Raw genomic sequence first — 54,655 nt, 5'->3', positions numbered from 1 at the left:
CGGCACCGGCTTGGAGTCACCAAGGAATCCGGTGACCTTCGGGGTGTTCTTGACCAGCGAAAACACCGCGTCGGTCAAATTGGCCTTCAACAGCACATAGCCCGGAAAGAACTTGCGCTCGGCATCGACCTTGCGGCCGCGGCGTATCTCGACGACTTTCTCGGTCGGCACCACGATCTGTTCGATATCCGCGGACAGGCCCTTCTGCTTGGCCTTGTTCTCGATGTCCTCGGCGACCTTTTTTTCAAAGTTCGAATAGGCGTGGACGATGTACCAGCGCGCAGTCATTTCACGACTTCTCCGTAATCGCCGGACTTAACGTCCAAGCCCCAGAATCCACTCGATCGCGTAGCCCATGGCCACGTCGGCGGTGAAGAAAAAGATCATCGCGATGACCGCGAACACCAGCACCATCACCGTCGAGATCATCGTTTCGCGCCGCGACGGCCAGGTCACCTTTGCGGTCTCCGCGCGAACCTGCTGGAGGAAGGTGAAAGGATTTGTGGTTTTCGAAGCCATATGCCGCTCTGTCTTCAAGACCCGTTGGCCGGGTCTCCTGGATGATCCCGCAGGCCGGGACATGCCGCCTGGGCTCATGTTGGCGCCGAATCAGCGCAACCATTTCGCCCATGCAAATCGGACGCGTAAAGCCGGCTTCCCAGCTCCACGCGTCGCGTGTCTGTTTCGTCTACATAAAACCGATTCTTGATCCACGCAAGTGGCAAGTGTCCGCTTTATGCCCAAACGCCGCATCGGAACCATCCAGTCGTTCCGTCCCGGCTATGAGCGCCTTATGCCCCAATCGCGCTAATATGGCAAGCCTGCCGCTGGTTTTCAAATGCGGAGGGCTCAAAGACCTCGAATCTGGCCATTTTGGGAAATGGCACGGGCAGCAGGGCTCGAACCTACGACCTGCGGTTTTGGAGACCGCCGCTCTACCAACTGAGCTATGCCCGTATCGCGGGCTGCTATTTCACAAAGCAGACGAGAACTCAAGTGCCGTTTTGAGGCGCGGCTATATCGGGCGACGATCGTCCCAGCACAAGGCTCAACGCCCAAGCGCAGATGAGGATTTCCAGCACGAAAGTCCAATGCAGGACAAAGCTGACGACCCAGTTGCCGTAGGTCGCCGGAACGGTCACGAGTTCGAAGGCATGACGATCGAACGGCATCAGCCACATGATTGGCGATGCCACCGTATCCAGCATCACGTGCAGCATGGCGCCGGCGAAAAAGACGGCGACGGACGCCAGGTGCGGCCAGCCCAGCAGCCTGATGACCGACAGGGCGACTATCCCGCTTGCCAACCAGAACAACGGCCAATGCGTGATGTAGGCGTGGTGGTGCGTGCGTCCGCCGTCGACAAGGTGGAAGTACAGCATATCGATGTCGGGGATGACGCTGCCGATCATCGCGGCGGTCATGAAGCAAGGCGTTTCGCGCCAGCTTTTTGGCGCGAAACGTCCCAGAATGTAGCCAGACGGCAGATGGGCAATCAGCATCGCAAAAAGGTTCCGACGGGTTGCGGACGCATGAATATCCCACCTGTTTGTGGCGTCATTTCCGCAGAAACTTGCAGGATTTCCGCAGCTTCCGGCGGCTCCGATCTCCCGTCGTTCCGCTCAGCCTCCGGCCGGCGGCTTGTACGGCCCGCCGGGCACGCCCCAGCCCCAGGCCGGCATAGGCTCTGTCTGCGGATCGCAGGTCTCGCCGAGGTTGGAATTCATCTTCGCCAGCCGCGACCCCCATTCGACATAGCCCATGAAAGCGGAGCGGAACTCGGGATCGTCCGGCAGGCCGACCTCGTCGGCGGCGTCGGCCAAAAGATTGATCCAGCGGCGGCGCTGCTCTTCGCTCAGATGCTTGCCGAGATGGTGCATCACCATCTCGCGATGACCACCATGCCTTTCGCTGTAGGTCTTCGGCCCGCCGAAAACCTCGCCGATGAAGGCCGCGACATGCGCGGGATGGTCCGGCGACATGTGCTTGAACACCGGGCCGATGACCGGGTCGCGCCCCACTTTGTCGTAGAAGGTCTGCGTCAGTCGGTTCAGCGCCTCCGCGCCGCCGGACCATTCGAACAATGTCGGGACGTCCTTGCTCATATCGATCCTCGCCTCTCGATCGCCGCGGACGATAGCGGAAACATCGAGCACGGCTCAACCTGCCTCGATGGCCAGTTCGGACGCCGTCGCGCTACAGACGGGCGGGCGCGTCGGCCTGGGCGTTGGGCGACGGCACCATGCGGCAGTTGTCAGGTTTCGGCGACGCTTTGCAGATCGTGGCGCCGGTCAGCGCGTCCACCGATTGCGGCCCGGTCGTCAGCCCGACCTTCAGCATCATGCCGGGTTCGAGCTGGCGCTCGACCGAGCGCCGCTCAATCGCTGTGAACAGGCCAGGACCGACGGCCATCTCCTCCAAATAAGTCTTGACCACCTGCTTCTGTCCCATCAGGTGCAGGCTAAGCCGCGCCTGGGGACCGACGAACCGTCTGGCACCGCCGGCAAGCATGAGCGCGCAAGCCGAATCGCACTCCGCGCCGGCATCGATGCTCAGCCCGGCATAGGCGCCGTCATCGGCCGGGCAGTCCGCCTTTGCCGGGTCACAGCCAACGAAATCGGTGCGGGCAACGGCGACGTCGAGCTTCTTTTCATGGATTAGTCGTCCAGCCGCCAGAGCGCTGAACAGGTCGCCTCCCCGTGAGCTGATCACCACAGGCAGCCGCCGGTTGCCAAGCGTGGCGAGCAACTGGCGCAGCTTCTGCGGGGTCTGAGGCGTAATCGCGCCTTCCGCCGAGATCCATTCCGGACAGTCGGGGTTGCAAAGCGGATTGCTGCCGCGAACCACGACAAAGCGCATATCCTGTTCACGCTGCGCGATCTCGGGTTGGGCCGGTGGAACCTCGGCAGGCTCGGACCCGGCCGTCGGGGCCTCGACCGTTGGGAGCGTCGGCGTCGCGGGTTTGTTCGCCGGTATCTCCCGGCAGTTCGCGGGCAGCGGATTCGCGCTGCATATGGTTCCGGCAGTGAACAGGTCGACGGAATCCAGGCTGGTGACGAGGTTCATCCGAAGCATATTCTCCGGAACCAGCTGGTGGATGCCGCTGGCGGGCGTGTTCTTCATCGTTGTGAGCACGCCCTGGCCGACGCCCATCTCCTTCAGATAGGCCGCCAGCCTCTTCTCGACCGCCTTGCTCATCTCGTAGGTCTTGTAGCTGCCGGCGCTCTTGCGGCTGACGACCTTGGTGCCGATGATCTTCTTCTTGCCCTTCACCACGCGATAGGTGGTCCGGTATTGCAATTTCGTCTTGACGTAGGTGGTCGTGATCTGGTGGACGCCGAGAAAGGCCCATTGCCCTACCACACGGCGGACCCCGCCGGAAAACATCAGCGGACAGGCGGAATTGCAAATGGAGCCGTCGGCATAGGCGGTGCCAAAATAGCGGGCGCCCCTGCCGTCATTTTCGGTGCAGTCCTTCTCATCCGGCAGGCAGCCCTTGAACCGGGTCTTGCCGACGGCGATATCGAGCTTGTTCTTGCGGATCAGCCGGCCAAGCGCCAGCGCCGCATCGACATTCCCGCCGGGAGAATCGACGACAACAGGCAGCTTGCGGCCGCCAAGTTTCTTGAGCGCGCGCCTGAGCAGCGCCGGCGTGCCGGCTTCGATCGTGCCTTCCGCCGAGATCCATTCGGGACAGGTCGGCTCGCAACCCGGCGCATTGCTGCGCACGACGACAAACCGCATCGGCGGGCCAAGATCGGATTCTCTCGCATCAGCCGCTAACGCGGCATGCCCCATGACAAACAGAGACACCAGGCAAACCAGCCCTAGCGACCACCACGCCTGATTGTTCAAACGATGCCCTGGAACCACTTGCCGGCAAGCTCCCCAATGCAACCTATACTAGTTGCGGCAGCGGCGCTTGCAACAGCTTTGAAACGACGTGCAGCCCCTGTTCGGCCGGCTGTGGGCTGGAACCAAAAAGGGCGGCCCGAGGGACCGCCCTTCCTTCTCGATCCGGCGGGTGCCGGCGTCGATTACTCTTTGATGGTGACGACGATGCCGGCACCGACGGTGCGGCCGCCTTCACGGATGGCGAAGCGCAGCTTCTCTTCCATGGCGATCGGCACGATCAGCTCGACATCGACCGTGATGTTGTCGCCGGGCATCACCATCTCGGTGCCTTCCGGCAGCGACACGATGCCGGTCACGTCGGTGGTGCGGAAGTAGAACTGCGGGCGGTAGTTGGTGAAGAACGGCGTGTGACGGCCACCTTCGTCCTTGGTCAGGATGTAGGCTTCGGCCACGAACTTCTTGTGCGGCTTCACCGTGCCGGGCTTGGCCAGGACCTGGCCGCGCTCGACGCCTTCACGGTCAACGCCGCGCAGCAGCGCGCCGATGTTGTCGCCGGCCTGGCCCTGGTCGAGCAGCTTGCGGAACATCTCGACGCCCGTGCAGGTCGTCTTGGTGGTCGGACGGATGCCGACGATTTCCAGTTCCTCGCCGACCTTGACCACGCCGCGCTCGACGCGGCCGGTGACGACCGTGCCGCGACCCGAGATCGAGAACACGTCTTCGATCGGCATCAGGAACGGCTTGTCCAGCGGACGAACCGGCGTCGGGATGTAGGCGTCGACCTGAGCCATCAGCTCGCGGATCGCGTCCTCGCCGATCTTCTTGTCGGAATCTTCCAGAGCCGCCAGCGCCGAACCCTTGACGATCGGAATGTCGTCGCCGGGGAATTCGTTCTTGGTCAAAAGTTCGCGAACCTCGAGCTCGACCAGTTCGAGCAGCTCGGCGTCGTCGACCTGGTCGACCTTGTTCAAAAACACCACGATCGAGGGCACGCCGACCTGGCGGGCCAAGAGGATGTGCTCGCGGGTCTGCGGCATCGGGCCGTCGGCGGCCGACACGACCAGGATCGCGCCGTCCATCTGCGCGGCACCGGTGATCATGTTCTTCACATAGTCGGCGTGGCCGGGGCAGTCGACGTGAGCGTAGTGGCGGTTGGCCGTCTCGTATTCGACATGCGCCGTCGAGATGGTGATGCCGCGGGCCTTTTCTTCCGGCGCCGCATCGATCTGGTCATAGCGCTTGTATTCGCCAAAATACTTCGTGATCGCCGCCGTCAGCGACGTCTTGCCATGATCGACGTGGCCGATCGTGCCGATGTTCACATGAGGCTTAGTGCGCTCGAATTTACCTTTTGCCATAGTCTCTTTCCTTGGACGGCCTGGACCTTCAGTTCAGTCGAATGCGGGGCGATTAGCGACTACGGCTGCAAAACACAAGTGCCTTGTGGCTGAGCGCTCTCTCAGTCGGTCCGAACCTGCGATCCGATTTTCGGGGGATGTGGCGTGGATATAGGAACGCCAGCCAGGAAATGAAATAGGCGAGAGCCCCGGCTCGTCAGAGGCGCAATCCCCTACCCTTGCCGGATTTACAGCGCCGGCCTGGCCCATTGCCGCCGCCGCAGCGGTCTGATTTGTTCGCGCCATGCAGTTCATTCCCACAAACATCCGCGGCCCGTTGTTCATGGTCGTTTCGACCGGGTTCTACCTGGTCAACGACACGATGATGAAGCTCGCGACCTCAGGGCTGCCGTCCTACGAGGTGCTGTTTCTGCGCGGCGTCGCCGCTAGCCTGTGGGGGATGCCGTTGTTGCTGCTGCTCGGCTATGGCAAACAGGTGCCGCTGATCCTCGACAAAAGGGTTCTGCGCAGAAACCTGCTCGAACTGGCGGCGATCCTTTGCTACGTGGTGGCGCTGGCCAACATGCAAATCGCCGATGCCACCGCGCTCGGGCAGATCACGCCGCTGCTGATGCTGGTCGGCTCCTCGATCCTGTTCGGCGAACGGATCGGCGGCGCACGCATGGCGCTGATCGGACTCGGCTTCATCGGCGCGCTGATGGTGGCGCAGCCGACGATGCAAGGGATATCGGTCTATGCCTTGCTGGCGCTCGGCAATGCGGCGCTGTCGGCCGCACGCGATCTCGCCGGCCGCAAGGTCGGGGCAAACGTTCCGGGGATGATCGTCGCCATGTCAGCGGTCCTGGTGGTGCTGGTCGGCGCCGGCGCCGCGCATCTGGTTTCCGAGCCATGGGTGATGCCCGAGGCCCGTCACCTGGCGCTGATCGCAGGCGCCGGTTTCTTCCTGATCTTCGGCCATTTCTTCATCTTCATGGCCTATCGCGTCGGGCCGACGAGCGCGGTCGCGCCATTCTACTATTGCTTCACCGTCTGGGCGGTCATCTCCGGCCTGCTGGTGTTCGGGCAGTTCCCCAATGCACTTGCCGTCTGCGGCATCCTGCTGGTGGTGGCAAGCGGTCTCGCCATCGTGTCGCTCGACGAGCGCAAGCGCCGGCTGACCGTCGTCGCCTGATCTCTAGACCAAGCCGCGTTCGACCAGCGGCCGCTTGGACATGAAGTGCAGGAGGTTGCGCGGCGTTCTGGGGAAAATGAGCCGACCGTCGCGCCAGGCTGCCGGATCGCCGTAGACATGCAGCGTCGAGGGTTCGCCGGCATCGCCCTCGGGAATGCCTCCCCATCTGCCTGGGTCGTAATAGTCAACCAGAAAGCCGTAGTCGTAGCGGCAGAACCGCATTGCCTTGGCCAGCGCCTCGGGCGACATGTCCGATGGCCCGAATTTCGTTGCCGCCGCCTGCACCCGTCCGCCGAGCGCAGAAAAAAACGCGCCGACCTCGTCCATGCGCTCGAACCTGAAGACCCGCTCGAACTGAAACAGGTTGCTGCCGGTGAAATGGCGCACCGACGCGACGTGGAACCGGACCTCCCACGAACACGCACAATATTTCTCGATGTTGAGGATGAACGTATCGAGATCCGGATCGACGGGGATGCCGAAGCCTTCGAGCTTGTCCTTATCAGCCGATGGCCTGGTCATCACCCGGGCGTCGCGGATCCGGCTGGAATAGGCCGAGAGAAGCCGCTCCGTGCGCGTCGCGAAGCGGGTGGAAGGGATCGACATGATTTGTCGGCAGATGGCTGTGGACTTCGTTGTCAGGGTCGGGAAAATCGATGTCCTTCCCGCCAAGTGCAATCAACGCATATTTGACGCTGCTGCTGCCGCTTTTCGGGATCGGATAGTAGGTGACCGCAAGCTCTTTCGATTCAATCGCCATTGCCCCTGCATCTGTTTGCACCCAGCGCGCCCGACCCGAGGCCTGCAGTGACGCCGCCAGTCACCGCGGCGTCGCGCAGCCTCTACACGTGAGGGCTGGACCTGCCAACCGCAGGGCGGGGTGCTTTTCAGGCAGTCGCTAGAAGAGCTGTGGCCGGTTTTGTTGACGATCTTGCGCCGATGAAGCCGGCGACGACATACGGCGCGCAGCGCCTCGGTGATCATGATCTTGGTGGAATCTGGAGCGGGTAGCGGGAATCGAACCCGCATATTCAGCTTGGAAGGCTGCTGCTCTACCACTGAGCTATACCCGCATCGTCTCAAGGCTTACGGGCTGGCAGTGGTGGAGAGGGTTGGATTCGAACCAACGTAGGCTAAGCCAACGGATTTACAGTCCGTCCCCTTTAACCACTCGGGCACCTCTCCAGCCTGCCGTCGAAGCCTTGCAACGAGGCATTCTCGCCGATCAGGTCGAAACCTTAGTCTTGTCCGAAATCAGCGAAGCGCCTTATGGCGGCAAGGCCTTTGGGTGTCAACCGCAACCTCTCGGCAAAATGCGCTGAATTTGACACCCCGCCCGGCAAGCCGGCTTTCTCCCAGTATCCACGGCCCGACGACACGGCTATAGAAGCCGGCCATGAGCAACGACACCAAGCCCAAGACCCCGAAAGACACCCATTACGCCAAGCTGCGTCGCGCCCACCGCGACGAGAAGGCCGGTGGCGCGCCGGCGTTCCGGCCGCGCCAGCCAGTGCCGCCCGGCGAGAACGCGGCCGACGGGCTGGTCAGGCTTTACGGCTTGCACACGGTGCGGGCGGCCCTCGACAATCCGCGCCGGCGGATCCGGAAAATGCTGGTGACGCGCAACGCCGCCGAGCGGCTGGCGATCGTCGATCTCGCCGCTTTGCCCTTCAAGGCCGAACTGGTCGAACCGAAGGAGATCGACAGGATCACCGGTTCGGACGCCGTGCATCAGGGCGTACTGATCGAGGCCGAGCCGTTGAAGCCGAAGCGCCTCGACGCGCTCGGCGACACAAAACTGGTCCTGGTGCTCGACCAGGTCACCGACCCGCACAATGTCGGCGCCATCCTGCGCTCGGCGGTCGCCTTCGGCGCCGGCGCGCTGATCACCACGGCCCGCCACAGCCCGCAGGAATCCGGTGTGCTGGCGAAATCGGCCTCCGGCGCGCTGGAACATATCGACCAGATCGAAGTGAAGAACCTCGCCGACGCGCTGGGACAACTGCACGAGGCCGGATTCCAGACCATCGGCCTCGATTCCGACGGACCGGCCGAACTCGAAACCAGTTTCGCCGGCGAAAAGATCGCACTGGTGCTCGGCGCTGAGGGCAAGGGCCTGCGCCAGAAGACGCGCGAGACGGTGACGACGCTGGCCCGCCTCGACTTGCCCGGTGCGATCAGATCGCTCAACGTGTCGAATGCCGCTGCGGTGAGCCTTTATGCGGCGAGGAAGTTCCTAGCAAGCAGTGAGTAGTAAGTAGTGAAAAATAGCGACTACTCACTACTGACCATTCACTACTGACCATTCACTACTCACTAACCTCATGCCCCGCCATCCGCTCCAGTGCACGAACCAGCGCCGAGTGGTCCTCTTTCGCCCCGCCATTGGCCGCGCAGGAATTAAACAGCTGCTGCGTGGTCGAGGTGTTGGGTAGAGAGACACCGAGGGCCTTGGCGCCTTCCAGCGCCAGGTTCAGATCCTTCTGGTGCAGTTCGATCCGAAAACCCGGCGCGAAGGTGCGCTTGACCATGCGCTCGCCATGGACTTCGAGAATGCGCGAGGCCGCCAGCCCGCCCATCAGCGCCTGCCTGACCTTGGCCGGGTCGGCGCCGGCTTTTGATGCAAAAACAAGCGCTTCGGCGACGGCTTCAATGGTCAGCGCGACGACAATCTGGTTGGCGACCTTGGTCGTCTGGCCGACGCCATTCGGTCCGACCAAAGTGATGTTCTTGCCCATCTTTTCGAATACCGGCTTGGCGCGTTCGAACGCCTTGTCCTCGCCGCCAACCATGATGGTCAGCGATGCCGCCTTGGCACCGACCTCACCGCCCGAAACCGGCGCGTCGAGATAGTCGCAGCCGAGATCGTTGATCTTCTTGGCGAACTCTTTGGTCTCGATGGGCGAGATCGAGCTCATGTCGATGACCAGCTTGCCCTTGGTGAGGCCGGACGCGACACCGTTCTCGCCGAACAGCACGTCAGCCACTTGCGGCGTGTCGGGAACCATCAGGATGACGATGTCGGCCGCTTTCGCCACGGCGTCATGGCCGCTGACGGTTTTCAAGCCTTTGCCGATCAGGACTGCCGGCGGTTTGGAACGATGGTCGCTGGCGATGACTTTGTAGCCGGCATCCAGCAGATGCCCCGCCATCGGTGCGCCCATGATGCCGAGGCCGATGAAGCCGATGGTTTCCATTGTTGTTCTCCTGAAAGTCTTGTTCGAACTGGTCGAAAGTTCGCGCTGCCCCTCATCCGCCTGCCGGCACCTTCTCCCCGTATAGAGACGGGGAGAAGGAAAGCACTCCAACGCCGGCGCCCCCCTCTCCCCGTCTCTATACGGGGTAAAGGGTAAGGGTGAGGGGCAGCGCAAACGTTGAGCCAATTCCCGCCCGCTACGCCGCCGCGCTCCCCTGCCCGGCAAACGCCCTGAACCACCCCAGCCCAGCCTCCGTCGCCGCCTTCGGCTCGTATTCGGCGCCGATCCAGCCGGCATAGCCGATGCGGTCGATATGCTCGTAGAGGAAGGGATAGTTGATCTCGCCCGTCCCCGGCTCGTGACGGCCGGGATTGTCCGCAAGCTGGATATGCGCGATGCGGCTAAGGTTTGCCTCGATGGTACGGGCGATATCCCCCTCCATGATCTGCATGTGATAGATGTCGTACTGCAGGAACAGGTTCTTCGAGCCGATGCGGTCGATCAGCGCCAGCGCCTGCTCCGAGTAGTTGAGGAAGAAACCCGGAATGTCGCGGGTGTTGATCGGCTCGATCAGCAGCCGGATGCCGGCCTGCTCCAGCTTCTCGGCCGCGAAGGCCAGGTTCTCGGCGAAGACGTTCTCCAGCACGGAGCGATCCGCACCTTGCGGCGCGATGCCGGCGAGGCAGTTGATCTGCTCGCAGCCAAGCGCATGGGCATAGCTGATCGCCTTGGCGACGCCCTGGCGGAATTCCGGCACGCGGTCCGGCAGCACGGCGATGCCGCGCTCGCCCTTGCCCCAGTCGCCGGCCGGCAGATTGAACAGCACCTGTGTCAGGCCATTCTTCTTCAGCCGCGCCGCGACCACCTCAGGCGCATGGTCATAGGGGCCGATATATTCGACGCCCTTAAACCCGGCGCGGGCCGCCGCATCGAAGCGATCGAGGAACTCATGCTCGCCAAAGAGCATCGACAGATTGGCTGAAAAACGCGGCATTCTTTTTCTCCTTGTTCCCGCCCGGGCCTAATCAAGCATCACGATGGCCGTCGGCGCATCCTCATGGCTTTCGGCAAGCTCCTCGAATTCGGTGATCTTGTCGATTTCCGTGCCCATGGAAATGTTGGTGACGCGCTCGAGGATGAATTCAAGCACGACCGGAACCTGGTGCTCCTTCATCAGCCGCTGCGCCTGCTTGAAGGCGCCGGCGAACTCCTCGGGCTTGCGCACCCTGACCGCCTTGCAGCCCATGGCCTCGGCGACGGCGACATGGTCGACGCCGTAGCCGGCTTCGGGATCGTTGGCGCGGTTGACGTTCTCGAAGGCGAGGCTGACCTCGAAATCCATCGAAAAGCCGCGCTGCGCCTGGCGGATCAGGCCGAGATAGGCATTGTTCACCACGACATGGATGTAGGGCAGCTTGTGCTGCGCGCCGACCGCCAGTTCCTCGATCATGAACTGGAAGTCGTAGTCGCCGGACAGAGCCACGATGGTGCGGTCGGGATCGGCGGCGCGCACGCCGAGCGCCGCCGGCAGCGTCCAGCCGAGCGGTCCGGCCTGGCCGCAATTGATCCAGTTGCGCGGCTTGTAGACATGCAGGAACTGCGCGCCGGCGATCTGCGACAGGCCGATCGTGGTGACATAGGTGGTGTCGCGCCCAAAAGCCTTGTTCATCTCCTCGTAGACGCGCTGCGGCTTCAGCGGCACCTGCTCGAAATGCGTCTTGCGCTTCATCGTCTTCTTGCGCTGCTGGCATTCCTTCGCCCAGCCCGACCAGTCGCGCAGCTTCCCCGCCGTCCGCCACTCGGTGGCGACGTCGAGCAAGATCTTCAGCGCGGCACCCGCGTCCGAGACCACGCCGAGGTCCGGCGCGAAGACGCGGCCTATTTGCGTAGGCTCGATGTCGACATGAATGAATTTCTTGCCCTTGGTGTAGACATCGACCGAACCGGTGTGGCGGTTGGCCCAACGGTTGCCGATGCCGAAGACGAAGTCGGCCGCCAGCATCGTCGCGTTGCCGTAGCGGTGCGACGTCTGCAGCCCGCACATGCCGGCCATTAGCCGATGGTCGTCGGGGATCGCGCCCCAGCCCATCAGCGTCGGAATGACCGGCACGCCGGTGATCTCGGCGAATTCGATCAACAGATCGGAGGCATCGGCATTGATGATGCCGCCCCCGGCGACGATCAGCGGCTTTTCGGCCGCGTTGAGCATCGCCAGTGCCTTCTCGGCCTGGGCGCGCGTCATCGCCGGCTTGAACGGGACAAGCGGCTCGTAGGCGTCGATGTCGAACTCGATCTCGGCCAGTTGCACATCGACCGGCAGGTCGATCAGCACCGGGCCTGGCCGCGACGAGCGCATCAGATGAAACGCCTTCTGCAGCGCCATCGGCACCAGATAGGGCTCCATGACCGTGACCGCCCATTTGGCAACAGGTGCTGCGATCGCGGCGATGTCGACCGCCTGGAAATCCTCCTTGTTCAGCCTGGCACGCGGCGCCTGGCCGGTGATGCACAGGATCGGGATGGAGTCCGCCGCCGCCGAGTAAAGCCCGGTGATCATGTCGGTGCCGGCCGGGCCGGACGTGCCGATGCAAAGGCCGATGTTGCCGGCCTTGGTCCGTGTATAGCCTTCGGCCATGTGCGAGGCGGCCTCGACATGGCGCGCCAGGATATGGCGGACGGTGCCCCTCGCCTTCAACGCCGAATAGAACGGGTTGATCGCCGCGCCCGGCACGCCGAAGGCCGTAGTGATGCCTTCCTTTTCGAGAACGAGAACCGCTGCGTCGACAGCGCGCATCCTGGCCATGTCCAGCCTCCGCAAATGTGTTGATGGCCAAGAATGGCAGCGTTCTCGCCATTTTTCAATTTTTTCAGAATATTTTTTCATTTCTAGAAAGCGGCGACTAAAGACTGATTTTATTGGGTTTTCCGTTTTCCACAATTCAACCCCGCAAACGAGTGAAAAACTTTTTCATTGCTTGTTTGGCGAAATCGCCAAGAATGGCGCCATGGAAACAACCGAAAAGCGCCAGCGCGGCCGTCCCCGCGCCTTCAACGGCCCCTCCGAGGCCGCTTCGGTGCAGTCGCTGGACCGGGCGCTGCGCATCCTGGCCATCGTTGCCGAAGGCAGCGGCCTGTCGCTGAGCGAGATCGCCGCGCAGAGCGCCCTCGCCGCGTCGACCGCCTACCGCATGCTGACGACGCTGCAAAACCACGGCATGGTCGAGTTCGAGAGCACCGACCAGCTGTGGTCGATCGGCGTCGAAACCTATCGCATGGGCGCGGCGTTTCTGCGCCGCCGCAAGCTGGTCGACCGCGCCCGCATCGTAATGCAGGAATTGATGGAAAAGACCGGCGAGACCGCCAATCTCGGCGTCGCCGAGGACGATTGCGTCGTCTTCGTCAGCCAGGTCGAGACGCATCAGGCGATCCGCGCCTTCTTCCGACCGGGCACGCGCAGCTCCTTCCATGCCTCGGGAATCGGCAAGGCGGTGCTGGCGCATCTGGAGCCCGAACGCGTCGGCGCCATCCTGCGCAAGGCGGGGCTGGAGCGTTTTACTGAAAACACGCTCTCCGATATCTCCGCGCTGGCCCACGACCTTGTCAGGATCAAGCTGCGCGGCTGGTCGGTCGATGACGAGGAACGGCATCCCGGCATGCGCTGCGTCGCCGCTGCCATCTTCAACGAGTTCGGCGAGCCGATCGGCGGCGTTTCGGTGTCGGGGCCGACGGTGCGGGTGACGCAGGAGCGGCTGGCCGAGATCGGGCCGTTGGTGCGCGAGGCCGCGACGGAAATCACCAGGATGATCGGCGGCCTGTCGAACCCCTCTTCACAAGGCCGCGCCGATGCATCGGGATCACTCTTCGACATCACCGCCGCGCGCTCGCCTTGACACGCGGCCGGCGACGGCCAAGTCTGCGCCAACCTTCCAAGACCGACAGTCCCCGCCTGAACAGAATGAGCCTCCAGTCCGTCAAAGCCTTTTTCGCCGAACATGCGCCCGACATCGAGGTGATCGAAACGCCGACAAGCTCGGCGACCGTGACGCTCGCGGCCGCGGCGCATGGCGTCGAGCCGGGGCAAATCGCCAAGACCATCTGCATGCGTATCGGCGACCGGGTCCTGCTGGTCGTCGCCCGTGGCGACGCGCGCATCGACAACCGCAAGTCGCGCGATGCCTTCGGCGGCAAGCCGCGCATGCTCGATGCCGAACAGGTGGCTGATATCACCGGCCACCCGGTCGGTGGCGTCTGCCCCTTCGGCCTCGCCTCGCCGCTGCCGGTCTATTGCGACGTATCGCTGCGCGCCTTCGAAGAGGTCGTGCCGGCGGCCGGCGCAACCAATGCTGCGGTGAGAATAGGCGTCGAGCGCATGGCCGGACTGGTCGGCGCCGAATGGTGCGACATCTGCCAGGACAGCTTGAACACAGCAGCGGCTCGCTAACCTCCTGGCAGAGCGCTCTTGCCTGCGACCTCGAAGACATCGAGCAGGATCGCCAGCCCGACGCCGCTTGCGGTGAAGATGAGACCCGCAATGAAGATGCGGTTGGCGCGCTCGTAGATGCGCCTTTGCAGCGACTGGACATCGAGCAGGATGGACAGCGCCCGCATTTGCAATGCGATGCCAATCAGGATCGGCACGACGGCGAGCAGATGGTAGGTTTGCCAGGGGATCGGGTTGGCCGCCCAATGGGTGATGAAGCCCAGCGAAAACGCCAGCAGAATGCCGACGGTGGTGACCGTGCCGTTGCGAAAAACCGGCTCGATCAGGTCTTCCTTCGGATCCTGTTCGTCCAAGGGTCCCTCCTCTCCGTTGGCCGTGGAGGAGAGATTAAACGTTCGGAAAATCGCTGTACACCGCCGAGCGCGGGCGACGGCCGACTAGCGAAGTCGTACACAATCGCTTCAGGTCTGCGCTGCCCCTCATCTGCCTGCCGGCACCTTCTCCCCGTGAACGGGGAGAAGGGCGCGATCATCGATGGTTTCGCCAATCTCCAGCGTTGCAAGAAGAGCGCCGAGTCTGCGGCCAGCCCCTTCTCCCCGTCACTATACGGGGAGAAGATGCCGGCAGGCAGATGAGGGGCGGCGCCGACATTGGCAGTCGACCAATTCAACAAGAGCCGAACCCCGCAGGCAGCAGAAAAAGGGGCCACGGAGGAGCCCCTTCTTCCATTTGCCTGAAGCGGTTCACCTCCTCTCAGAGCCGGCAGTAGTGGCGATAGCCGTCATAGCCGACATAGGTGTCGGAGTACGGGTCGTAGCTGGCATAGCGGGCGAGGCAGCGACGGACGTGCCGCGACTCGCCATAGTCCTCGACATAGACCGGGCGCGGCTGCTGGGAGAGAAGGCTGCCAAGGACAAACCCGCCGACGCCGGCGGCAATGCCGATGCCGATTTCGCGGTGGTGATGATGGCCGTGGGCGGCCGAGGGCTGGATGGTGCCGGCCAGCGTGGCGGCGGCGACGGTGGTGGCGATCAGGCCGGAAACGAGTGTGCGCTTGAACATGACGATCTCCTGGTTTGTTGGAGAGGCGATCCATCCGCCTCTTGATCGTCAGTCGCAGCGAGCAGGAAAAAGGTTCGACAAATCTTTGATTTTTCTCGCCAAGGGGCTGAGGCGTTCTTTTGGGCAGTCGTTGGGCCGCGCTGTCGGTCTGCCGGCGGCGCAGGTGCCAGCGATGCAGTGAGGCACCGCGCAGACAAGGCTGCGGTTACTACCGACTATTCACTACTCCCCTATTCTACCCCATGCCGGTGACATGGCGCAGCCAGAAGGCCAGAGCGATGAAGCCGATGATGGTGGTGACGCCGGTCCAGTCGATATTGGCGTTCTTCACATCCTTGACGAGCCTGACCAGGAGAAGAAAGGCCACCACGACAAGCGGAAGAATGATGACGAATCTGATCATGCGACACCCTCGCTAAGGCGATTGCACCTCCATCATATGTAGGAAACGAATTGGCGGTTTTCAGCATGCCTGCCCTGCCGCCTCGACAGGGGCCATTAGCAACCAAGAATGGAGTTTTGACTTTACTGGCGCACGAAATATGCTACCGGAGCGCCGTGCCCTTGTAGCTCAGCTGGTAGAGCAGCGGTTTTGTAAACCGAAGGTCGGCGGTTCGATTCCGTCCGGGGGCACCAGTTCGCAGCCAGAACGTCAATCTTTTGTTTTCGATGCGCCGGCATTCCTGAGATACGAGATGATCCATGTCACGTTGTGGAGACGTCTACGAGAACAAGGTGACCGGCGAATTTGCCGTGATCCTGCGTGGCACCGAAGACCGCAGCCAGGGGCCAGGCATCGTTCATTTGACCGCTCGACCCGGAGCCGCGGTCGTGGGCGAGCACTTCCATCCGAACATGATTGAACTGTTTACCGTCGTCAGCGGCCGGCTCGATGCCTCCATCGCGGGGAAGATATTTTCCCTGGAGCCCAGCCAATCGGCAACGGTCGAGGCAGGCGTGGTGCACGATTGGTGGAACAGCAGCAGGACCGACGAGGCACACGTCCTGATCGAAATCGAACGGGCACAAGGCGCGGACCATATTGATCCGAACCGCTTCGAGCTGCTGATCGGCATGCTCTTCGGCCTCGCCAATGCCGGTCGGGTGGACAAGAAAGGAAAACCTTTCCTGCTTCAGGCGGCAGTCATCGCCAGGGAATTTGCCGACGTGATCGTCTTCACGCAGCCTCCACCCGCGGTTCAGCGGGTGGCGCTCGCAATCCTGGCGCCACTCGCCAGTCTGCTCGGATATCGGGCGATCGACCCTGATTTCTGCAGACCCCACGCACATGTCACCCCGGCCCCCGAAATCCTCGCTTTGGTGGCGGAGCGCTGACAGACATGTCGGAATTCACGACCCTGAAGGGAGGGCCTTCCGATGCGCTCGGCAGCCCTGCGGCTTCGATCGATCCGACAAGTGCTGTTCCCACTGATCCGTATTGAGCGCGCCGCCCGTCTTCATCGCGGCCTGCTGCGAGACGATCTAAAAGGGTAACGAGCGTATGACAGAGATTGCGACAGTCGCGGCAGCAATGACGAGCAAGATCGCGGCTATCCGGCCGTTTTCTTCGAAACGATCGCTATTTGGGTAGACCCTTTTGGGCTTGGGTTGTGGTCGAAGTATTCCCATGGCGCGCCCTCCCGTATTCGAAGAGCATCTTGATCATATTTTACCGCTCCGAAAACGCCGCTCTCAGTCACAGTTCCTAAGCAAAAAGCCGTAGTGCGGCCCGGCAGGGACGTGCGAGCGCTGTTCGGCGCCATCGTTCTTCGATCGAGCCGGGAAGCTTGTTGCGCCATTAGTTAGCGAAGACTAATATGCTGACCTCTTCGAGGTCGAGAGGGCCGCCATGTCGGGTCGACCTGCTTTAGCGCCAGCTATAATCGTGCCAGCTACGATGCCGATCCCTATTTGCCTTGGCGTCCCTGCAGGGCTCTGGGTAGAAGCATTCCAAACCGATCAGGATGTCCGCCAGTATCGGCGGGGCTATGCCCTTGGGGGCTTGGTGTGCGCCGTTTTGCTGATCATCGAGCTTCTGGTAATTCACCTGCTGCTCTGAGTTAGCAGTGCTGCTTTCCAGGCGGAGCATTGCTGCCCCGTATATTAGCGAAAGCTTTAGTTTCTTCCCAGGTGAGAGCATGCTTTGGCCACTTGACGCCGGTCATGGTCGACGTGATTCACACCTCAATCGCCGCCACCAGTATCCGGTTCTGCCTGCGAATCGCGGCCCGCAATTCCGGTATCTTCGCCTCGTCGCGCTTCACGAACTCAATGAACATCATGTTCATGTTGTTGAAGACCAGTTCGCCGAGTGCCGGCCCGTCGATGTCGGCGCGCACCAGGCCGATCTCTTGCAGCCGGGCGATCAGCGCGCGGATCTGCTCGGTTAGTTCCCGGTCGAGCGCCGTGTAGGCCTGGTGGAACGGACTGTCGGGCAGCTGCGTCGAGATCGCCATCGCCTGCCGCCACATCTCCTTGCTCAGATAATGCAGCGAGTGCTCGATATAGATGCCGATCACCATCCGATATTTTGTATTTTGTTAAATTTTGTGATTTGCGCGATACCGGCAACGGGGCTTTGGTGGGTGCAGGCCTTTCTGGCTTCAGGCATTTGAGCGGAGACGGCGGGGGTGTGAAAGGTGGCCAAGCATGGCCCTTACAAGCACCATTGTCTTGAGCGGCGACTATGGCTACAGCAGCTACAAACCATCCAGTCTGGCCGCCGACACCATTATCGATGCCACTAACGCCTCGTGGATCGTCGCCAATCAGGGAAGTCCCACCAACCGCTATCCCTTCTCGATCACCGGCCCCGGCGACAACCTCCTAGTTTCGGGCGGCACGATCAACGGCACGGTTTCCCAAACCGGCGACTGGGAGAGCATTTACATCAACTCCGCCGCAGTCCGTGTAAATTCAGCCTACAGCTTTGTCATCGACGACTGGACGATCACCAAGCCCTGGGATGGCATCCGTGTCGGCGGCACTGGCACCTTCCTCATCGACGATTGCTATGTCGGCTACTCCCGAGACGACGCGGTCGAGGACGACGACGTCATCGGCGGCACCATCCGGGATTCCCTGTTCGACAACGTGTTTTCCGGAGTGAGCCTCGGTGACGGTGACGTGGATGGGTCTGACAACACGGTCATCATGGAGGGCATGCTTCTGGGCATGAAAGAGTACCTTCGCAAAGGCGAGATGACCCACGGCTCGCCGTTCAAACTCGACAAGGGCACAGGCTCTGACGATGTCGTGCCCAGTCTGCACTTTATCGATTGTGTGGTGGCGATCACCGACGTCAACCACAACGGCATGGAGCGGCTGCAGCGGGCCTGGGACAAGACGGTTGAGTCGCACGGCAATTACTACCTCAACCTCTCTGACACGCCGCTGCCGTCCGATTACCCAATGCCGCCCGCCGGCTGGACGGTCTTAGAAGGCCAGGCAGCCCGCGATTACTGGGCCAACGCCAAGGCAGCCTGGCATGCAGCCCATGACGGGACCGACCCGCCACCATCACCTCCGTCACCTCCGACACCGCCGAGCGACCCGGCCAAGGGGACCACCGAGAACGACACTTTTGTCGGCACTGGCGCGGCCGACAGCTATGATGCCCTGGCTGGCGACGACACACTGTGGGGCGGGGGTGGCAACGACGTGCTGACCGGTGGCGCCGGCGACGACACCTTCGTGTTTAACACGGCCTATGGCTCCGGCAATGTCGACACACTCACCGACTTCCACGCGGCTGATGACGCGCTTTATCTCGACAATGCCGTCTTCACCAAGCTCGGCCCCGGTTCCCTATCCAGCCCGACGCAGGTGAACTCGTCGTATTTCGAGTTGCGCGAACACGCCACCAGCAGCAACGATTACCTGCTCTACAACCAGACCACGGGCATTCTGTACTATGACCCCGATGGCTCGCAATCGACCGACCAGGTGCAAATCGCCCAGCTAGTGGCCGGGGCGGCCCTGAGCTATCACGACGTGTTCATCATATGATCGCTCATGCGATCGCACATGGCACTACGAAGCGCGAGCGCGTCGCACGACGACGCGTTGCTTGGTGGCCCGAATTCCCGTTCCGCCCGAACAGGTCGCTCTGGCGGTCTGTACCCGATGTGGAATTCGTCCACTATGGCCGATCCGGTGCCATGTCTCTTCGGCAAGATGGCGCGGAACCTCATGGCGGTCTTCAACAATTCCTGTGGCAACCAGTTCGCTGAAGACGTCATAGATTTCTCCTGTCTGCTCCTGACTCCTCACACACGACAATCGCCGCAACCAGTATCCGGTTCTGCCTTCGAATCGCCGCGCGCAGCTCCGGTATCCTCGCCTCGTCGCGCTTCACGAACTCGATGAACATCATGTTCATGTTGTTGAAGATCAGCTCGCCCAGCGCCGCCCCGTCGATATCCTGCCGCACCAGGCCGATCGCCTGCAGGCGAGCGATCAGCGCGCGGATCTGCTCGGTCAGCGCCCGGTCGAGCCCGGTATAGGCCTGGCCGAACGGGCTGTCGGGCAATTGCGTCGAGATCGCCATCGCCTGTCGCCACATCTCCTTGCTGAGATAGTGCAGCGAGTGCTCGATATAGATGCCGAGCAGCGTGTCCAGCGCGTCGCCGACGTTGGCCGGCGGGTTGGCGACGACGCCACGTCCGGCATTGAGCACCTCGTTGACCTCCAGCGAGACGATGGCGCCGAGGATATCGCCCTTGTTCTGGTAGTAGTTGTAGATCGTTCCGATCGACACTTCGGCCTGCGCGGCGATGGTCTCGATCTTGGCGCCCTCATAGCCGGTCTCTCGGAAAAGTGCCGCCGCCGCCTCGATGATGCGGCGGTGCCTGTCCGCCTTTTGCCTTGCCCGCAATCCGCTCATAAAAGCCTCTTGCCATGAAAACAGAATTGACTCAATTTTAGAATTGGTTCAATTTTTTGCAAGAAGCCACAAAGGCAAGGGAGAACACTCGATGTCCGCACACACCACGAATCCGCTTTCCATCGTGAACCGCCATCTACGCGCCGCTTGTGCCGCCACGGCACTGCTGCTGACGACGGGCGGTCTCGCTGAGGCCGCCGATCTCAACGCCCTGATCTGGTGCGACCATGCCGACCCGGCGCTGCTGCAACCTTTCGAGGAGGCCAATGGCGTCAAGGTCAACGTCAAGGAATTCGAGGGCACCGGCGCCGGTCTCGCCATCGTAGAACAGTCGCAGCCCGGCGACTGGGACGTGATGGTGATCGACTCGATCGACGTGCCGCGCGGCGTCGAAAAGGGTCTGTTCGAGCCGCTGCCGGAAGACAAGCTACCGCTGGGCGACCTGTTCCCGCAGGTGAAGATGGACGGCTCGACCGTCGTCGGCGGCAAGCGCTACGGCATCACGGAAAAGTTCGGCTACAACACGATCGGCTTCAACAAGACCAAGGTCGATCCGGCCGACATGCAGTCGCTGGCCGCGCTCACCAGCGACAAATACAAAGGCAAGATCGCCATCTACGACTACTATTTGCCGGTCATCGGCATGGCCGCCTTGGCAATCGGCAAGAAGACGGCCGAACTCACCGAGGCTGACCTTCCCGCCATCAAGGCCGAGCTTCTCAAGATGAAAGCCAATGCCAAGCTGGTCGGCGAAGTCACCGCCAGCCAGACAGCTTTGGCCACCGGCGAGGTCGACATATTGGTCGGCGGCGGCGAATGGGTGACGGCGGGCCTCGCCAAGGAAAACCCGGCGCTGGACTTCTCGATCCCCAAGGAAGGCGCGGTGCTGTGGTCGCAGTCGCTCGCCATGTTCAAGGATTCCAAGAACAAGGACATGGCGCTGAAATTCATCCAGTACATTATGAGCCCGGAAGGCCAGGCGCGGCTTGCCACCTCCGCCTGCTATTGGGGCATGCCTTCGAATGCCAAGGCAGCACTGACCGACGACCAGAAGAAGGTCCTGCGCTTTGACGAGCAGCCGGACTTCCTCGCCCGCGCCCAGGCCTATCCGGCGCCGAATGCCGATCTCGACAAGAAGATGCAGGACGTCTGGACCGAAATGCTGCAGGCGCAGTGAGCGGCTGCCGGCGATGAGCACTGTCACCAACAGCGGGCGTGCCCTGCCCCGGGCGGGCCACGCCCTGCCCTGGGCGCTGGTCACGCCGGCGCTCGGTTGGACGTTGCTGTTCTTCGTGCTGCCTTTCATCGCCATGGGGTTTTCCAGCCTCACGGCGCATGAAGGCGGCGGCTTCACTTTTGCCAACTACAGCCAGTTCTTCACCGATCCGTCCTACTGGCGCGCGATGGTGAACTCGCTGCAGGTGACGGCCATCGTCACCGTCGTCTCGGTGCTGCTCGCCTACCCCTTTGCCTGGATCCTCGCCGAACAGGTGCCCGAGCGCTGGCAGCGGCTGGCGCTGATGCTGGCCGTGCTGCCGTTCTGGACCTCCTATGTCGTGCGTTCCTACTCCTGGTTGCTGGTGCTGGCGCAGAATGGCGTCATCAACCGGACGCTGACCGGGCTCGGCCTGGTCGGCGAGCCGCTGCAGCTCGCCAACACGCGTTTCGCCACCGTCACCGGCTTCGTGCATTTCTTCGTCATGCTGTTGACGCTGACCATCTTCGCCAATCTGAAGCAGCTTAGCCCGAGCTACCGCAAGGCCGCCGCCGATCTCGGCGCCGGACCGGTGCGAACCTTCCTGCATGTCGTGCTGCCGTTGACCCTGCCCGGCATCATGGTCGGCGCCTTTCTCACCTTCGTGCTCTGCATCGGCGACTACATCACGCCGCAGATTCTTGGCGGCAACAACGAGCTTCTGATGCCGCAGCTGGTGATGATGCAGATCGGCCGGCGCGGCGACTTCCCGCTGGCGTCGGCGCTGTCGATCATCCTGATGGCGGTCGTCACAGTCGCCTACCTCGCCTGCGCCCGCTGGCTGAAGATCGAGCGGGCCTGAGATGCGCCGGATTGTCCGAATCGCCGCCTGGCTCTATGCCCTCGCCGTCTACGGCTTCATCTTTCTGCCGGTCATCGTGCTGGTGCTGTTTTCGCTGCAGGCGACGTCGTTTCCGATACCACCCTTCACCGGCCCGTCGCTGCGCTGGTACGACGCGGTGCTCTCCGACACCCGGCTGACCTCGGCGCTGGTCAATTCGCTGATCGTCGCCATCCTCTCCTCAGCTGCCGCCGTTACGCTCGGCTTCCTCTCCGCCTGGGGTTTTGCGCGGTTCACCCTGCCTTCCTCGGCGCTGCTGCGCGGACTGATCACGCTGCCGCTCACCGTCAGCTATCTCATCATCGGCATGGGGCTTCTGGTGCTGTTCAACTGGGCCGGCTTGCCGAAATCGCTGCTTGCCGCCGGCATCGGCCATGTCGTGATCAACCTGCCGCTCTGCTTTGCGATCATCTACAGCCAGATGGGCGACCATCAGATCAACATCGAACGCGCCGCGCGCGACCTCGGCGCGCCGGAATGGAAGGTGCTGCTTTTGATCACCGTGCCGGTGATGGCGCCGGCGATCTTCGCCAGCTTTTTCCTGTCGATGACCTTCTCCTGGGACGAATTCGTCATCTCCTTCCTGCTGACCCGCTTCGACACCACGCTGCCGGTGGAAATCTGGAACCTGCTGCGCTCAGGTCTCAACCCAAAGACCAACGCCGTGGGCTCCCTGGTCTTTGCCGTGTCCATCGTCCTGGTGGTGCTTTTTGAACTGACATTGCTGCGGAGAAAGCCGGCATGAGCGCGCCCCTGGTCGACATCAGCAATGTCTCGCATCGCTTTGGCCAGCACCCGGTGCTGAAGGACGTTTCGCTGAAAATCGAGCCCGGCAGCTACACCATCCTGCTCGGGCCCTCCGGCTCCGGCAAGACGACGCTGCTCTCCATCCTCGGCGGTTTCGTCACGCCGAGCGAAGGCAAGGTGTTCATCCGCGGCGAGGACTGTACCGCCGTGCCGCCGGCGAAACGCCCGACGACGACCGTGTTCCAGGACTATGCTCTGTTTCCACATATGAGCGTCGGCGCCAATGTCAGCTTTGGCCTGCGCATGCAGGGCGTTGATGGCCCGACACGGGCGGCAAAGGCGCTAGAGGCGCTGGCGCTGGTTGGGCTTGCGTCCGCCTTCGACAAGAAGCCGCATCAGCTCTCCGGCGGCCAGCGGCAGCGCGTTGCGCTGGCGCGTGCGCTGGTGATCGAGCCGGCGGTGCTTCTGCTCGACGAGCCGCTCGGCGCGCTCGACCTGAAACTGCGCCGGCAGATGCAGGACGAGTTGAAGGCGATCCAGAAGCGCGTCGGCACTGCCTTCATCCATGTCACCCACGACCAGGAAGAAGCGATGGCGCTGGCCGACCATTGCGTGGTGATGAATGACGGTCGCATCGAGGACGAAGGTCCGCCCGAGCGTGTCTATGCGCGGCCGGCGACGCGCTTTTCAGCCACCTTCATGGGCGAAAGCACAATCCTCTCCGGAACCGTGACGGAGGCGAAGAACGGGACAGTTACGGTCGCAACACCAGCAGGCCCGGTTTCGCTGCCCGGCACGCCGCCGGCCGGCGCGAAAGTCGCCCTCGCCATCCGGCCGGAGCATTTGGTCCTCGGCGAGGCTGGGGGCGATATTGCGCTCGGCACGGCGACGGTCAGCGACGTCGTCTTCCAAGGCAGCTTCAAACGCGTGTTGGCCGCCTCAACGCAGGATCCTGCGCTCCAGTTCATCGTCAAGGCTCCCGCCGCGGCGGCTGTCCAGCCGGGCGACACGATCGCCGTTTCATGCAACGCTGGCGACATCATCCTGCTGACGGACTGAGTATGGGCACGCTTCCGGTCATCGACGCTCCGGACTGGTACGAAACCATCCGCATGGGCGACGGCGTGACGCTGATCCACGAGCCGTGGATAAAGCCGTTCTTCCGCTGCAACATCTGGCATGTGCGCGGCCGCGACCGCGACCTGCTGTTCGACACCGGCCTCGGGCATTTCAGCCTGCGCTCCCACGTGCCGCTGGTGACGGAGCGAAAGCTCACTTGCGTCGCCAGCCACACGCATTTCGACCATATCGGCTGCCATCACGAATTCCCCGACCGCTGCGTGCATCGGGCCGAAGCAAAGATCCTCGCAGATCCGCGCAACGAATGGACGGTGGCCGACCGCTACGCCACCGACGAGATGTTCGATGGCATGCCGCAAGGCTGGGAGACGGCGCGCTACAAAATCCTGCCGGCGCCGGCCGACCGCCTACTGGAGAACGGCGATGTTGTCGATCTCGGCGACCGCGCCTTCGAGGTCATCCACACGCCCGGCCATTCGCCCGGCGGCATCGCGCTCTACGAAAACAGGACGGGCATCCTGTTATCCGGCGACATCATCTATGATGGCCCGCTGATCGACGATGTCTACCACTCGGTCGTTGATGACTATGTGGCGACGCTGCTCAACATGCGCGACCTCGACGTCTCGGTCGTGCATGGCGGCCATTTCCCGAGCTTCGGCAAAGTCCGCTACCGACAGCTGATCGAAGAGTATCTCGCGCAAAAGCGCCAGGCCGGCTGCCACCTGCTGCAGCCCAGATAGGCGGCCGCAACCCGATCTGTCACGCCAGATCGAAATGGCGCGGAAACGCCTGATGCAGCAGCATCAGCATGGTCTTGCGCAGCACATCGGATTGGCCCGCCGGCGGGTTGAGGTGATCCCAGAACCATGCGCCATGGACGAGATAGTTGAGGCTTTCAGCCAGCGTGTCCGGGTCGACCTCGGTGTAGCCGCCGCTGCGCTTGATTTCGATCAGCAGATCGCGCGCCTCGGCATTATAGCTGAGATCGCTGGGCAGGCCGATCTCGTTGTAGATCTGCATGCTCTTGCGGTCGCTGGAGAACACTACAAAGACCGAAACCCATTTCGGATGCTGCCGAGCAAACCGCTGCGCGCACTCGACCGCGCCCATCAACCGCTCGACCGGCGACAGGCCGGGCGCCCGTACCAGCGTCGCCCAAAGCTCGTCGTACCGATCGCTGAGATACTGCAGGACGGCGCGAAACAGGTTCTCCTTGCTGCGAAAATGGAACACCACCAGCGCGTTGGAGGAGCCGACATGCTCGGCGATGCGCTGCATGGTGACGCTGGCCAGACCTTCCTCGGCGATGAGGTCGATGGTGGCATCGATGATGCGCTGAACGCTCGCCTCGCCGCGTTCGCGCCGGCGGTCTTTCGGAGCGGCATCGTTCGCCGACCCCCTGCCCTCAGCCATCGCAACCCTGCGTTTCTCCGCTGCCGCGGTTGCCTTGCGTTCTGCCATTCTCATCCGGCCTTTTCGACCTTGCGGCCCGCGTCAGATGTCAAAGCGACGGGCGTGTCCCGGCACTCTCATACCATTGTCCCTGCGCCGTTTCATAGGCGAGAGCCGCCCGGAACACATCGGCGTCGCAATAGGTGCGGCCGACAATCTGGATGCCCGTCGGCACGCCATTCGCCGCCCTGCCCGATGGCATGGAGAGCACCGGACAACGGCTCATCATGTTGAACGGCGTCGTCATCACCCAGCCAAGCGACGGGTTCACCGGCTTGCCGTTGATCTCGACGCTGTCCCTGGTGTGGTCGAACTCCGCTGGCACCGCGGCAAGAGCGTTTGTCGGGCAGATCAGCACATCGTACTTTTCCAGCAGCGGGCCCAATGTCTGGTACATCCTGGCCGCGACCTCCAGGGTTCCAACATAGTCCGTCGCCTTCGACTTGCGCCCATCCTCGGCAAACTTCCGCGCATAGCTGGTCATGTCTTCGCCGTGCTCTTTAAGCAACTGCGACAGCGAGGCGCCGAAGAGATGCTCGAGATAGGCAATGCCGGCCTTGAGCACCTCGTCACCCCAGCCCAGGTCGACTTCTTCGACCGTGGCGCCGAGCGACCGGAACACATCGCATGCGGCAAGCGTGTTCCTGTGCACATCGGCATCCACCTCGAAAGAACCGAGGTCCATCGAGAAACCGATCTTCCAGCCCTTGATCGGCTTGTAGTCGAGCGGCAGCCGCAGCTTCGGGCGCAGCGTCGCGATGTCGAGCGGGCTTGGCCCCGCCATGACGTTCTGCAGCAGGATCGCATCTTTGACGTTCCGCGCCAGCGGTCCGGTATGGCAGTAGAAATCAAGATTGAACGGCGGCTCGTCCGGATTGCGCCCATAGGGCGGCTTGAAGCCGACGAGACCGCAGGCCGACGCCGGAATGCGGATCGATCCGGCAATGTCCGAACCGGTGGCGATCGAGGATGTGCCCGCGGCCAGCGTCGCCGCTGCCCCGCCGGACGAACCGCCCGGCGTGAAATCCGGATTCCACGGATTGCGCGTGACGCCCCATCGTCTCGACCAGGTAACGCCGGCGCAGCTGAACTCGGGCGTCGCCGTGCGGGCATGCACGATGCCGCCTGCCTTGATGACGCGCTCGTTCATCGTTGATGTATGCTCGCCGACGGCGTCTTTCGTCAGCAGCGAGCCATGCGATGTCGGCCTGCCCTTGATGTAGCTTTCATCCTTGATGCCGATGGGCAGGCCTTCGAGCGCGCCGGTCCTGGCGCCCCTGGCGTATTTGGCCTCGGCTTTTCTAGCCAGATCCATGGCCTCGTCGAAATGCGTGAAGGTAAAACAGTTGATCGCTGCCTTGGTCGCCTCGGCGCGTTCGATGGTCGCCTGCATCAGTTCGACGGGCGAAAGCGTCTTCGCTTTGAACTGCCGCAGCGCCTCGCTGGCCGGCATGTAGCAAAGGTCGAGATCGGTCATGGAAGTCTCCTGCGATCCTCGGATCGCCTTTGGGCTTGATGGTCGAGAAATGGCCGCGCCGCGTGTCGCGGCGCGGGGAAACTGGGGTCAGCTATTTCTGCAGATCGGTCCAGATTTTCGTGTAGAGCGCCTGCACATCCGGCGAGCAGGTCGGCATGAACTTGCCCTTGGCGGCGAATTCCGCCGGAACATCCACCTCCGGCGCGCCCTTCATGTCGGCCGGCATAAAGGCTTCCGACCCCTTGATGCCGTTGGCGTAGCGGGCGAAGGCCGAAATCAAGGCGGCGTTCTCAGGATCCATGATGAAGTTCTGGAACAGTTTTGCGTTCTCGACATTCTTGGCGTCCTTGAGGACCGCGACATTGTCCATCCAGATTGGATAGCCTTCCTTCGGATAGCCGTAGACGATCTTGTCGTTCTGTAGCCGCTGGCGCAGCGAAATGCCGTTCCAGTTGACGCCGGCCGCGATGTCGCCCTTGCCCAGCCCGTCGACCGCGCCGTAGTCGAACGAGAGCCATTTCGCCTTCGCCTCGACCAGTTTGTCGCGCACCTTCTTCAGCACCTGCTTGTCGTCGGTGCAGTACTCGCCTCCTTCATAGGAAATGGCGAGGTACATGATGTCGCCCATTTCGGGCACGACGTTGATCTTGCCGACCAGCTCGGCCGGCGGATCGAGGAAGATGGCGGACGTGTTCACGTCGCCGGAATAGACGGATTTGTTCACCGACATGCCGGTTGTACCCCACTGCCACGGCACGGTGTATTTGCGGCCCGGGTCGAACGGGACGTCGACCCACTTCGGATCGACGTTCTTGAAATTCTCCATTGTTTTGGGATCGGTCTCCAGCAACAGCCCTTCGCTGATCCAGATCGGAACGACGCTGGCAGAAGGCACGACAATGTCGAAGCCGGCGCCGCCCTGGCGGATCTTGGCAAGTGCTGTGTCGTTGGAATCGAAATCGGTGACGGTGACCTTGACCTTGTAGGTCGCCTCGAATTTCTTGATCAGGTCGGGGCTGGTGTAGTTGCCCCAATTGTAGATGTTGAGCTCGCCGTCGGCGCGGGCCGCGCTGGTGACAGTCAGCAGCGACAGCCCGACGGCCGTCGCGGTCAGTTTCCAGTTCATGCTTCTTGCTCCCATTGTTGGGACCGGCGGCAATGCGGGCCTCAGGTCCGTTTCCTGCTAACGAAAAAGAAAGCCGTGACGATGCCGATCGACAGCGCCAGGAAGGCCGTCGAGATCGCGTTGATCTCGGGTGTAACGCCGCGGCGGATCTGGCCGAGCATGAAGGTCGGCAGCGTGTCCTGGCCGCCCGATTTGACGAACTCGGTGATGACCACGTCGTCCAGCGAGACGACGAAGGCGAGCATCAGCCCTGCCAGAATGCCCGGCCAAAGCAGCGGCAAGGTCACGTGCCGGAAGGTCTTCCATTTCGTCGCATAGAGATCGGCGGCCGCCGTCTCGAGCGACAGATCCATGCTTTCGAGCCGCGCCCGGATCGGCAGATAGGCGAACGGCACGCAGAGGGCGGTGTGGGCCAAGATCAGGTAGCCGAGGCCCGAATAGCCGGTCCAGATCTTGATGCGTGAGAACACGATCAGCAGCGCCACCGCGGTGACGATCTCCGGCACCATCAGCGGCTGGTTGATGAAGGCGTATTTGAACGTCAGTCCCCGGTATGGCTTGGTCCGGGTCGTCGCCAGCGCCGCCATCGTTGCCGAGATCGTCGCCAGAATTGCGGCGACAGCGGCGATCTGGAACGAGCGGATCGAGGATTCGATCACCAGCGAATTGTTCCAGGCGGCATGGAACCAGCGCAGCGAAAAGCCCTTCCAGATCGCGAGCGACTCGTTGTCGTTGAAGGCGTAGACCACCAGCGTGGCGATCGGCAGATAGAGTAGGAAGAAACACATCATCGCCATGGAGGCGAAGCCTGTCTGCCGCCGGACGTCGAAGCGGTCAGCCATGACTGCCATCCGATCTGGTTGTGTTGCGGACGTAGAAGCAGCGCGACCATCACGATCGCCATCAGCGCGATCGACAGCGCCGCGCCGAGCGGCCAGTTCCGCCCCTGGCCGAATTGCAGCTCGATCAGATTGCCGATCATCAGATTGGTGCCGCCGCCCAAGACACGCGGCGTTACATAGGCGCCGAGCGAAGGAATGAAGACGAGGATCGAGCCGGCGACGATGCCCGGCGTGACCAGCGGGATGATAATGCGCCGCAGCACCTGCAGTCGCGTCGCATAGAGGTCGTAGCCCGCCTCGACCAGGCGGAAGTCGATCTTCTCCATGCTGGCATAGAGCGGCAGCACCATCAGCGGCAGGAACACATAGACCATGCCGGCGAGTACGGCGAAGTTGGTGTACATGAGCTGGACGGGGTGATCGGTGATGCCAAGCGCTTGCAGCACCCAATTGACGATGCCGTCATTGCGCAGCACCTCCTGCATGGCGAAGGTGCGGATCAGAAGGTTCGTCCAGAACGGGATGGTGATCAGGAACAGCCAGATATCGCGGCGGTGTTCGGGCCGCGTCGCGATGAAATAGGCTGTCGGAAAGCCGAAGATCAGGGTCAGGATCGTGGTCATCGCCGATAGCGACACCGAGCGCCAGAAGATCGACAAATGCGCGCTGGCAAGCGACAACGTGTCGTCGAAAACGTCACGCTCGAGCAGCACGCTTACCCAGGCGTCGGTCGAGAACTGCCACTTCACATCGCCGTAATTGCCGGGCGTGAGGAAGGAATAGACGACCGCGGTCAGCAGCGGCCCAAGCGCCGCGAGGAAGACGATCAGCAGCGCCGGGGCTGAAAGCAGCCAGCGCGATCGGATATCGTCGCGCTCGGCCTTGTTGGCGATCTCTTTCGCGCTCGCCATCGGCCCTAATCCTTCAACAGCTGCGCGGCTTCATCGCCGATCGAAATGCCGACCTTGTCGCCGGCTTCAAAGCCGCAACTGGCGCAGCGCGAATTCTGCTGACGCACGATGAAAGCCTCGCCGCCGTCCAGCCGGACATGGATATGCGTGTCGGTGCCGAAATAGACGACGGTCTCGATCGTGCCGGCCAGATCGCCGGTGCTCTTGACCAGCCTGGCATGCTCGGGCCGCACCATCAGCGTCGCCGTGCTGCCCGGCTGAAAGTCTTTGGCAGCGGTTGCGCAGATCCTCGCGCCCGAACTCAAGACGATCCGCGCATGGCCGTTCCCTGCACTCTCGATCGTGCCGGTCAAAAAATTCGTCTCGCCGATGAAGTCGGCGACGAAACGCTCGGCCGGGCGGTCGTAGACATCCCATGGCGTGCCGACCTGCAGGATGTTGCCCGACGACATCACGGCGATGCGGTCAGACATTGTCAGCGCTTCTTCCTGGTCATGGGTGACGAAGATGAAGGTGATGCCGGTCTCGTGCTGCAGCCGCTTCAACTCGATCTGCATTTCCTTGCGCAGCTTGTAGTCGAGCGCCGAGAGCGGCTCGTCGAGCAGCAGCACTTTGGGCTGCGGTGCGAGTGCCCGCGCCAGCGCCACGCGCTGCTGCTGGCCACCTGAGATCTGGCTGGTGCGGCGATTCCTCTGCTCCTGCATGTGGACGAGCTTGAGCATCGCATCGACACGGGCAGCGATCTCGGCCTTCGGCTTGCTGAGCATCTTGAGGCCGAAGCCGATGTTCTCGGCGACCGTCATGTGCGGGAACAAAGCGTAGGACTGGAACATGGTGTTGACCGGCCGCTTGAATGGCGGCAGCGGCGCGATGTCCCGGCCATGCAGCAGGATCTCGCCATCGGTCGGATAGTCGAAGCCGGCGATCAGCCGCAGAAGCGTGGTCTTTCCGCAGCCGGACGGGCCAAGCAAGGTGAAGAATTCATTCTCGCGGATCGAGACCGAGACGTTGTCGAGCGCTTTGACCGCGTCCTGGCCGGCTCCCTGAAAAATCCTGCTGACGCCCTTCGCCTCAACGGCGGGCCGGATGGCTGTCAAGATGTTCCCCTTTTTTGGTGGCCATTCACCGGCGACCCAGCTGACCAACTCAATTCTCGCCATCAGGGATAACTATGACTAAACATACAGTCAATATCTTTTTGAGCGAGAGTCTGTCAGGCGACCGTTGACGATGCGGATCAGTGGGCGAGCAACCATTGGCGCGCCTTGTAAGCACGCTTCCCCGAAAGGCGCTTGTGAGGCCGGGCTTTGGTGCTAGACGCTATGTCTGGATCTCGGCCGGTCAAAGCCCTGTCGCGGCCGCTTCGGAAATGAGAACAGGCGATGGCACGAAAAATTCTGAAGAGAACCGTCGATGCGATCAATGCAAGCAGCTTCGTCGGCAAGGCGAAATCCATTCGCGACAAATTATCCTATCGAATATACCAGGCCAAGGGAGCGAGCCGTGGGCGGGAATTCTCGCGCCATTTGCAAAAATCCGGATTGTCCAGGGTTTGCTTTACCATCGCCTTCAACACGCCTTGGGTCATCGATGCCTTGACCAGGGCATGGCAGATCCATTCGCCGGGATTGTCGCTCGTGGTCGTCGACAATTCGTCCAGCGATGCGGCGAGAAAATCGATTGAACGCATCTGCTCGGCAAGAGGCGTACCTTACCTCGGCTTGCCCAACCGTCGTGAGCGCCATTGGTCGCGCTCGCATGGGACGGCTCTGACCTGGGTGTTTGACAACATCGTCAGGCACCTTCGGCCGGAATTCTTTGGATACATCGATCACGATTGCTTCCCGGTCGCACCCTTCGATATTCCCGCGCGGATGGAAGGAAAGGTCGTTTATGGTCTCAAGCTGCCTGCCAACGAGAACTTTCGTTACAAGCCAACTGTAGACGATCCCAAATGGCATCTTTGGGGAGGGTTTTGCTTCTTCCGCTTCGCGGCCATCGAGGGACTGGATCTGGATTTCGGGCCGCGCATGGAGCTCGGCCTGGACACCGGCGGCGGCAACTGGCTGCAGCTCTATTCGCGTCTGGCGGAAGCAGACATTTCAGCCGCAGTCGAAGAACCCGCTGCTGTCGTGCTGGCTGGCGAACGCAGTGAGCATCATCAGATGTTTGACGCCGCTTTCTTTCATGTCGGAGGCTCCTCCTACGCCGACCAAAAAACCCGTCATCACCGCACCGCGCAGCATCGCGAACTGTTGCGCGACTATGTTTGGGAAACCTACCTCGGCGGCGCCCAGAACCGGATTGCCAGCGATTCCTGATCCGGTATCGACTGCCACGGATGAACGGCGCCTCTGGATTTTCGAGACCTGCAACATTACAGACGCAAAAATGCAAGAGTTCCCATCCGACAAGGTCTTTGTCCGCGTATGCCACGTCAAACAAGGCTACGAGGACCGGGAGCGTCATATCCTGAAAGAGTTTGGCCGGCGCGGCGTGCCAGTCCATTTCTTTCTCGATTGGGACATCGCGGATATCACGAAGGAAACCAGGGCATCCTTTGTTGGATCGGACAAATTGCGGCCGTCCGAAGTCTCGCTTGCCCTGAAGCAGGTCGGCATATGGCGGGAGTTTCTCGAAACGGACAAGCCGTTTTGCCTGGTGTTCGAGGACGATGTGTTCCTTGACGCCGACTTCGTCGGCAAACTGGGCGAGTGCATTGCCGAGTTCGGCAGTCCGGACCGGAAGGCTGTCGTCTATCTCGGCAGCGGCAGCAATTATTATGTGCCTCGATGGAAATTGCGGAAGGGCCAGAGACTCTATCCGGGGCTCCATGCGCGCTGCGCCGATTCATACCTGATCACGCGCCCGGTCGCCAAAGCCAGGCTCGATTGGTTGGCCGAGCACAGACTGTCAAAGCCGATCGACCATCAGATTGAACATATCGATGAGAAGCTGGGCATAGAAATGCTCTGGTTCGAGCGGCCGATTGTTGAACAGGGAAGCCAGAACGGCGCATTCCAAAGCTCAGTCGCGGGCTCGGCTCGTCACTTGTGGCTGAAACGGATCAGCTGGAGTTGGAAAAAAGCCAGCCGGCGCTTCTTCGGTCACAACGCGCGCGGCGAGAGCAATTCCAGGATAAGTGCGTAGCGGTTTCCGTTTGTTTTTGGGAGATTCCCTTTGTCGAAACTATCCAACTGGTTGCGCGAGCATCGCATCCTCGGAGCAAGGCATCCGTTGGCAGCGAACGTAACTGTTGGTCACCACACCTATGGGATAACGAAGCACACGGTCTCCATGCAGTCCACAGAGGCACCCTTGAATGTTGGCTCCTTTTGCTCGATCGCCGGCCAGGTCATCATCATGTGCTCCGGCAATCATTCGATGGACTGCGCGACATCGTTTCCGGTCCACATGCAGCTGCTGAAAAAGCCCTCGCCGGTCGACAATGGCGGAAGGCGGGCCGGCGTGAACATTGGCAACGACGTCTGGGTCGGTTTCAGAGCGACGATATTGCCCGGCGTAAGCATCGGCCATGGTGTCGTCGTCGGCGCCGGCGCAGTGGTCACCAGGGATGTGCCACCCTATGCAGTTGTCGCTGGGAACCCGGCGAGAATTATCCGATTCCGCTTCGCCGACGAGATTATCTCAAAATTGCTCGCAATCCGCTGGTGGGATTGGGATGACAGCAAGATCAAACAAGAGGCCGATGCGCTAACCGGCCCGATAGAAATCTTTGTTGCCAAGCATTTTCGGACTGCGCCTTGATAACAACCCTCCTGTTTCTTGACCACTTGGCGAGCTTTGGCCAAGAGCCTCTCGGGCTTGTGGTAACTGAAAGCAGCCAGTATGTGCGGCTCCGGCGGGGTATCAGACATGTTTGGTTTTAGAAAAAAGCGGCCCGAGCTTGCTCCCATGGAACAGGCTTTGTTGCGCACTCCGGCGAGACATAAGCTCGAGTCGATAATTTTAAGCTCGGACGACGAGGCTTGGCAGCCAACGCGACGCCTGGTTGATCTAGCCATTAGGGCGGCCAGTCGCGCTGCCGATATTTCTTTTCCCGATCTGGACAGCAGAAAAGCCAAGGAGCGGCGCTGGTACTGCACCTGGCCAGGAGAACCTACCGGCTTCTCGCCGCGTTGGTGGCAGACCTGGAAGCTTTGAATGTTATCGAGATTGGAACCTGGACGGGCATGGGAACGCTGTCGATCGCCTCGGCGCTTCCACCAGGCGGCAGGGTTGTTACTTTCGACATCGTGCCATGGAATAGCCTTAAGCGATCCTGGTTTCGCCAGGCTGATTTCGCAGATGGGCGCATAGTTCAGCATCTGGCTGACGTTACAACGCCCGAGGGAATGGAGCCCTATCGAAGCCTTTTTGCAGAGGCCGATTTCATTTTTATAGATGCCCCGAAAGACGGCGTCACCGAACAGAATTTCATCGACACTTTGGGTGCTCTAACCTTGCCCAAGAACCCGATCGTCATGTTCGACGACACCCGCGTCCTGAACATGATCCACATATGGCGCCAGTTGAAGCGCCCGAAGCTGGACATAACGTCGTTTGGGCACTGGAGCGGGACCGGTCTGGTGGACTGGAATGGCAAAGCGGGCACCAAGAAAAGTCCTGCCGGCGAATAAGGCGCGGGCGCAGCGTCTTTCGTCACAATGCTTCCTGCAGCGTGCCCTGCGCCGCCCGCCGCCTATCCGGCGTCAATGATCACCGCGTTGGCGAACCTACAGCGCCTTCTGCGGACAGGGCATGCCGGCGGCATCGCCGCAGCGCGAGGCAGTGGGCTGAGGCCGGATGCTCATTTCTTCGGACTGGCGCACCAGTTCGGAAAAGACGAGCGCAAAGCTTCCCAGCATCAGGAAGACGATGATCATTCGGGTAACCGGCAATAGACAGGTCTCGACTGCTGGCCCCACGCCGCCCATCCACTGCCGGCTAACATGATCGATCCGGCTTTACGAGAGCTTAAGTTCCGTCTTAACCATCACATTCCCTTGTTCCGCGACACGAAGCGCGAGCGGTCATGTCCACGGTGCCGCATCGAGGCCCGGCCTCCCTTTGCAGATGCGGGTGGCCCATGCTACCCCGGCACAGGCGCGGCCCGGCAGACCGGTCGCGGCCAATCGGTCGTCGCCAATCGGTCTTCATCGGGGAACCATGAGCAAAGCCGCCAGCCGTCTCGCCTTCGTTTCCTCCGACACGGCCGACGCCAAGGCGGCGCTGGAAAACCTGTCGGCGCGCTATGGCCAGACTTCGGTCGAAGACGCCGAGATTGTCGTCGCGCTCGGCGGCGACGGCTTCCTGCTGCAGACCCTGCGCGACACGATGAGCACGGGAAAGAAGGTCTACGGCATGAACCGTGGCACCATCGGCTTCCTGATGAACGAATACCGCGCCGGCGGCCTCGTCGAGCGCATCGCGGCGGCCGTCGCCGAGACGATCCGTCCGCTGGAGATGCTGGCGCTCACGCATGCGGGCGAAACGGTTTCGGCTCTCGCCATCAACGAGGTCGCGCTGTGGCGGCAATCCTACCAGACGGCTAAGATCCGCATCACTGTCGACGAACAAATTCGGCTGGAGGAATTGAACTGCGACGGCGTCATGATCGCGACGCCTGCCGGCTCGACCGCCTACAATCTATCCGCGCACGGACCGATCCTGCCGCTCGATGCGCCGCTGCTGGCGCTGACCCCGGTCAGCCCGTTCCGCCCGCGCCGCTGGCGTGGTGCGCTGCTCTCCAACAAGGCGACGGTTCGCTTCGACATTCTGGAGCCGGAAAAGCGGCCGGTGAACGCCGCCGCCGACCATACCGAGGTGAAGGCGGTGGCCTCGGTCACGGTGCGGGAATCGCCGACGGCGACAGCAACATTGCTGTTCGATCCCAATCATTCGTGGAACGAACGCATCCTGGCGGAACAATTCCGCTATTGAGCCGGCGCAACGACCGGACCTCGATTAAGCATCGCGATTAAGGTTACGTCTTCACAATCGTAGCATTCCGGCCCGTTTCTGTTGACAAATCGCGGGCTTGCGCCTAATCGCATTACCGATCTTGCAGGCGCGCAGCGCTTGCCGCGACGGATGCCGTTGCGCTTCCCCGAACCAGCCAAAGACATCAAGACTTGTCCTCAGACACACAGACCGCTCAAGAAGCGTTGACTTTTTCGGACCTCGGCCTGTCGCCGAAGGTCCTTTCCGCAGTCACCGATGCCGGCTACACGCTGCCGACTCCGATCCAGGCCGGCGCCATTCCGCACGCCTTGCTCGGCAAGGATATTTTGGGCATCGCCCAGACCGGCACCGGCAAGACGGCATCCTTCGTGTTGCCGATGCTGACCCGGCTTGAAAAAGGCCGCGCCCGCGCCCGCATGCCGCGCACGCTGATCCTCGAACCAACGCGCGAACTCGCCGCGCAGGTGGAGGAGAATTTCATCAGATACGGCAAGAACCATAAGCTCAACATCGCGCTCTTGATCGGCGGCGTCTCCTTCGACGAGCAGGACAAGAAGCTGGAGCGCGGCGCCGACGTGCTGATCGCGACGCCCGGACGCCTGCTCGACCACCGCGAGCGCGGCAAGCTCTTGCTCAACGGCGTCGAGATCCTCGTCATCGACGAGGCCGACCGCATGCTCGACATGGGCTTCATCCCCGACATCGAGCGCATCTGCGAGATGATCCCGTTCACTCGGCAGACGCTGTTCTTCTCGGCGACGATGCCGCCCGAGATCACCAAGCTCACCGAAAAATTCCTGCACGCACCGGTGCGCGTCGAGGTTTCCAAGGCCGCCTCCACCGCCACCAGCATCATCCAGCGCCTGGTCAAGTCAGGCTCAAAGCCCTGGGACAAGCGCGAGACGCTGCGCAATTTGATGAAGGCCGAAGATGCCGAGTTGAAGAACGCCATCATCTTCTGCAACCGCAAGGTCGAGGTGTCGGAACTGTTCCGCTCGCTGCTGAAGTATGATTTCGACGCCGGCGCCCTGCATGGCGATATGGACCAGCGCGCGCGCATGCAGATGCTGGCCAATTTCCGTGACGGCAAGCTGCGCTACCTCGTCGCTTCGGACGTCGCCGCGCGCGGCCTCGACATCCCCGATGTCAGCCATGTCTTCAACTACGACGTGCCGATCCATGCCGAGGACTATGTCCACCGTATCGGCCGCACCGGCCGCGCCGGGCGCTCGGGCAAATCCTTCACCATCGCCACCAAGTCGGACACCAAATACATCGACGCCATCGAGCGCCTGATCGGCAACAAGATCGAGTGGCATGACGGCGACCTGTCGACGGTCGTCGCCAGCGAGGGCGAGGACGAAGCACCGCGCCGTGGCCGTGGCGCCCCGCGCCGCGCCGGCCGCAAGGACGACGACCGCAAGGAAAAGGGCGAGCGCAGGCCGCGCGAACGTCACGCCAAGCCCAGCGAAGCAGCGCCGCCGGAAGCGGCGCACGATGAACAGCCAGTCGCGGCCGAGGCCACGGTTGCCGACATCGGCGAGCGCCGGGCGCGCAAGGAAGCGATCCGTTCGGAAAACACCGAGCGCAAGGCCGACCGCAACGAGCAGCGTACGCCGGAGCGTGGCGATTCGAGGCCGCAGCGCGACAACCGCCCTGCCCGCCACCGCCAGGAAGACAATGACGCCACCGTCGGCTTCGGCGACGACATGCCCGCCTTCATGCGGATCGTCGCCAAGGTCTGATCGTCCAGGTTCGATCCACAAACAAAAACGGCCCCTTGCGGGGCCGTTTTCATGTACAGCGTTATATGGCTCAGGTGAGCGGCGAGAGCTGGATCTCGACGCGCCGGTTCTGGGCACGGCCGGCCGATGTCGCGTTGGACGCGATCGGGCGGGTCTTGCCGAAGCCGGTGACGGCGAAGCGGCGCGAATCGACGCCCTGGCCGGACAGATAGTTGGCGACCGCCAGCGCGCGGCGCTGCGACAGATCGAAATTGTGTTCGTCGCCGCCGGTCGAATCGGTGTGGCCGAAAACGTCGACCGTGGTCTGGCGGAACTTGTTCAGCACCAGCGCCACCGAATTCAGCACCTGATAGAAGCCCGGCTTCACCGCGTCCTGATCAACGTTGAAGGTGATGTCGGACGGCATGTTTAGGATGATCTGGTCGCCGGTGCGCGTGACGCTGACGCCGGTGCCCTGGAGCTGGCGGCGCAGTTCCGCCTCGTTCTGGTCCATGGTGGCGCCGATGGCGCCGCCGGCAAGCGCACCGATGCCGGCGCCGATCAGCGCGTTGCGGCGGTCGTTGCCGCCGGCAAGCAGGCCGATTCCCGCACCGGCCAGCGCGCCAAGGCCGGCGCCGGCTGCCGTGTTGGAGACCTTCTGCTCCCCGGTGTACGGATCGGTTGTGGTGCAAGCGCTCACGAGCACAGCCGTCGCCACGACGACGAGCACAGTCTTTTTCATAAGATCGTCCCTCTTCAAACCGCAGCCGTTGCAGCCGCGCATATAAGCCCTTCCCCGGGACTTGTAGCATGAAATACGGCGAAAAACGGAACGGGGAAAGTGCCGATCAAGGCTTTTCCAGGTTCAATTGCACGCCGCCGCGCCAAGCTGTTCGAGACCGTTTACCAGAGGTTCCTGCCGTCGATGACGACCACCTCGACCTTGTCGAGGTCGAACTCGTCGAACAGGCGCGAATTCACGCTGATCTTCGGATTGTCGAAATCCGGCTCGCCGCTCGACCAGTCCGGCGTTTCGGTGAAGGTGCCGCAACCGCATGTGGCGCAAAATCCGTGCTTTATGGTTTTTGACCCCCAGCGGTAGAAAGAAACGTTTTCAGGCGGGCTGGTGAGCTTGAATTGCGAGGGAACGTAGTAGGCCCAGAGCGAGCCACGCTTCGAGCAGAAGGAGCATGTGCATTGCGTCACGGTCTCAGGCGTTTGCGAAACCTCGAATGTCGTCGCCTTGCAGTGGCAGCTTCCCTTGATGGTCATGAACGAGTTCCTCTCCGTTGCCCGCCCCCCGCGGCAAAAGGCAACATAAAGAAGCGCTCCTGACAACCGCCTGTCGGCAGGCTTGCATACCTGCCGCACCCAAGCCAAATCTCGAAGTCCTCGCGCCGACCCCGGGGCGCGACTGCCTTAGTATGAGCGTGGCGGCACGAACAGGCAGATCGTCTTGCCTGCGTCGAGCCCGGCCTGGTGCGCACACCAGTGGAAATCGCCGTCAGGGCTGTCCTTGACGCGCTTGTCGCTCATCGGAACAATCTCACCCGTGCCGGCGATCACGTAGCCCTCGGGCCTTTCCAACACTTCGCCCGTATGCGTGGTACGGCAATCGTAGTTGGCACAGCAGGCGAACGGATAGCTCCAGCCCTGCGGCAGCGTCGCGGTGGGCTTGGCATCGTGCGCGAAAGCAGGCGCCGTCAGCACTGCCATCGCGGCGGTTGCGAACAGGGAACACAGAAGTCGGCCAGCCGGTTGAACGGCAGCGGCCGATCGAATTGTGGCAGCAGACATGGAAATGTTCCTTTCAAACGAGCCCCAAGCGTTTCGCTTGCCCGTTCCCAGAACGTGTCTTCCCAGTGGCCGGATCGTCAGGTCGCAGATATGCCGCGTCCGGCCATAAATGCTTTTGGTCTCTCAGCCCGAATGCTGGGCTGATTCCTTGGTCGGCGCAAGGAATTGCTGAGCGCACAGTGCCGCAGCCCAGCGCCGACATCTGCCATACGAAATGGTGCGCCGGCTTGGTTAACGAGCGGTTAACGCAGCCTGCGGCCAAGGATTGCTCAACGAAATACGCAGCCGCTGGTTCCACCTACCCGCCGGCGGAAGCTCAGTTCACATGCTCCTTATACTGCGGCAGGTCGTCGGTGACTGTGAACCATTTCGCCTTGGAATCGACGAAGATGTGGGCCGTCGGGCGGATGCTCGGATCGTCCACCAGAGTTCCCATGGCGACATGGACGTACGCGCCTTCGCGCACCACCGAATAGAGCAGCGAGCCGCACTGCCCGCAATGTGCATCGTGGCCGCTCTCCTCGCCGAAGATCAGCAGCCTGTCACCGCCTGCAGTCAGGCGGAACTTCTCGCGCTCGATGCCGGCGAAAGGCTTGAAGGCCGAGCCTGTGGTGCGCCGGCAGTTCGAGCAATGGCAGTTCGCCGCATAGACGAATTCATCCGCCACCTCGTAGTGAACGGCGCCGCAAAAGCATTTTCCGGCAAGTGTGCGAGTCACCGGCTCCTCCCTCTCTAAGGCGCTCAGGGTGTGTTTAGATTCAGGTCAGGTCGAGTCGAAAATGGTGGGATTCCGAGAACCGGAGCGGAGCGGACATTCAGGTCCGTGAGCACCGGAAGCGCAGGAAACCGCCATTTGCAGGCCGGCCTCACCTGAATATGAACATACCCTAGTCGAGGTCCGCCACCGCTTCGCCGGCCCCGCCCTCGATGCGCTGCGACAGCGAGGCCTCCATGAAATCGTCGAGATCGCCGTCGAGCACGCTCGACGGGCTGGTGCTCTCGACGCCGGTGCGCAAATCCTTCACCAGCTGGTAGGGCTGCAGCACATAGGAGCGAATCTGGTGGCCCCAGCCGATGTCGCTCTTCGACGCCTCGGTGGCGTTCGCCACCGCTTCGCGCTTCTTCAGCTCTTCCTCGTAGAGGCGCGAGCGCAGCATCTCCCAGGCCTTGGCCTTGTTCTTGTGCTGCGAGCGCTCGGCCTGGCAGGCAACCGCGATGCCGGTAGCGATATGGGTGATGCGGACCGCGGAATCGGTGGTGTTGACGTGCTGGCCACCGGAGCCGGACGAGCGATAGGTGTCGATGCGGACATCGGATTCCGAAACGTCGATCTCGATCGTGTCGTCGATGACCGGATAGACCCAGACGCTGGCGAAGGAGGTGTGGCGGCGCGCATTGCTGTCATAAGGCGAAATGCGCACTAGGCGGTGGACGCCGGATTCCGTCTTCATCCAGCCATAGGCGTTGTGGCCTTTGATCAGCAGCGTGGCGGACTTGATGCCGGCCTCTTCGCCGTCGTGCACTTCCAGCACTTCGACCTTGAAGCGGCGCCGTTCCGCCCAGCGCGTGTACATGCGCAAAAGCATCGAGGCCCAGTCCTGGCTCTCGGTGCCGCCGGCGCCGGCATGGATTTCGAGATAGGTGTCGTTGGCGTCCGCCTCGCCCGACAGCAGCGTCTCGACCTGGCGGGCCTTCGCCTCGCCTTGCATCGAGCGCAATGACGCTTCGGCCTCGGCGATGACGCCCTCGTCGCCCTCTTCCTCGCCAAGCTCGATCAGCCCGATATTGTCTTCCAGCGCCTGGGTCAGGCCCTTGACCGCAGCGATGCCCTCCTCGAGGCCCTGGCGTTCCCGCATCAGCTTCTGCGCTTCCAGCGGCTCGTTCCAGAGGCTGGAATCCTCTGCCCGCACATTCAGGTACTCAAGCCGCTTTATGGCCTGGTCCCAGTCAAAGATGCCTCCTCAGCAGGGTTATCGCCTGCCTGATCTCGTCGACAATATTCTGCGTTTCCGCGCGCATGCTGGCTGTTCGATCCTGTTGCTGAAAATGGGCGCTTGGTCGGCGCGATACATAGGGACGGCACCGCCGCCTGTAAAGCGAAATGGGCCGGCTAAACATGATCCCGAAAAGTGGAAACCGGTTTTCGGATAAGATCATGGTCAAGCCAAAGGAGGCCGGCCCCAAGCTCTGCTTGCTATTCGTCAGTAAAGGCCGCCGCCGCCCGACTGGATGGCCTGCGTGGCTTGCGGCGACAGCGCGCCGCCGGCGCCGTTGGAACCGTCGGCACCCATGCCGATCACCCAATAACTGTCGGCCGGACCGGTGCCGGGCTTGAAGGCTTCGATGATGGTGCCCGCCTCGCCTTCGCCTGCCTTCATGCCGGTCTTGCGGTTAATGGCGATCAGCTTCATGCCTTCCGGAACCTGGAAGTCGACATTGGGCGTGCCGTCAAGCGCCACGCGCATGAAGTCCTTGAAGATCGGCGCCGCCAGACCGCCACCGGTCGCGCCTTTGCCAAGCCCGCGTGGCGTGTCGTAGCCCATATAGAGGCCGACAACGAGGTTCGGCGTATAGCCGATGAACCAGGCGTCCTTCTCGTCATTCGTCGTGCCGGTCTTGCCGGCGATATGACGGCCGAGTTCTGCGATGGTGGCGCCGGTGCCGCGCTGCACGACGCCTTCCATCATCGAGGTGATCTGATAGGCGGTCATAGGATCGAGCACCTGCTCGGCATTGTCGACCAGTTCCGGCTCGGGCTGGTTCTTCCATTCGTTGGCGTTGCAGCCTTCGCAGCCGCGCTCGTCCTGCTTGAACACGGTCTTGCCGTAGCGGTCCTGGATGCGGTCAATGAGCGAGGGTTTGATCGACTTGCCGCCATTGGCCATGATCGAATAGGCCGACACCATGCGCATCACCGTCGTCTCGCCGGAGCCCAGCGCCATCGGCAGATACGCCGCCAGATGGTCATAAACACCGAAGCGCTCGGCATATTCCACGACCAGCTTCATGCCCATGTCGTTGGCAAGCCGCACCGTCATCAGGTTGCGTGATTTTTCGATGCCGGAACGCAAGGTCGCCGGACCGGCCGCGGTGCCGTCATAGTTCTTCGGCGTCCATGTCGTGTTGCCACTCTGGATGGTGATCGGACCGTCCATGATCACCGAGGCCGGCGTGTAGCCATTGTCGAGCGCCGCCGAATAGACGATCGGCTTGAACGAGGAGCCCGGCTGGCGCATCGCCTGCGTCGCGCGGTTGAATTCCGACTGCGCATAGGAGAAGCCACCGACCATGGCCAGCACGCGGCCGGTGTGCGGATCCATGGCGACCAGGCCACCTTCCACTTCCGGAACCTGGCGCAGGCTGTAGGCGCTGTCGGAACCTTCGTTCTTCTGCACGTAGATGACGTCGCCGGGCTTGAGCACATCGGCCGGCGACTTGGCCTTGACCGTCTTGCCGTCGACCACATGGCGCATGGCAAAGCCCATGTCTTCCTTGCTGACCGTGCCTTCGACGCGCTCCTTGACGATGTCGCCGGAAACCTGGCGGGCCGGTTGCAGGCCGATGGTGAGGCCGGTCTCGGAACTGTCGAGCACGACGGCCAAGGACCATTCCGGCACGTCTTCCAGCCCCTTGACGCTGCCGAGCGGCACGCCCCAGTCGCCGGAGACGTCGATATTCTTCACCGGCCCGCGATAGCCGCGCAGCGTGTCGTATTTCAGCAACCCGTTCTGCATCGCCTTGCGGGCGATTAGCTGGATCTTCGGATCGAGCGTCGTGCGGACGGACAGACCGCCTTCGTAGAGCGCATTCTCGCCGTAGCGGGAAATGATCTGGCGGCGCACTTCCTCGGTAAAGTATTCGCCGGCGAACAGATAGGTGCCGTTGCGGCGCGGCGTGACACCGAGCGGCTCGGCCTTGGCCTTGTCGCCCTCTTCGCGCGTCACATAGCCGTTCTCGACCATCTGGTCGATGACCCAGTTGCGGCGCTCTAGCGCACGGTCGGCGTGCTTGAAGGGATGGTAGTTGTTGGGGCCCTTCGGCAGCGAGGCCAGATAGGCCGCTTCCGCCACGGTCAACTCATTCACCGATTTGTCGAAATAGGTGAGCGCGGCACCGGCAACGCCATAGGCGCCGAAGCCGAAAAAGATCTCGTTGAGATAGAGCTCGAGAATGCGATCCTTCGAATAGGCCTGCTCGATGCGAAAGGCCAAGATCATCTCCTTGATCTTGCGCTCGTAGGTCTGGTCCGAGGTGAGCAGGAAGTTCTTCGCCACCTGCTGGGTGATCGTCGAGGCACCGACCTGGCGCCTGCCCGAGCCGGCATTCTGCAAATTGACGATGATCGCGCGGCCAAGTCCGGTCACGTCGATACCCGGATGGTTGTAGAAATTCTTGTCCTCGGCCGACAGGAAAGCCGCCTTGACGCGATCCGGAACCGCCTGGATCGGCAGATAGAGGCGCCGTTCGCGTGCATATTCGGCCATCAGCGATCCGTCGGACGCATGGATGCGCGTCGTCACCGGCGGCTCGTATTTGGCCAGCACTTCGTAGTCGGGCAGGTCCTTCGACAGATGGCCGATATAGATCGCCACGCCCGCGGCCACCAGAAGGGCCAGCGTCGTGCCGATGCCAAAGAAATAGCCGATGAGACGAATCATGCCCGCTCCAGTCCGTGGTCCGGGAATTTCCTAAACGAAGCCGCCTTCCGCGCAAGCTTCCGGGACGGTCCCAATCCGCAATGGAAAACCCATGTCGCCATCATGTGGACAAAATACGGCAACGCTGGGACTTCGGCTTCCCGTGCGGGAAATAATAGCGCCGGGTGTTGTCGTCGCGCAACGCTGCCTCTGGTTGCAGGCGGCAGCGGTCATATCAGCCTCCAGCTCCCGTCCCCATCTTGGCCGAAGCGAACAGCGCGACGGCGTTGGTAATGCTCTGCGCCGCCTTGCTGCGCCAATCGGCATCCAGCAATTGCGCCTCGTCCTTGGCGTTCGACAGATAGCCGAGCTCGACAAGCACCGAAGGCACGTCGGGCGCCTTCAGCACCTTGAAGCCAGCTGAACGCTGCGGATTGTTGATGAGGCCGACGCTGGTCGAGAGCTGACCGACCAGCGTGTGGGCAAAGCTCATCGAGAAGTTGTGCGTCTCGCGACGGATCAGGTCGATCAGGATGTCGGTGACTTCCTTGTTGTCGTCCTTGATCTCCATGCCGGCGAACTGGTCGGAGAGGTTTTCTCGATCGGCCAGCGCCTGCGCCTCGGGATCGGACGCCTTGTCGGAGACTGTATAGACGGTGGCACCCCGAATGCCCTTGACGCTGATCGTATCGGCATGGATCGAGATCAGCAGGTCGGCCTCGCGCTGGCGGGCGATGCGCACCCGGTCGTCCAGCCGCAGAAATTCGTCCTTGTCGCGCGTCATGAACACGTCGTAGCTGCCGACCGCGGCGAGCCTTTCGCGCAATTCGGTGGCGAAGGCGAGCGTGACGTTCTTCTCGATGGTGCCGTGGAGCCCCTCGGCGCCGCCGTCGATGCCGCCATGGCCGGGATCGATGACGACCGTGAAGCGGTGGCCCGGATTGGAGATCGGCCCAGTGCCGACCCTGGAACCCTTGTCGGTCGAAACCGTCGAACCGGTGGTCAGCGCCTGGTTGGCTAAAGCGGCGTCGAACTCCCGCGCCGAGGCCGCCGACATGTCGATGGCGATTCGGTAGCCCTTGCCGTCATCGTTCTTGAGCACGTCGAGCTTGTCGACCGAAAACGGCCCCTTGCCGGTGAGGATCAGCCGCGATCCCTGGCCGAGATCGCCGTAACGCACGGCCTTGACCAGGCCGCGGGCCTTCACGTCCCTGGCATTGATGGCGAACCTGGTGCGCGGCAAATCGACGACCAGGCGATTGGGGCCGCGCAGCAGGAACCATTTGATGTCGGGCTCGCGATCGAAATTCATGACGATGCGCATCTTGGTGGCATCGCCCGCCATCTTGTAGCCGGTGACGCCGAGCGGCGCCTCAGTGGCGTGGGAAACGGCGGAGAAAGCGAGGAAAGCCGCCATCAGCAAAAGGGCGCAGACGGCATGCAGCAAAGGCCCCGCAGCGCCGTGACCCTTGTTTGCCCTGCCTGCCAGTCCCATTTCTTTCCAGTCGCTCCCGGTTTTGGCGCCAGGCGCCGGGTCGTTTCGTCGAAGTGCCGGTTAGGCCGCGGACTCGATTAACGATTGGTATCCAGAGAAGGTTAACCAAGCCTTTTCGGACAAGGAATTGGAGCCTGTGCTTCCCCAACGGAACCGCTTTTTGCCGGCATCCTAAATCGGGGTTGCCTTCCATGCCGCCAAATCATAAAAGCGATGGTGGATCACTGCAATCCTGGAACCGCTTCCTCCGCAGCTTCCTGCTACAGGTCAGATGAAAAGCGGCTCCTTTCGCTTCCAGCGAAAAGGCTTCAGGTGATCGCGATGAATTTCGCAGGTGCGCGCCCGTGGCGGGGAAACGCCTGCGTGAGGAAAACGGCCGGGTTTGTCCCGCGCCGGCTCTGTATGAGCAAACAAGCTGGTCCGGTCTTTCCGGGCTTTGGTTCAAAAGGTTCTGCTGGTGACGATGGCTTCAAGCGCAATCATGGAAAGGTCCGCATCAAACCGCGCCATTGTGGCTGCGGGCGGCACCGCCATGGCGCTCAAGCGGCGGCCGGCGGACGTTCAATTATCCGGCACCCACACTCCAGACACGCAGCAGCAGGCCTTGCCTCGCAAGCTGCGGCTGACGGCTGCCGGGGGGAAACGAAATAATGCCCAACAAGATGCTGATAGACGCCTCCCACCCGGAGGAAACACGCGTTGTCGTCGTTCGCGGTAACCGTATTGAAGAATTCGACTTTGAATCACAGGACAAGAAGCAGCTCAAAGGAAACATCTATCTCGCCCGCGTAACGCGCGTCGAACCTTCCCTTCAGGCAGCCTTTGTCGAATATGGCGGCAACCGTCACGGTTTCCTTGCCTTCAGTGAAATACACCCCGACTACTACCAGATCCCGGTCGCCGATCGTCAGGCCCTGCTTCGCGCCGAAGCGCAGGAAGCCCAGGACGAAGAGGACGAGGACAATGAAGGCGAGGACCGCCAGAGCCGCGATCGCGGCAGGCGCGGACGCCGGCGCGGCGGCAAAGGCCGCGAGCGCGGCGAACACAAGCGCGACGCCGGTGCCGCCGATTCCGACGACAGCGGCGAACATGGCGATACAGGCGGCGATGCAATTGCCGAAGAGCCCACCGCCGATGCCGATTTCACAGCTGAAAATGCCGACGCCTCGCCGGAAACGGCCGGGCACGAAGACGTAGCCGCCGATCACGGCGAAGCGGAACCGTCCGAAGAAGCTTCCGGAAGCGGGCCCACATCGATCGCCGCCAGCGTCGAAGCCGATGTGATTTCCGAGGCCGCACCGCACCCGGAATCGACCTCCGTCGACGCAAGCGGCGAAGCCTCGCCCAGCGACAATGATCGCGGCATGCTGGAAGAGGTCCAGTCCTCGCATCCGGACGATCACGAAGTCGAATCGGTCGGCGCCGAGGATGCGCTGGAAGAAGTGCGCAACCGCCGCAAGCCGGTGCGCCGCCAGTACAAGATCCAGGAAGTCATCAAGCGCCGCCAGATCCTGCTGGTGCAGGTCGTCAAGGAGGAGCGCGGCAACAAGGGCGCCGCTCTCACCACCTATCTGTCGCTTGCCGGCCGCTATTCGGTGCTGATGCCCAATACGGCGCGCGGCGGCGGCATTTCGCGCAAGATCACCAACGCGCAGGACCGCAAGCGCCTGAAGGAAGTCGTCGCCGACCTCGAAGTGCCGCAGGGCATGGGCGTCATCCTTCGCACGGCCGGCGAGAGCCGCACCAAGGCCGAGATCAAGCGCGACTACGAATATCTCATGCGGCTTTGGGAAAACGTCCGCAACCTCACCCTGGAATCCACGGCCCCCGCCCTGGTCTATGAGGAAGGCAGCCTGATCAAGCGCTCGGTGCGCGACCTCTACAACAAGGACATCGACGAGATCCTGGTCTCCGGCGAGGAAGGCTATCGCGAGGCCAAGGACTTCATGCGCATGCTGATGCCGAGCCATGCCAAGGTGGTTCAGCCGTTCCGCGACACGACGCCGATCTTCGTGCGCAACGGCATCGAGGCGCAGCTCGACCGCATGCTGCAGCCGCAGGTGACGCTGAAGAGCGGCGGCTACATCATCATCAACCAGACCGAGGCGCTGGTTGCCATCGACGTCAATTCGGGCCGCTCCACCAAGGAGCACTCGATCGAGGACACCGCTCTCCACACCAACCTCGAAGCGGCCGAGGAAGTCGCCCGCCAACTCAGGCTGCGCGACCTTGCCGGCCTGATCGTCATCGACTTCATCGACATGGAGGAGAACCGCAACAACCGCTCCGTCGAGAAGCGGCTGAAGGATCACCTCAAGAACGACCGCGCCCGCATCCAGGTCGGCCGCATCTCGCATTTCGGCCTGATGGAAATGTCGCGCCAGCGCATCCGCGCCAGCGTGCTGGAATCGACCATGAAGCCCTGCCCGCATTGCGGCGGTACCGGCCATGTGCGCTCCGATTCCTCGGTGGCGCTGATGGTGGTTCGGGCGATCGAGGAGTTCCTGCTCAAGGATTCGCGCAGCCACATCACGGTGCGGACCCCGGCGGCGACGGCGCTCTACGTGCTCAACCACAAGCGTGGCACGCTGGTCGAACTCGAAAGCCGCTTCGGCCTGACCATCACGATCGAGGCCGACGACGCGGTCGGCGCGCAGCACTATGCGATCTTCCGCGGCGCACTGGCGGAAAAGCCGGAGGGCTTCGTCGAAGTGCGCAGCCTGCCGACCTATGTCGAGCCGGAAGAGCCCGAAGACGAGATCGTCGTCGAGGAGGAGGACGAGGCACCAGTCCAGGCGGAGCAGCCGCGCCATCCCCAGCAGCAACAGCCGAGGTCCGGCGAGGACGGCGAAGGCCGCGATCGCAAGCGCCGCAAGCGCCGCAGGCGGCGCGGTGGCAAGGATCGCGATCGCGAACATGGTGACCGCGAGCACGGCGCTCCCGCGGAAGGTGCAATCGTCGCGGCGTCGGCGGATACCGACGCCGCTGTCGCAACGGATGAAACCACCTCCGAGGGCGGCGAAGCGCCGGTCAGCGCTGTCGCGGTGGACGCTTCGGACGACGCTCAGGGCAAGAAGCGCCGGCGCGGCAAGCGTGGCGGCAAGCGCAATCGCCGCGAGGACGGCGAGGACGGAGCCGAGGCGGGCGAGACCGCCGATGGCGTCGAAGCCGATGCGCCGGCAAGCGAAGCCGCGGCCAATGAGTCCGTGGCCGAGACTGTAGCGGCGGTATCGGCGGAAGAGCTTCCTTCTGCCGCCAATGACGATGTGCCGAGCGCCGAGAAGCCGAAGAAGAAGCGCGCCTCGAGGTCCAAGAAGGCCGCAGCAGAAGTTGCCGCAGAGACGGTAGCCGAGGAACCCGCCGAGGATGTTGCACCGGCCGAGGCGGCGACGCCTGCGCCTGTACCGGCCGCCGACCCGGCTACCGAGGAGGAAGCGCCTGCCAGTGCACGCCCGACCCGCCGCAAGCCCGTCGCAATCGATGCTCCGGTCGTACCGGTGGTCTCGTCGAGCGTGCCCGAGGAGGCCAAGGCCGAGGAAAAGCCGAAGCGTGCCGGCTGGTGGCAGCGGAAAGGCTTTTTCTAAGCTTTTCAGCCGTTTGGGTTGATTTTCTGAGCCAAAGAAAACCCCGCGCCGTCGCAAGGACGGCGCGGGGTTTCTCCTATCTGGATGGTCTATTAAGGCGCGAAGATCGACCAGTTCATCATCTTCGCCAGCTTCTCCAGCGCGATCGACCCGAGCTTGGAATTGCCATTGGCGTTGAGGCCCGGCGACCAGACGGCGAGCGACGCCACGCCCGGCACGATCCCCAATATGCCGCCGCCCACGCCGCTCTTGCCCGGAATGCCGACACGGAAGGCAAAGTCGCCGGAGCCGTCATAGTGGCCGCAGGTCAGCATCATCGCGCCGATGCGGCGCGCGCGCTCGGCCGATACCACCGAATGTCCGGTCGCCGGGTTCTTGCCGCCATTGGCAAGGTAGCGCCCGGCCATCGCCAGCTGCCGGCAACTCATGGCGATGGCGCAATGGTGGAAATAGACGCCCAGCGCCAGCTCCGGCGCATGGTAAAGATTGCCGAAGGATTTCATGTAGTTGGCCAAAGCGAAGTTGCGAAAGCCGGTGGCGCGTTCGGAGGCCGCGACCTCGCGGTCGATGATGATGGTCTCATCGTCGGCGAGGAACTGGATGAAGCGCAGGATCTCGCCGATCGCCTCGCGCGGCTGGTGGCCGGCGAGCAGGATGTCGGAAACGACGATGGCGCCGGCATTGATGAACGGATTGCGCGGAATCCCGTTCTCATGCTCGAGCTGGACGATCGAGTTGAACGGATTGCCCGATGGCTCGCGCCCGACACGCTGCCACAGCGCGTCGCCGACATTGCCGAGCGCCAGCGTCAGCGTGAACACCTTGGAAATGCTCTGGATAGAAAAGGCCTGGTCGGCATCGCCCGCCACCAGCACGCGGCCGTCATTGGTGACGGCGGCGATGCCGAACTTCTTCGGATCGACCTTGCCGAGCTGCGGAATATAACTGGCGACCTCGCCGCGATCCGTGCGCTCCGCCATTTCGGCGGCGACTTCCGCAAGCGCCTGTTCGAGTTCCGGCATGATGTCCCCGCTATTTCAGCCAGCGCTCGATGCGCGCCATCGCCTCGACCATCTCGTCATGGCTGCCGGCATAGGAAAAGCGCATGGTGCGGTGTCCGGCGAGCGGATCGAAGTCGCGGCCGGGCGTTGCCGCCACATGCGCCTCGGCCAGCATTTTGCGCGCAAAGGCCATGCTGTCATTGGTATGCCTGGTGACATCGCAGAACGCGTAGAAGGCGCCGTCCATCGGCGCCGCCAGCGGAAAACCGAGTTCCGGCAGGCGCTTCATAAGAAGGTCGCGGTTCCAGGCATAGCGCGCCTTCACCGCCTCCAGCTCCTGCGTCGCCTTGAACGCCTCGATGGCCGCGATCTGCGACAGCTCCGGCGGCGAGATGTAGAGACTCTGGGCGATGCGCTCGACCGGCCGCACCAGCTCTTCCGGCAGCACCATCCAGCCGATGCGCCAGCCGGTCATGCAATAGTATTTCGAAAACGAATTTATGACCGTCACGCCCGAGCCGTAGGCCAGCGCCGTCGTGTCGGGTGCCGCATAGGCCAGCCGGTGATAGATCTCGTCAGAAATCACAGCAATGCCAAGCTCTTCGGCCGTTCTCACCAGCGCCGCCAGCTCGTCGGCGGGAATGACCGCACCGGTCGGATTGGCCGGGCTGGCGAAGAGCACACCCTTCAGCGGCTTTTCGGCATGCGCCGTCTTCAGGTGCTCGGCATGCAGATAGGCGTCAGTGCCAAGCTCGATCTCGACGATTTCGATGCCAAGCGCGGCCATGATGTTGCGGTAAGCCGGATAGCCGGGCGCAGCGATGGCGACGCGGTCGCCCGGGTCGAACATCGCCAGGAAGGCCAGGTTGAAGGCGGCCGATGAGCCCGTGGTGACGGCGATGCGGCTGGGCGGGACGTCGATCCCGTAATGGTCGCCATAATGCCCGGCGATCGCCTTGCGCAGGTCGGCAAGGCCCAGCGCATCGGTGTAGCCGATGCGGCCGAGCTTCAGCGCGTTCGCTGCAGCTTCTCTTACGCCCACAGGCGCCGGGTCGGACGGCTGCCCGACCGCCATCGACACCACCGGCACGCCCGTTGCCTTCAGCCGGTTGGCCTCGGCCAGAATGTCCATGGCATGGAACGGCTCGACCTCGCCACGGCGCGAAAGGGAAACGACCATCTTCAAATCCATCACACCGGGATCGATCCCGGCCAAAGCTGCAGGCCCTTTTGGCCGCACAAATGCCCGATTGATGTGGGGATCACAAGCGCAGGAAGTTTTCGGTGCCGACTTTTCATCCTTCGCCCGCTCGTCTACCAGTGGACCTGTCATGTTGAGCCGACCCAGATCGATGTTTTCCAGACCTTCCATCGGGAGGACCGCGCGCGGCTTTGCGACGCTTTTGCTTGCCGCCACCGTCGCGGTCTCCGGCTCTGTCAGCGCCTTGGCGCAAAACGTGCCGGTGGTGCGCGATGCCGAGATCGAGGCGCTGGTGCGCGACTATGCGCGGCCGATCTTCAAGGCGGCGGGTCTCGCCAATGACGGCGTCAACATCGTTCTGGTCAACGATCAGAGTTTCAACGCCTTCGTCACCGGGCGCCGGCTGTTCATAAATACCGGCGCGCTGATGATGGCCGAAACGCCCAACGAGATCATCGGCGTCATCGCCCATGAGGCCGGCCATATCGCCGGCGGCCACCAGCAGAAATTGCGCGAGCAGCTCGAGCGCGCCAAGACGATGGCGATCATCGCCACCCTGCTTGGCGCCGGCGCCATCGTTGCCGGCGCCACCACAAACAGCCGTGGCCTCGCCGGCGCCGGCATGGGAGTCGCGGCCGGCGGCGGCGAGATGGCGCAGCGCAGCATCCTTGCCTATCAGCGCACCGAAGAGACGACCGCCGACCGCTCGGCGATCACCTATCTCAACGCCACCGGCCAGTCCGGCATGGGCATGCTGAAGACCTTCGGCCGCTTCCAGAGTGCGCTGTCCCTGTCCGGCGCGCAGGTCGACCCCTACCGGATCAGCCATCCGATGCCGCAGGAGCGCATTGCCAATCTCGAAGTGCTGGTCAAGCAGAGCCCCTATGTCGACAAGGTCGATCCGCCGGCGCTGCAGCAGCGCCACGACATGATGCGCGTCAAGATCGCCGCCTATATGGGCGGTCAGGCTGCCGCGACGCGCCTGATGCGCAAGAATCCAGGTAGTCTTGCCTCGCGCTATGGCCAAGCGCAGCTGGCCTATCTCTACGGCAATCTGGGCGCGAGCCTCGCCAAGACCAACGTGCTGATCAAGGAACAGCCGAAAAACCCCTATTTCCAGGAACTGCGCGGCGACATCCTGATGAAGGCGAACAAGCCGAAGGATGCAGCGGACGCCTACGCCAAGGCGGTCAGCCTCGATCCGGCGCGGTCCGGACTGCTGCCGGTCTCCTATGGCCAGGCGCTGATGGCGATCGGCACACCCGAATCGCTGAAGAAAGCGGCGGTGCAGATCAACAATGGCCTCGGGCGTGACAAGGAAAATGCCGAAGGGTATCGTTATCTGGCCCAGGCCTATGGCGAACTCGGCAACATTCCGGCGGCCGAACTCGCGACCGCCGAAGGCCGTTTCTATTCCGGCGACTACAAGAATGCGAAAATCTTCGCCATGCGCGCGCAGCAGAAATTGAAGCGCGGCGAGCCGGGCTGGCTTCGTGCCCAGGATATCATAAACTACGCGCCATCAGGCAAAATCAAGAAGTGAACCTTCCAGCGGCATACTGCGACAAAAGCGGACGGAACAGGCAAGAGGATAAGGGATGATGAACAAGGCAATTCTGCTCGGCACGACGGGAGTGGCGGCCGCTCTTGCCATGCTGGCTTTCGGCTTCGTCGCCGGCAGCCCGCAGGCGGCTAAGGCCGATACAGCGCAGGTCTTGCAGGTAGCGTCCTCGGACACCAAGATCGACCGGGCCGAGGTCGAGGGCATCATCCGCGACTATCTGCTGAAGAACCCTGAGGTTCTGCTCGAAGTGCAGGACGCGCTCGAAGCCAAGCAGAAGGAAGAACAGCGGATCGCCGCGCTTGGCGTCATCAAGAACGCCAAGGAAGAGATCTTCAACTCCACCTTCGACGGCGTCGTCGGCAATCCGAACGGCAAGGTTACGATCGTCGAGTTCTACGATTACAATTGCGGCTTCTGCAAACGCGCCATCGACGACATGCAGGCGCTGACGAAAGCCGAACCCGACCTGCGCTTCGTGCTCAAGGAATTCCCGATCCTGGGTCCGGATTCGCAGAAGGCGAGCGTCGTCTCCATGGCCTTCCACCTCATGAAGCCGGAGAAGTACGGCGAATTCCACAACGCCCTGCTCGGCGGCCCGGGTCGCGCCACCGAGGCCACGGCGATCAAGGTTGCCCTGTCGCTCGGCGCCGACGAAGCGGCGCTGCGCGAGAAGATGAAGGACCCAAGCATCCACGAGGCGATTTCCAAGACCTACGATCTCGCCACCAAGCTGGCGATCACCGGCACGCCTTCGTATGTGGTCGGCAACGAGGTTGTGTTCGGGGCACTCGGGCAGGATGTTCTGGCCGAAAAGATCGAGGCAGCGAAAGCCGCGCTCTGATCTAAGGCGGCAGGCGGTTTCCCGCCTGCTGTGGACAGCAAAAGAACGCACTTGCGCTCTTTTCGCAGGCGTCTATGCCCATTATAGAGGGCCCAGCGCGCCGGCTGAGGCCGGCGCCGGGAAAGGTCGGCATTCTTGAAAACGGTTTTCGTTCTGAACGGTCCCAATCTCAACGCGCTCGGCAAGCGCGAGCCGGGGATCTATGGCGGAAAGACGCTTGCCGCCATCGCCGACGACTGCAAGCAGGCGGGTGCAGCACTTGGTCTCGAAATCGATTTCCGTCAGTCGAACCATGAGGGCGACCTCGTCGACTGGATCCAGGAAGCCGGCGACAAGGCAGCAGGTATCGTCATCAATCCGGGCGCCTACAGCCACACCTCGATTGCCATCCACGATGCCATCCGCTCAATAGCGCCGCTGCCGGTCGCCGAAGTGCATCTTTCCAACATCCACGCGCGGGAACCGTTCCGCCACGTCTCCATGGTCTCGCCGGTCGCCGTCGGCATGATCTGCGGATTCGGGCCGCTCGGCTACACGCTCGCGCTGCAGGCGCTGGCGGCACGCCTGTGACCGGCCAACAAACAGAAGGCTCGAAAATGTCGATAAAGAAGACCGGTGTTGACCAGCAGCTGATCCGCGACCTGGCGGGCATACTGAACGACACCAACCTCACCGAGATCGAGGTCGAGCTGGGCGATCTGAAGGTGCGCGTGTCGCGGCAGGCGCCCGCCGTGCATGCGATTGCCGCACCCCAGCCTAGCTATGTCTCCGCGGCAGCACAGCCGGCGGCCGCCGCAGCACCGGCTGCGGCCGACATCTCCAAGAACGCGGTCCCATCGCCCATGGTCGGCACCGCCTATTTGGCGCCCTCGCCAGACGCCAAGCCGTTCATCGAGATCGGCCAGAAGGTCAAGGAAGGCCAGACGCTTTTGATCATCGAAGCGATGAAGACGATGAACCAGATCCCTTCGCCCCGCGCCGGCACGGTGACGGCCATCCTGTTCGAAGATTCCCAGCCGGTCGAATACGGCATGCCGCTCGTCGTGATCGAGTAGAGCCGGGAACAGCCAAAAATGTTCCAGAAGATCCTCATCGCCAATCGCGGCGAAATCGCCCTCCGGGTGCTGCGCGCCTGCAAGGAGCT

General features: G+C 62.4%; 55 protein-coding genes, 4 tRNA genes and 1 pseudogene (2 of these 60 only partly in view). 25 read left to right on the top strand and 35 right to left on the bottom strand.

The features are described from left to right. The 7 genes from nusG to tuf form a co-directional block, all read right to left on the bottom strand. A protein-coding gene (nusG, locus tag ACFX5Q_RS15770) for a transcription termination/antitermination protein NusG (protein ID WP_006202141.1) crosses the window boundary here: on the bottom strand, positions 1–288 show its 5' portion. 240 nt of this gene lie to the left of the window's left edge; only the first 288 of its 528 coding nucleotides appear in the window; its start codon is at positions 286–288; the stop codon falls past the left edge of the window. Between the two features lie 27 nt (positions 289–315). Next, on the bottom strand, positions 316–519 hold the full coding sequence (gene secE, locus ACFX5Q_RS15765; protein ID WP_006202142.1) for a preprotein translocase subunit SecE: 204 nt from the start codon (positions 517–519) through the stop codon (positions 316–318). Positions 520–881: 362 nt separating this feature from the next. After that, a tRNA-Trp gene (locus ACFX5Q_RS15760) sits at positions 882–957 on the bottom strand. A 35-nt stretch (positions 958–992) separates the two neighbouring features. Then, positions 993–1,502, bottom strand: coding sequence for a metal-dependent hydrolase (locus ACFX5Q_RS15755; RefSeq protein WP_404279361.1), 510 nt, complete (start codon positions 1,500–1,502; stop codon positions 993–995). Positions 1,503–1,622: 120 nt separating this feature from the next. Beyond that, a complete protein-coding gene (locus ACFX5Q_RS15750; RefSeq protein WP_404279359.1) occupies positions 1,623–2,105 on the bottom strand; it encodes a group II truncated hemoglobin in 483 nt (160 codons plus the stop codon). Between the two features lie 91 nt (positions 2,106–2,196). Beyond that, positions 2,197–3,873, bottom strand: a complete 1,677-nt coding sequence (locus ACFX5Q_RS15745; RefSeq protein WP_404279357.1) for a hypothetical protein — start codon at positions 3,871–3,873, stop codon at positions 2,197–2,199. Between the two features lie 164 nt (positions 3,874–4,037). After that, positions 4,038–5,213, bottom strand: coding sequence for an elongation factor Tu (tuf, locus tag ACFX5Q_RS15740; protein WP_120015218.1), 1,176 nt, complete (start codon positions 5,211–5,213; stop codon positions 4,038–4,040). A gap of 283 nt (positions 5,214–5,496) precedes the next feature. On the opposite strand from tuf, the gene ACFX5Q_RS15735 reads away from it, so the two are divergent. Continuing rightward, a complete protein-coding gene (locus tag ACFX5Q_RS15735; RefSeq protein WP_404279355.1) occupies positions 5,497–6,384 on the top strand; it encodes a DMT family transporter in 888 nt (295 codons plus the stop codon). 3 nt (positions 6,385–6,387) lie between these two features. Here the strand turns inward: ACFX5Q_RS15735 and ACFX5Q_RS15730 are convergent, their stop codons facing one another. The 4 genes from ACFX5Q_RS15730 to ACFX5Q_RS15715 all read right to left on the bottom strand — a co-directional run bounded on the left by ACFX5Q_RS15730 (position 6,388) and on the right by ACFX5Q_RS15715 (position 7,569). Then, positions 6,388–6,906 (bottom strand): hypothetical protein, encoded by a 519-nt coding sequence (locus tag ACFX5Q_RS15730; protein ID WP_404279353.1) that lies wholly within the window; start codon positions 6,904–6,906, stop codon positions 6,388–6,390. Next, the gene (locus tag ACFX5Q_RS15725) at positions 6,887–7,144 is read right to left on the bottom strand and encodes a hypothetical protein (protein WP_404279351.1); all 258 of its coding nucleotides are present in this window, start codon (positions 7,142–7,144) and stop codon (positions 6,887–6,889) included. Before ACFX5Q_RS15725 ends, ACFX5Q_RS15730 begins: the two co-directional genes overlap by 20 nt. A 239-nt stretch (positions 7,145–7,383) precedes the next feature. Further along, positions 7,384–7,457: transfer RNA gene (locus tag ACFX5Q_RS15720), tRNA-Gly, on the bottom strand. Positions 7,458–7,484: 27 nt separating this feature from the next. Further along, positions 7,485–7,569 (bottom strand) — tRNA-Tyr (locus ACFX5Q_RS15715). A gap of 211 nt (positions 7,570–7,780) precedes the next feature. On the opposite strand from ACFX5Q_RS15715, the gene ACFX5Q_RS15710 reads away from it, so the two are divergent. Next, on the top strand, positions 7,781–8,638 hold the full coding sequence (locus ACFX5Q_RS15710) for a TrmH family RNA methyltransferase (protein WP_404279349.1): 858 nt from the start codon (positions 7,781–7,783) through the stop codon (positions 8,636–8,638). Between the two features lie 55 nt (positions 8,639–8,693). On the opposite strand, the gene ACFX5Q_RS15705 is transcribed toward ACFX5Q_RS15710, so the two are convergent. Genes ACFX5Q_RS15705 through gcl form a run of 3 tightly spaced genes read right to left on the bottom strand, consistent with a single transcriptional unit; the run spans position 8,694 to position 12,384 of the window. Then, positions 8,694–9,878: a 2-hydroxy-3-oxopropionate reductase gene (locus tag ACFX5Q_RS15705; protein ID WP_404279347.1), complete on the bottom strand. Its 1,185-nt coding sequence runs from the start codon at positions 9,876–9,878 to the stop codon at positions 8,694–8,696. Continuing rightward, a complete protein-coding gene (gene otnI, locus ACFX5Q_RS15700; protein WP_404279345.1) occupies positions 9,778–10,575 on the bottom strand; it encodes a 2-oxo-tetronate isomerase in 798 nt (265 codons plus the stop codon). Before otnI ends, ACFX5Q_RS15705 begins: the two co-directional genes overlap by 101 nt. A gap of 27 nt (positions 10,576–10,602) precedes the next feature. Next, on the bottom strand, positions 10,603–12,384 hold the full coding sequence (gcl, locus tag ACFX5Q_RS15695; RefSeq protein ID WP_404279343.1) for a glyoxylate carboligase: 1,782 nt from the start codon (positions 12,382–12,384) through the stop codon (positions 10,603–10,605). Positions 12,385–12,586: 202 nt separating this feature from the next. On the opposite strand from gcl, the gene bhcR reads away from it, so the two are divergent. Further along, positions 12,587–13,471, top strand: a complete 885-nt coding sequence (bhcR, locus tag ACFX5Q_RS15690; protein WP_404279341.1) for an HTH-type transcriptional regulator BhcR — start codon at positions 12,587–12,589, stop codon at positions 13,469–13,471. A gap of 65 nt (positions 13,472–13,536) precedes the next feature. Then, positions 13,537–14,022, top strand: a complete 486-nt coding sequence (locus ACFX5Q_RS15685; RefSeq protein WP_404279339.1) for a YbaK/EbsC family protein — start codon at positions 13,537–13,539, stop codon at positions 14,020–14,022. On the opposite strand, the gene ACFX5Q_RS15680 is transcribed toward ACFX5Q_RS15685, so the two are convergent. Beyond that, positions 14,019–14,375 (bottom strand): hypothetical protein, encoded by a 357-nt coding sequence (locus ACFX5Q_RS15680; protein WP_404279337.1) that lies wholly within the window; start codon positions 14,373–14,375, stop codon positions 14,019–14,021. The two genes, ACFX5Q_RS15685 and ACFX5Q_RS15680, sit on opposite strands and share 4 nt — an antisense overlap. Before the next feature lie 400 nt (positions 14,376–14,775). After that, complete coding sequence (locus ACFX5Q_RS15675) at positions 14,776–15,084, bottom strand: BA14K family protein (protein WP_404279335.1); 309 nt, start codon at positions 15,082–15,084, stop codon at positions 14,776–14,778. Between ACFX5Q_RS15675 and ACFX5Q_RS15670 the strand changes: the two genes are divergently transcribed. Further along, positions 15,077–15,265, top strand: a complete 189-nt coding sequence (locus ACFX5Q_RS15670; RefSeq protein ID WP_404279334.1) for a hypothetical protein — start codon at positions 15,077–15,079, stop codon at positions 15,263–15,265. The two genes, ACFX5Q_RS15675 and ACFX5Q_RS15670, sit on opposite strands and share 8 nt — an antisense overlap. 54 nt (positions 15,266–15,319) lie before the next feature. Here ACFX5Q_RS15670 and ACFX5Q_RS15665 read toward each other — a convergent pair whose 3' ends face one another. Continuing rightward, positions 15,320–15,487 carry a hypothetical protein gene (locus tag ACFX5Q_RS15665; protein ID WP_192177503.1) on the bottom strand — a complete coding sequence of 56 codons (168 nt, stop codon included), beginning with the start codon at positions 15,485–15,487 and terminating at the stop codon, positions 15,320–15,322. A gap of 157 nt (positions 15,488–15,644) precedes the next feature. Here ACFX5Q_RS15665 and ACFX5Q_RS15660 point away from each other — a divergent pair. Next, positions 15,645–15,720: transfer RNA gene (locus ACFX5Q_RS15660), tRNA-Thr, on the top strand. Positions 15,721–15,819: 99 nt separating this feature from the next. Next, positions 15,820–16,419 carry a cupin domain-containing protein gene (locus tag ACFX5Q_RS15655; protein ID WP_404279332.1) on the top strand — a complete coding sequence of 200 codons (600 nt, stop codon included), beginning with the start codon at positions 15,820–15,822 and terminating at the stop codon, positions 16,417–16,419. An 842-nt stretch (positions 16,420–17,261) separates the two neighbouring features. Here the strand turns inward: ACFX5Q_RS15655 and ACFX5Q_RS15650 are convergent. Continuing rightward, entirely contained in the window at positions 17,262–17,606 is a 345-nt protein-coding gene (locus tag ACFX5Q_RS15650; RefSeq protein WP_404279330.1) for a hypothetical protein, read from the bottom strand. Between the two features lie 127 nt (positions 17,607–17,733). Between ACFX5Q_RS15650 and ACFX5Q_RS15645 the strand changes: the two genes are divergently transcribed. Continuing rightward, positions 17,734–19,092, top strand: coding sequence for a hypothetical protein (locus ACFX5Q_RS15645; RefSeq protein WP_404279328.1), 1,359 nt, complete (start codon positions 17,734–17,736; stop codon positions 19,090–19,092). A 229-nt stretch (positions 19,093–19,321) separates the two neighbouring features. On the opposite strand, the gene ACFX5Q_RS15640 is transcribed toward ACFX5Q_RS15645, so the two are convergent. Further along, a complete protein-coding gene (locus tag ACFX5Q_RS15640) occupies positions 19,322–19,969 on the bottom strand; it encodes a TetR/AcrR family transcriptional regulator (protein ID WP_404279326.1) in 648 nt (215 codons plus the stop codon). 91 nt (positions 19,970–20,060) lie between these two features. Between ACFX5Q_RS15640 and ACFX5Q_RS15635 the strand changes: the two genes are divergently transcribed. From ACFX5Q_RS15635 to ACFX5Q_RS15615, 5 genes are read left to right on the top strand one after another with little or no spacing between them, the layout of a single operon-like run. Then, the gene (locus tag ACFX5Q_RS15635; RefSeq protein ID WP_404279324.1) at positions 20,061–21,146 is read left to right on the top strand and encodes a spermidine/putrescine ABC transporter substrate-binding protein; all 1,086 of its coding nucleotides are present in this window, start codon (positions 20,061–20,063) and stop codon (positions 21,144–21,146) included. Between the two features lie 13 nt (positions 21,147–21,159). After that, complete coding sequence (locus ACFX5Q_RS15630; protein WP_404279322.1) at positions 21,160–22,026, top strand: ABC transporter permease; 867 nt, start codon at positions 21,160–21,162, stop codon at positions 22,024–22,026. A gap of 1 nt (position 22,027) precedes the next feature. Next, complete coding sequence (locus ACFX5Q_RS15625) at positions 22,028–22,810, top strand: ABC transporter permease (protein ID WP_404279320.1); 783 nt, start codon at positions 22,028–22,030, stop codon at positions 22,808–22,810. Then, positions 22,807–23,871, top strand: coding sequence for an ABC transporter ATP-binding protein (locus ACFX5Q_RS15620; protein ID WP_404279318.1), 1,065 nt, complete (start codon positions 22,807–22,809; stop codon positions 23,869–23,871). Before ACFX5Q_RS15625 ends, ACFX5Q_RS15620 begins: the two co-directional genes overlap by 4 nt. Before the next feature lie 2 nt (positions 23,872–23,873). Next, positions 23,874–24,635 carry an MBL fold metallo-hydrolase gene (locus ACFX5Q_RS15615; RefSeq protein ID WP_404279316.1) on the top strand — a complete coding sequence of 254 codons (762 nt, stop codon included), beginning with the start codon at positions 23,874–23,876 and terminating at the stop codon, positions 24,633–24,635. 19 nt (positions 24,636–24,654) lie between these two features. On the opposite strand, the gene ACFX5Q_RS15610 is transcribed toward ACFX5Q_RS15615, so the two are convergent. The 6 genes and pseudogenes from ACFX5Q_RS15610 to ACFX5Q_RS15585 all read right to left on the bottom strand — a co-directional run bounded on the left by ACFX5Q_RS15610 (position 24,655) and on the right by ACFX5Q_RS15585 (position 30,800). Further along, positions 24,655–25,356 carry a TetR/AcrR family transcriptional regulator gene (locus ACFX5Q_RS15610; protein WP_404279314.1) on the bottom strand — a complete coding sequence of 234 codons (702 nt, stop codon included), beginning with the start codon at positions 25,354–25,356 and terminating at the stop codon, positions 24,655–24,657. A gap of 40 nt (positions 25,357–25,396) precedes the next feature. Beyond that, entirely contained in the window at positions 25,397–26,824 is a 1,428-nt protein-coding gene (locus ACFX5Q_RS15605) for an amidase (protein ID WP_404279312.1), read from the bottom strand. A gap of 91 nt (positions 26,825–26,915) precedes the next feature. After that, positions 26,916–27,950, bottom strand: coding sequence for an extracellular solute-binding protein (locus tag ACFX5Q_RS15600; RefSeq protein ID WP_404279310.1), 1,035 nt, complete (start codon positions 27,948–27,950; stop codon positions 26,916–26,918). A 41-nt stretch (positions 27,951–27,991) separates the two neighbouring features. Beyond that, on the bottom strand, positions 27,992–28,792 hold the full coding sequence (locus tag ACFX5Q_RS15595) for an ABC transporter permease (protein ID WP_404279308.1): 801 nt from the start codon (positions 28,790–28,792) through the stop codon (positions 27,992–27,994). After that, positions 28,785–29,703, bottom strand: a pseudogene (locus ACFX5Q_RS15590) (ABC transporter permease). The gene ACFX5Q_RS15595 and the pseudogene ACFX5Q_RS15590 overlap by 8 nt, the downstream one beginning before the upstream one ends. Before the next feature lie 5 nt (positions 29,704–29,708). After that, positions 29,709–30,800 (bottom strand): ABC transporter ATP-binding protein, encoded by a 1,092-nt coding sequence (locus ACFX5Q_RS15585; protein WP_404279306.1) that lies wholly within the window; start codon positions 30,798–30,800, stop codon positions 29,709–29,711. Between the two features lie 285 nt (positions 30,801–31,085). On the opposite strand from ACFX5Q_RS15585, the gene ACFX5Q_RS15580 reads away from it, so the two are divergent. The 4 genes from ACFX5Q_RS15580 to ACFX5Q_RS15565 all read left to right on the top strand — a co-directional run bounded on the left by ACFX5Q_RS15580 (position 31,086) and on the right by ACFX5Q_RS15565 (position 34,343). Next, a complete protein-coding gene (locus tag ACFX5Q_RS15580) occupies positions 31,086–32,024 on the top strand; it encodes a hypothetical protein (RefSeq protein WP_404279304.1) in 939 nt (312 codons plus the stop codon). A 70-nt stretch (positions 32,025–32,094) separates the two neighbouring features. Beyond that, positions 32,095–32,853 (top strand): glycosyltransferase family 25 protein, encoded by a 759-nt coding sequence (locus tag ACFX5Q_RS15575; protein ID WP_404279302.1) that lies wholly within the window; start codon positions 32,095–32,097, stop codon positions 32,851–32,853. A 30-nt stretch (positions 32,854–32,883) separates the two neighbouring features. Next, complete coding sequence (locus tag ACFX5Q_RS15570) at positions 32,884–33,471, top strand: CatB-related O-acetyltransferase (RefSeq protein WP_404279300.1); 588 nt, start codon at positions 32,884–32,886, stop codon at positions 33,469–33,471. 374 nt (positions 33,472–33,845) lie between these two features. Continuing rightward, entirely contained in the window at positions 33,846–34,343 is a 498-nt protein-coding gene (locus tag ACFX5Q_RS15565) for an O-methyltransferase (protein WP_404279298.1), read from the top strand. Positions 34,344–34,439: 96 nt separating this feature from the next. Here ACFX5Q_RS15565 and ACFX5Q_RS15560 read toward each other — a convergent pair whose 3' ends face one another. Further along, positions 34,440–34,589: a hypothetical protein gene (locus tag ACFX5Q_RS15560; protein ID WP_244425881.1), complete on the bottom strand. Its 150-nt coding sequence runs from the start codon at positions 34,587–34,589 to the stop codon at positions 34,440–34,442. Between the two features lie 283 nt (positions 34,590–34,872). Here ACFX5Q_RS15560 and ACFX5Q_RS15555 point away from each other — a divergent pair, with 283 nt between their 5' ends. Both ACFX5Q_RS15555 and ACFX5Q_RS15550 read left to right on the top strand, forming a co-directional pair. Beyond that, complete coding sequence (locus ACFX5Q_RS15555) at positions 34,873–35,646, top strand: NAD kinase (RefSeq protein WP_404279295.1); 774 nt, start codon at positions 34,873–34,875, stop codon at positions 35,644–35,646. Between the two features lie 191 nt (positions 35,647–35,837). Continuing rightward, positions 35,838–37,412: a DEAD/DEAH box helicase gene (locus ACFX5Q_RS15550; RefSeq protein ID WP_404279293.1), complete on the top strand. Its 1,575-nt coding sequence runs from the start codon at positions 35,838–35,840 to the stop codon at positions 37,410–37,412. 70 nt (positions 37,413–37,482) lie between these two features. On the opposite strand, the gene ACFX5Q_RS15545 is transcribed toward ACFX5Q_RS15550, so the two are convergent. The 7 genes from ACFX5Q_RS15545 to ACFX5Q_RS15515 all read right to left on the bottom strand — a co-directional run bounded on the left by ACFX5Q_RS15545 (position 37,483) and on the right by ACFX5Q_RS15515 (position 45,320). Beyond that, positions 37,483–38,133 (bottom strand): OmpA family protein, encoded by a 651-nt coding sequence (locus ACFX5Q_RS15545; protein ID WP_040582308.1) that lies wholly within the window; start codon positions 38,131–38,133, stop codon positions 37,483–37,485. Between the two features lie 161 nt (positions 38,134–38,294). After that, positions 38,295–38,663, bottom strand: coding sequence for a GFA family protein (locus tag ACFX5Q_RS15540; protein ID WP_404279291.1), 369 nt, complete (start codon positions 38,661–38,663; stop codon positions 38,295–38,297). A 147-nt stretch (positions 38,664–38,810) separates the two neighbouring features. Continuing rightward, positions 38,811–39,188 carry a hypothetical protein gene (locus ACFX5Q_RS15535; protein ID WP_404279289.1) on the bottom strand — a complete coding sequence of 126 codons (378 nt, stop codon included), beginning with the start codon at positions 39,186–39,188 and terminating at the stop codon, positions 38,811–38,813. Positions 39,189–39,504: 316 nt separating this feature from the next. Beyond that, a complete protein-coding gene (locus tag ACFX5Q_RS15530) occupies positions 39,505–39,906 on the bottom strand; it encodes a GFA family protein (RefSeq protein ID WP_404279287.1) in 402 nt (133 codons plus the stop codon). Between the two features lie 169 nt (positions 39,907–40,075). Further along, positions 40,076–41,207, bottom strand: a protein-coding gene (gene prfB / locus ACFX5Q_RS15525; RefSeq protein WP_120015187.1) for a peptide chain release factor 2 whose coding sequence is annotated in 2 segments (ribosomal slippage) — positions 40,076–41,140 and positions 41,142–41,207 — 1,131 coding nt in all. Because the reading frame shifts where the segments join, the coding sequence is not laid out codon by codon here. Positions 41,208–41,389: 182 nt separating this feature from the next. Further along, positions 41,390–43,846 carry a penicillin-binding protein 1A gene (locus ACFX5Q_RS15520; RefSeq protein ID WP_192177524.1) on the bottom strand — a complete coding sequence of 819 codons (2,457 nt, stop codon included), beginning with the start codon at positions 43,844–43,846 and terminating at the stop codon, positions 41,390–41,392. Positions 43,847–44,060: 214 nt separating this feature from the next. Continuing rightward, on the bottom strand, positions 44,061–45,320 hold the full coding sequence (locus ACFX5Q_RS15515) for an N-acetylmuramoyl-L-alanine amidase (protein ID WP_404279284.1): 1,260 nt from the start codon (positions 45,318–45,320) through the stop codon (positions 44,061–44,063). 650 nt (positions 45,321–45,970) lie between these two features. Here ACFX5Q_RS15515 and ACFX5Q_RS15510 point away from each other — a divergent pair. Beyond that, the gene (locus ACFX5Q_RS15510) at positions 45,971–48,904 is read left to right on the top strand and encodes a ribonuclease E/G (RefSeq protein ID WP_404279282.1); all 2,934 of its coding nucleotides are present in this window, start codon (positions 45,971–45,973) and stop codon (positions 48,902–48,904) included. A 92-nt stretch (positions 48,905–48,996) separates the two neighbouring features. Here the strand turns inward: ACFX5Q_RS15510 and ACFX5Q_RS15505 are convergent, their stop codons facing one another. Further along, complete coding sequence (locus tag ACFX5Q_RS15505) at positions 48,997–49,926, bottom strand: glutaminase (RefSeq protein WP_404279280.1); 930 nt, start codon at positions 49,924–49,926, stop codon at positions 48,997–48,999. Between the two features lie 10 nt (positions 49,927–49,936). Then, the gene (locus tag ACFX5Q_RS15500) at positions 49,937–51,085 is read right to left on the bottom strand and encodes a pyridoxal phosphate-dependent aminotransferase (protein WP_404279278.1); all 1,149 of its coding nucleotides are present in this window, start codon (positions 51,083–51,085) and stop codon (positions 49,937–49,939) included. A gap of 151 nt (positions 51,086–51,236) precedes the next feature. Here ACFX5Q_RS15500 and ACFX5Q_RS15495 point away from each other — a divergent pair, with 151 nt between their 5' ends. The 5 genes from ACFX5Q_RS15495 to accC form a co-directional block, all read left to right on the top strand. Then, positions 51,237–52,649: a M48 family metalloprotease gene (locus tag ACFX5Q_RS15495; RefSeq protein WP_404279276.1), complete on the top strand. Its 1,413-nt coding sequence runs from the start codon at positions 51,237–51,239 to the stop codon at positions 52,647–52,649. Positions 52,650–52,707: 58 nt separating this feature from the next. Beyond that, positions 52,708–53,511 (top strand): DsbA family protein, encoded by an 804-nt coding sequence (locus ACFX5Q_RS15490; RefSeq protein WP_404279274.1) that lies wholly within the window; start codon positions 52,708–52,710, stop codon positions 53,509–53,511. A 135-nt stretch (positions 53,512–53,646) separates the two neighbouring features. Then, positions 53,647–54,081, top strand: coding sequence for a type II 3-dehydroquinate dehydratase (gene aroQ, locus ACFX5Q_RS15485; protein WP_404279272.1), 435 nt, complete (start codon positions 53,647–53,649; stop codon positions 54,079–54,081). 26 nt (positions 54,082–54,107) lie between these two features. Next, complete coding sequence (gene accB / locus ACFX5Q_RS15480) at positions 54,108–54,566, top strand: acetyl-CoA carboxylase biotin carboxyl carrier protein (RefSeq protein ID WP_192177532.1); 459 nt, start codon at positions 54,108–54,110, stop codon at positions 54,564–54,566. 18 nt (positions 54,567–54,584) lie between these two features. Further along, on the top strand, positions 54,585–54,655 hold the 5' portion of the coding sequence (gene accC / locus ACFX5Q_RS15475; RefSeq protein WP_120015180.1) for an acetyl-CoA carboxylase biotin carboxylase subunit. It continues 1,288 nt past the right edge of the window; 71 of the gene's 1,359 nt are visible here — the first part of the coding sequence; its start codon is at positions 54,585–54,587; the stop codon falls past the right edge of the window.

The sequence above is a fragment of the Mesorhizobium sp. IMUNJ 23033 genome, from assembly GCF_044778005.1.
Taxonomy (GTDB): domain Bacteria; phylum Pseudomonadota; class Alphaproteobacteria; order Rhizobiales; family Rhizobiaceae; genus Mesorhizobium; species Mesorhizobium amorphae_A.
The sequence above is the reverse complement of the archived record's forward strand: the minus strand, read 5'-3'. Positions and strand labels throughout refer to the sequence as shown.

What these genes read in the sequence shown, in the direction of transcription:
- ACFX5Q_RS15560 (WP_244425881.1), bottom strand. Translation starts at nt 34,589, where the DNA reads ATGATCATCGTCTTCCTGATGCTGGGAAGCTTTGCGCTCGTCTTTTCC.
- secE (WP_006202142.1), bottom strand. Translation starts at nt 519, where the DNA reads ATGGCTTCGAAAACCACAAATCCTTTCACCTTCCTCCAGCAGGTTCGC.
- ACFX5Q_RS15595 (WP_404279308.1), bottom strand. Translation starts at nt 28,792, where the DNA reads ATGGCTGACCGCTTCGACGTCCGGCGGCAGACAGGCTTCGCCTCCATG.
- otnI (WP_404279345.1), bottom strand. Translation starts at nt 10,575, where the DNA reads ATGCCGCGTTTTTCAGCCAATCTGTCGATGCTCTTTGGCGAGCATGAG.
- ACFX5Q_RS15540 (WP_404279291.1), bottom strand. Translation starts at nt 38,663, where the DNA reads ATGACCATCAAGGGAAGCTGCCACTGCAAGGCGACGACATTCGAGGTT.
- ACFX5Q_RS15535 (WP_404279289.1), bottom strand. Translation starts at nt 39,188, where the DNA reads ATGTCTGCTGCCACAATTCGATCGGCCGCTGCCGTTCAACCGGCTGGC.
- ACFX5Q_RS15630 (WP_404279322.1), top strand. Translation starts at nt 21,160, where the DNA reads ATGAGCACTGTCACCAACAGCGGGCGTGCCCTGCCCCGGGCGGGCCAC.
- ACFX5Q_RS15705 (WP_404279347.1), bottom strand. Translation starts at nt 9,878, where the DNA reads ATGCCGGCTGGATCGGCGCCGAATACGAGCCGAAGGCGGCGACGGAGG.
- ACFX5Q_RS15555 (WP_404279295.1), top strand. Translation starts at nt 34,873, where the DNA reads ATGAGCAAAGCCGCCAGCCGTCTCGCCTTCGTTTCCTCCGACACGGCC.
- ACFX5Q_RS15580 (WP_404279304.1), top strand. Translation starts at nt 31,086, where the DNA reads ATGGCACGAAAAATTCTGAAGAGAACCGTCGATGCGATCAATGCAAGC.
- ACFX5Q_RS15725 (WP_404279351.1), bottom strand. Translation starts at nt 7,144, where the DNA reads ATGGCGATTGAATCGAAAGAGCTTGCGGTCACCTACTATCCGATCCCG.
- ACFX5Q_RS15685 (WP_404279339.1), top strand. Translation starts at nt 13,537, where the DNA reads ATGAGCCTCCAGTCCGTCAAAGCCTTTTTCGCCGAACATGCGCCCGAC.
- ACFX5Q_RS15610 (WP_404279314.1), bottom strand. Translation starts at nt 25,356, where the DNA reads ATGGCAGAACGCAAGGCAACCGCGGCAGCGGAGAAACGCAGGGTTGCG.
- ACFX5Q_RS15750 (WP_404279359.1), bottom strand. Translation starts at nt 2,105, where the DNA reads ATGAGCAAGGACGTCCCGACATTGTTCGAATGGTCCGGCGGCGCGGAG.
- ACFX5Q_RS15615 (WP_404279316.1), top strand. Translation starts at nt 23,874, where the DNA reads ATGGGCACGCTTCCGGTCATCGACGCTCCGGACTGGTACGAAACCATC.
- ACFX5Q_RS15490 (WP_404279274.1), top strand. Translation starts at nt 52,708, where the DNA reads ATGAACAAGGCAATTCTGCTCGGCACGACGGGAGTGGCGGCCGCTCTT.
- ACFX5Q_RS15625 (WP_404279320.1), top strand. Translation starts at nt 22,028, where the DNA reads ATGCGCCGGATTGTCCGAATCGCCGCCTGGCTCTATGCCCTCGCCGTC.
- bhcR (WP_404279341.1), top strand. Translation starts at nt 12,587, where the DNA reads ATGGAAACAACCGAAAAGCGCCAGCGCGGCCGTCCCCGCGCCTTCAAC.
- ACFX5Q_RS15545 (WP_040582308.1), bottom strand. Translation starts at nt 38,133, where the DNA reads ATGAAAAAGACTGTGCTCGTCGTCGTGGCGACGGCTGTGCTCGTGAGC.
- ACFX5Q_RS15510 (WP_404279282.1), top strand. Translation starts at nt 45,971, where the DNA reads ATGCCCAACAAGATGCTGATAGACGCCTCCCACCCGGAGGAAACACGC.
- ACFX5Q_RS15600 (WP_404279310.1), bottom strand. Translation starts at nt 27,950, where the DNA reads ATGAACTGGAAACTGACCGCGACGGCCGTCGGGCTGTCGCTGCTGACT.
- ACFX5Q_RS15645 (WP_404279328.1), top strand. Translation starts at nt 17,734, where the DNA reads ATGGCCCTTACAAGCACCATTGTCTTGAGCGGCGACTATGGCTACAGC.
- ACFX5Q_RS15500 (WP_404279278.1), bottom strand. Translation starts at nt 51,085, where the DNA reads ATGGTCGTTTCCCTTTCGCGCCGTGGCGAGGTCGAGCCGTTCCATGCC.
- ACFX5Q_RS15735 (WP_404279355.1), top strand. Translation starts at nt 5,497, where the DNA reads ATGCAGTTCATTCCCACAAACATCCGCGGCCCGTTGTTCATGGTCGTT.
- ACFX5Q_RS15520 (WP_192177524.1), bottom strand. Translation starts at nt 43,846, where the DNA reads ATGATTCGTCTCATCGGCTATTTCTTTGGCATCGGCACGACGCTGGCC.
- ACFX5Q_RS15635 (WP_404279324.1), top strand. Translation starts at nt 20,061, where the DNA reads ATGTCCGCACACACCACGAATCCGCTTTCCATCGTGAACCGCCATCTA.
- ACFX5Q_RS15575 (WP_404279302.1), top strand. Translation starts at nt 32,095, where the DNA reads ATGCAAGAGTTCCCATCCGACAAGGTCTTTGTCCGCGTATGCCACGTC.
- ACFX5Q_RS15650 (WP_404279330.1), bottom strand. Translation starts at nt 17,606, where the DNA reads ATGGTGATCGGCATCTATATCGAGCACTCGCTGCATTATCTGAGCAAG.
- ACFX5Q_RS15710 (WP_404279349.1), top strand. Translation starts at nt 7,781, where the DNA reads ATGAGCAACGACACCAAGCCCAAGACCCCGAAAGACACCCATTACGCC.
- ACFX5Q_RS15605 (WP_404279312.1), bottom strand. Translation starts at nt 26,824, where the DNA reads ATGACCGATCTCGACCTTTGCTACATGCCGGCCAGCGAGGCGCTGCGG.
- ACFX5Q_RS15640 (WP_404279326.1), bottom strand. Translation starts at nt 19,969, where the DNA reads ATGAGCGGATTGCGGGCAAGGCAAAAGGCGGACAGGCACCGCCGCATC.
- tuf (WP_120015218.1), bottom strand. Translation starts at nt 5,213, where the DNA reads ATGGCAAAAGGTAAATTCGAGCGCACTAAGCCTCATGTGAACATCGGC.
- gcl (WP_404279343.1), bottom strand. Translation starts at nt 12,384, where the DNA reads ATGGCCAGGATGCGCGCTGTCGACGCAGCGGTTCTCGTTCTCGAAAAG.
- ACFX5Q_RS15495 (WP_404279276.1), top strand. Translation starts at nt 51,237, where the DNA reads ATGTTGAGCCGACCCAGATCGATGTTTTCCAGACCTTCCATCGGGAGG.
- ACFX5Q_RS15515 (WP_404279284.1), bottom strand. Translation starts at nt 45,320, where the DNA reads ATGGGACTGGCAGGCAGGGCAAACAAGGGTCACGGCGCTGCGGGGCCT.
- ACFX5Q_RS15755 (WP_404279361.1), bottom strand. Translation starts at nt 1,502, where the DNA reads ATGCTGATTGCCCATCTGCCGTCTGGCTACATTCTGGGACGTTTCGCG.
- ACFX5Q_RS15675 (WP_404279335.1), bottom strand. Translation starts at nt 15,084, where the DNA reads ATGTTCAAGCGCACACTCGTTTCCGGCCTGATCGCCACCACCGTCGCC.
- ACFX5Q_RS15665 (WP_192177503.1), bottom strand. Translation starts at nt 15,487, where the DNA reads ATGATCAGATTCGTCATCATTCTTCCGCTTGTCGTGGTGGCCTTTCTT.
- ACFX5Q_RS15620 (WP_404279318.1), top strand. Translation starts at nt 22,807, where the DNA reads ATGAGCGCGCCCCTGGTCGACATCAGCAATGTCTCGCATCGCTTTGGC.
- ACFX5Q_RS15730 (WP_404279353.1), bottom strand. Translation starts at nt 6,906, where the DNA reads ATGACCAGGCCATCGGCTGATAAGGACAAGCTCGAAGGCTTCGGCATC.
- accB (WP_192177532.1), top strand. Translation starts at nt 54,108, where the DNA reads ATGTCGATAAAGAAGACCGGTGTTGACCAGCAGCTGATCCGCGACCTG.
- ACFX5Q_RS15505 (WP_404279280.1), bottom strand. Translation starts at nt 49,926, where the DNA reads ATGCCGGAACTCGAACAGGCGCTTGCGGAAGTCGCCGCCGAAATGGCG.